The 57,671-nt window shown below is 57.9% G+C and carries 45 protein-coding genes, 1 tRNA gene and 1 pseudogene (2 of these 47 only partly in view); 16 read left to right on the top strand and 31 right to left on the bottom strand.

The window, feature by feature from the left end; all coding sequences use genetic code 11:
* From AC3ISI_RS26595 to AC3ISI_RS26585, 3 genes are all read right to left on the bottom strand, one after another.
* On the bottom strand, nt 1-1,861 hold the 5' portion of the coding sequence (locus tag AC3ISI_RS26595) for a PhoX family protein (protein ID WP_489334481.1). The gene continues 41 nt to the left of window position 1, outside the view; only the first 1,861 of its 1,902 coding nucleotides appear in the window; the start codon lies at nt 1,859-1,861; the stop codon falls past the left edge of the window.
* 58 nt (nt 1,862-1,919) lie between these two features.
* Nucleotides 1,920-2,684 carry a TOBE domain-containing protein gene (locus AC3ISI_RS26590; RefSeq protein WP_489334480.1) on the bottom strand — a complete coding sequence of 255 codons (765 nt, stop codon included), beginning with the start codon at nt 2,682-2,684 and terminating at the stop codon, nt 1,920-1,922.
* A gap of 182 nt (nt 2,685-2,866) precedes the next feature.
* A complete protein-coding gene (locus tag AC3ISI_RS26585) occupies nt 2,867-3,607 on the bottom strand; it encodes a ComF family protein (RefSeq protein ID WP_489334479.1) in 741 nt (246 codons plus the stop codon).
* 92 nt (nt 3,608-3,699) lie between these two features.
* Here AC3ISI_RS26585 and bioB point away from each other — a divergent pair, with 92 nt between their 5' ends.
* From bioB to AC3ISI_RS26550, 7 genes are all read left to right on the top strand, one after another.
* Nucleotides 3,700-4,755: a biotin synthase BioB gene (bioB, locus tag AC3ISI_RS26580; protein ID WP_223521027.1), complete on the top strand. Its 1,056-nt coding sequence runs from the start codon at nt 3,700-3,702 to the stop codon at nt 4,753-4,755.
* Between the two features lie 157 nt (nt 4,756-4,912).
* Nucleotides 4,913-6,091 (top strand): 8-amino-7-oxononanoate synthase, encoded by a 1,179-nt coding sequence (gene bioF / locus AC3ISI_RS26575; RefSeq protein ID WP_489334478.1) that lies wholly within the window; start codon nt 4,913-4,915, stop codon nt 6,089-6,091.
* Nucleotides 6,084-6,815, top strand: coding sequence for an alpha/beta fold hydrolase (locus AC3ISI_RS26570; RefSeq protein ID WP_489334477.1), 732 nt, complete (start codon nt 6,084-6,086; stop codon nt 6,813-6,815). Before bioF ends, AC3ISI_RS26570 begins: the two co-directional genes overlap by 8 nt.
* Entirely contained in the window at nt 6,808-7,620 is an 813-nt protein-coding gene (bioC, locus tag AC3ISI_RS26565; RefSeq protein ID WP_489334476.1) for a malonyl-ACP O-methyltransferase BioC, read from the top strand. The genes AC3ISI_RS26570 and bioC overlap by 8 nt, the downstream gene beginning before the upstream one ends.
* Nucleotides 7,617-8,297: a dethiobiotin synthase gene (bioD, locus tag AC3ISI_RS26560; RefSeq protein WP_489334475.1), complete on the top strand. Its 681-nt coding sequence runs from the start codon at nt 7,617-7,619 to the stop codon at nt 8,295-8,297. The genes bioC and bioD overlap by 4 nt, the downstream gene beginning before the upstream one ends.
* A 107-nt stretch (nt 8,298-8,404) precedes the next feature.
* Entirely contained in the window at nt 8,405-8,701 is a 297-nt protein-coding gene (locus AC3ISI_RS26555; protein ID WP_489334474.1) for a pyrroloquinoline quinone biosynthesis protein PqqE, read from the top strand.
* A gap of 277 nt (nt 8,702-8,978) precedes the next feature.
* Complete coding sequence (locus AC3ISI_RS26550) at nt 8,979-10,784, top strand: phenylacyl-CoA dehydrogenase (protein WP_477789909.1); 1,806 nt, start codon at nt 8,979-8,981, stop codon at nt 10,782-10,784.
* 84 nt (nt 10,785-10,868) lie between these two features.
* On the opposite strand, the gene AC3ISI_RS26545 is transcribed toward AC3ISI_RS26550, so the two are convergent.
* On the bottom strand, nt 10,869-12,446 hold the full coding sequence (locus tag AC3ISI_RS26545; protein ID WP_489334473.1) for a hypothetical protein: 1,578 nt from the start codon (nt 12,444-12,446) through the stop codon (nt 10,869-10,871).
* Nucleotides 12,447-13,957: 1,511 nt separating this feature from the next.
* Between AC3ISI_RS26545 and AC3ISI_RS26540 the strand changes: the two genes are divergently transcribed.
* The 4 genes from AC3ISI_RS26540 to AC3ISI_RS26525 all read left to right on the top strand — a co-directional run bounded on the left by AC3ISI_RS26540 (nt 13,958) and on the right by AC3ISI_RS26525 (nt 21,187).
* Nucleotides 13,958-15,886 carry a cytochrome-c peroxidase gene (locus AC3ISI_RS26540; RefSeq protein ID WP_489334472.1) on the top strand — a complete coding sequence of 643 codons (1,929 nt, stop codon included), beginning with the start codon at nt 13,958-13,960 and terminating at the stop codon, nt 15,884-15,886.
* A gap of 156 nt (nt 15,887-16,042) precedes the next feature.
* On the top strand, nt 16,043-17,332 hold the full coding sequence (locus tag AC3ISI_RS26535) for a GGDEF domain-containing protein (protein ID WP_489334471.1): 1,290 nt from the start codon (nt 16,043-16,045) through the stop codon (nt 17,330-17,332).
* Between the two features lie 90 nt (nt 17,333-17,422).
* On the top strand, nt 17,423-19,219 hold the full coding sequence (locus AC3ISI_RS26530) for an acyl-CoA dehydrogenase C-terminal domain-containing protein (RefSeq protein ID WP_489334470.1): 1,797 nt from the start codon (nt 17,423-17,425) through the stop codon (nt 19,217-19,219).
* Between the two features lie 189 nt (nt 19,220-19,408).
* Nucleotides 19,409-21,187, top strand: coding sequence for an acyl-CoA dehydrogenase C-terminal domain-containing protein (locus AC3ISI_RS26525; protein WP_489334469.1), 1,779 nt, complete (start codon nt 19,409-19,411; stop codon nt 21,185-21,187).
* A 259-nt stretch (nt 21,188-21,446) separates the two neighbouring features.
* Here AC3ISI_RS26525 and AC3ISI_RS26520 read toward each other — a convergent pair whose 3' ends face one another.
* Nucleotides 21,447-22,331: a LysR family transcriptional regulator gene (locus AC3ISI_RS26520; protein WP_489334468.1), complete on the bottom strand. Its 885-nt coding sequence runs from the start codon at nt 22,329-22,331 to the stop codon at nt 21,447-21,449.
* 169 nt (nt 22,332-22,500) lie between these two features.
* On the opposite strand from AC3ISI_RS26520, the gene AC3ISI_RS26515 reads away from it, so the two are divergent.
* Both AC3ISI_RS26515 and AC3ISI_RS26510 read left to right on the top strand, forming a co-directional pair.
* A complete protein-coding gene (locus AC3ISI_RS26515; RefSeq protein WP_489334466.1) occupies nt 22,501-23,745 on the top strand; it encodes an aspartate aminotransferase family protein in 1,245 nt (414 codons plus the stop codon).
* Between the two features lie 207 nt (nt 23,746-23,952).
* Nucleotides 23,953-24,111, top strand: a complete 159-nt coding sequence (locus AC3ISI_RS26510; protein WP_007904205.1) for a YqaE/Pmp3 family membrane protein — start codon at nt 23,953-23,955, stop codon at nt 24,109-24,111.
* A gap of 96 nt (nt 24,112-24,207) precedes the next feature.
* On the opposite strand, the gene AC3ISI_RS26505 is transcribed toward AC3ISI_RS26510, so the two are convergent.
* From AC3ISI_RS26505 to rpsU, 20 genes and pseudogenes are all read right to left on the bottom strand, one after another.
* Nucleotides 24,208-25,203 (bottom strand): IS110 family RNA-guided transposase, encoded by a 996-nt coding sequence (locus tag AC3ISI_RS26505; RefSeq protein ID WP_489333713.1) that lies wholly within the window; start codon nt 25,201-25,203, stop codon nt 24,208-24,210.
* Between the two features lie 301 nt (nt 25,204-25,504).
* Nucleotides 25,505-27,337 (bottom strand): S9 family peptidase, encoded by a 1,833-nt coding sequence (locus AC3ISI_RS26500; protein ID WP_489334465.1) that lies wholly within the window; start codon nt 27,335-27,337, stop codon nt 25,505-25,507.
* A complete protein-coding gene (gene pqqE, locus AC3ISI_RS26495) occupies nt 27,303-28,457 on the bottom strand; it encodes a pyrroloquinoline quinone biosynthesis protein PqqE (protein ID WP_489334464.1) in 1,155 nt (384 codons plus the stop codon). The genes AC3ISI_RS26500 and pqqE overlap by 35 nt, the downstream gene beginning before the upstream one ends.
* On the bottom strand, nt 28,450-28,725 hold the full coding sequence (gene pqqD / locus AC3ISI_RS26490) for a pyrroloquinoline quinone biosynthesis peptide chaperone PqqD (protein WP_489334463.1): 276 nt from the start codon (nt 28,723-28,725) through the stop codon (nt 28,450-28,452). The genes pqqE and pqqD overlap by 8 nt, the downstream gene beginning before the upstream one ends.
* Entirely contained in the window at nt 28,722-29,474 is a 753-nt protein-coding gene (pqqC, locus tag AC3ISI_RS26485) for a pyrroloquinoline-quinone synthase PqqC (RefSeq protein WP_489334462.1), read from the bottom strand. The genes pqqD and pqqC overlap by 4 nt, the downstream gene beginning before the upstream one ends.
* A 139-nt stretch (nt 29,475-29,613) precedes the next feature.
* A complete protein-coding gene (pqqB, locus tag AC3ISI_RS26480; RefSeq protein ID WP_489334461.1) occupies nt 29,614-30,525 on the bottom strand; it encodes a pyrroloquinoline quinone biosynthesis protein PqqB in 912 nt (303 codons plus the stop codon).
* A 75-nt stretch (nt 30,526-30,600) separates the two neighbouring features.
* Nucleotides 30,601-30,675, bottom strand: a complete 75-nt coding sequence (pqqA, locus tag AC3ISI_RS26475) for a pyrroloquinoline quinone precursor peptide PqqA (RefSeq protein WP_009045898.1) — start codon at nt 30,673-30,675, stop codon at nt 30,601-30,603.
* 156 nt (nt 30,676-30,831) lie between these two features.
* Nucleotides 30,832-33,258, bottom strand: a complete 2,427-nt coding sequence (gene pqqF / locus AC3ISI_RS26470; RefSeq protein WP_489334460.1) for a pyrroloquinoline quinone biosynthesis protein PqqF — start codon at nt 33,256-33,258, stop codon at nt 30,832-30,834.
* A gap of 48 nt (nt 33,259-33,306) precedes the next feature.
* Nucleotides 33,307-34,101, bottom strand: a complete 795-nt coding sequence (locus tag AC3ISI_RS26465; protein WP_489334459.1) for a carbon-nitrogen hydrolase family protein — start codon at nt 34,099-34,101, stop codon at nt 33,307-33,309.
* A gap of 12 nt (nt 34,102-34,113) precedes the next feature.
* Complete coding sequence (locus AC3ISI_RS26460; RefSeq protein ID WP_489334457.1) at nt 34,114-35,796, bottom strand: flavin monoamine oxidase family protein; 1,683 nt, start codon at nt 35,794-35,796, stop codon at nt 34,114-34,116.
* A gap of 221 nt (nt 35,797-36,017) precedes the next feature.
* Nucleotides 36,018-36,479 (bottom strand): Lrp/AsnC family transcriptional regulator, encoded by a 462-nt coding sequence (locus AC3ISI_RS26455; protein WP_008067391.1) that lies wholly within the window; start codon nt 36,477-36,479, stop codon nt 36,018-36,020.
* Nucleotides 36,480-36,593: 114 nt separating this feature from the next.
* Nucleotides 36,594-36,912: pseudogene (locus AC3ISI_RS26450) on the bottom strand (hypothetical protein); the annotation flags it as partial.
* 62 nt (nt 36,913-36,974) lie between these two features.
* A complete protein-coding gene (locus AC3ISI_RS26445) occupies nt 36,975-37,784 on the bottom strand; it encodes a DUF3037 domain-containing protein (RefSeq protein WP_489334456.1) in 810 nt (269 codons plus the stop codon).
* Nucleotides 37,781-38,422 (bottom strand): HipA family kinase, encoded by a 642-nt coding sequence (locus tag AC3ISI_RS26440; protein WP_489334455.1) that lies wholly within the window; start codon nt 38,420-38,422, stop codon nt 37,781-37,783. The genes AC3ISI_RS26445 and AC3ISI_RS26440 overlap by 4 nt, the downstream gene beginning before the upstream one ends.
* A 467-nt stretch (nt 38,423-38,889) precedes the next feature.
* Entirely contained in the window at nt 38,890-39,183 is a 294-nt protein-coding gene (locus AC3ISI_RS26435; protein WP_489334454.1) for a DUF3077 domain-containing protein, read from the bottom strand.
* A gap of 403 nt (nt 39,184-39,586) precedes the next feature.
* Nucleotides 39,587-39,663 (bottom strand) — tRNA-Ile (locus tag AC3ISI_RS26430).
* Between the two features lie 15 nt (nt 39,664-39,678).
* The gene (locus AC3ISI_RS26425; protein ID WP_489334453.1) at nt 39,679-43,425 is read right to left on the bottom strand and encodes a bifunctional diguanylate cyclase/phosphodiesterase; all 3,747 of its coding nucleotides are present in this window, start codon (nt 43,423-43,425) and stop codon (nt 39,679-39,681) included.
* A 122-nt stretch (nt 43,426-43,547) separates the two neighbouring features.
* The gene (gene rpoD / locus AC3ISI_RS26420; protein WP_489334451.1) at nt 43,548-45,395 is read right to left on the bottom strand and encodes an RNA polymerase sigma factor RpoD; all 1,848 of its coding nucleotides are present in this window, start codon (nt 45,393-45,395) and stop codon (nt 43,548-43,550) included.
* A 67-nt stretch (nt 45,396-45,462) separates the two neighbouring features.
* The gene (dnaG, locus tag AC3ISI_RS26415; protein ID WP_489334450.1) at nt 45,463-47,442 is read right to left on the bottom strand and encodes a DNA primase; all 1,980 of its coding nucleotides are present in this window, start codon (nt 47,440-47,442) and stop codon (nt 45,463-45,465) included.
* A 482-nt stretch (nt 47,443-47,924) separates the two neighbouring features.
* On the bottom strand, nt 47,925-48,140 hold the full coding sequence (gene rpsU / locus AC3ISI_RS26410) for a 30S ribosomal protein S21 (protein ID WP_002551877.1): 216 nt from the start codon (nt 48,138-48,140) through the stop codon (nt 47,925-47,927).
* A 199-nt stretch (nt 48,141-48,339) separates the two neighbouring features.
* Here rpsU and tsaD point away from each other — a divergent pair, with 199 nt between their 5' ends.
* A complete protein-coding gene (gene tsaD, locus AC3ISI_RS26405; protein WP_489334448.1) occupies nt 48,340-49,365 on the top strand; it encodes a tRNA (adenosine(37)-N6)-threonylcarbamoyltransferase complex transferase subunit TsaD in 1,026 nt (341 codons plus the stop codon).
* 23 nt (nt 49,366-49,388) lie between these two features.
* Here the strand turns inward: tsaD and plsY are convergent, their stop codons facing one another.
* Complete coding sequence (gene plsY, locus AC3ISI_RS26400) at nt 49,389-49,958, bottom strand: glycerol-3-phosphate 1-O-acyltransferase PlsY (protein ID WP_489334447.1); 570 nt, start codon at nt 49,956-49,958, stop codon at nt 49,389-49,391.
* Nucleotides 49,959-50,032: 74 nt separating this feature from the next.
* Between plsY and folB the strand changes: the two genes are divergently transcribed.
* Nucleotides 50,033-50,389 carry a dihydroneopterin aldolase gene (folB, locus tag AC3ISI_RS26395; protein WP_489334446.1) on the top strand — a complete coding sequence of 119 codons (357 nt, stop codon included), beginning with the start codon at nt 50,033-50,035 and terminating at the stop codon, nt 50,387-50,389.
* The gene (folK, locus tag AC3ISI_RS26390; RefSeq protein WP_483843097.1) at nt 50,380-50,898 is read left to right on the top strand and encodes a 2-amino-4-hydroxy-6-hydroxymethyldihydropteridine diphosphokinase; all 519 of its coding nucleotides are present in this window, start codon (nt 50,380-50,382) and stop codon (nt 50,896-50,898) included. Before folB ends, folK begins: the two co-directional genes overlap by 10 nt.
* A 96-nt stretch (nt 50,899-50,994) precedes the next feature.
* Here the strand turns inward: folK and AC3ISI_RS26385 are convergent, their stop codons facing one another.
* The 5 genes from AC3ISI_RS26385 to glpE all read right to left on the bottom strand — a co-directional run.
* Complete coding sequence (locus AC3ISI_RS26385) at nt 50,995-52,224, bottom strand: multifunctional CCA addition/repair protein (protein ID WP_489334445.1); 1,230 nt, start codon at nt 52,222-52,224, stop codon at nt 50,995-50,997.
* A gap of 63 nt (nt 52,225-52,287) precedes the next feature.
* Nucleotides 52,288-53,850, bottom strand: a complete 1,563-nt coding sequence (locus tag AC3ISI_RS26380) for a SpoVR family protein (RefSeq protein WP_489334444.1) — start codon at nt 53,848-53,850, stop codon at nt 52,288-52,290.
* A complete protein-coding gene (locus AC3ISI_RS26375; protein ID WP_489334443.1) occupies nt 53,847-55,118 on the bottom strand; it encodes a YeaH/YhbH family protein in 1,272 nt (423 codons plus the stop codon). Before AC3ISI_RS26375 ends, AC3ISI_RS26380 begins: the two co-directional genes overlap by 4 nt.
* 204 nt (nt 55,119-55,322) lie before the next feature.
* Nucleotides 55,323-57,245 carry a PrkA family serine protein kinase gene (locus AC3ISI_RS26370; protein ID WP_010467160.1) on the bottom strand — a complete coding sequence of 641 codons (1,923 nt, stop codon included), beginning with the start codon at nt 57,243-57,245 and terminating at the stop codon, nt 55,323-55,325.
* A 297-nt stretch (nt 57,246-57,542) separates the two neighbouring features.
* Nucleotides 57,543-57,671: the end of a thiosulfate sulfurtransferase GlpE gene (glpE, locus tag AC3ISI_RS26365; RefSeq protein ID WP_016983139.1), read on the bottom strand. 201 nt of this gene lie beyond the right edge of the window; only the last 129 of its 330 coding nucleotides appear in the window; its start codon lies beyond the right edge, outside the window — the gene reads right to left on this strand; it ends in the stop codon at nt 57,543-57,545.

The raw sequence follows: 57,671 nt of genomic DNA, 5'->3' as shown, positions 1-57,671 counted from the left end.
TCACCGAAGACCGCGGCTTGCCATTCGGTAGATGCTCCGGGAACGTCGACCCACCGTTCTCCCCCGGATGCTGAATCCCGACAAACAGCGTCTTCTGATCCGGCGAAAAGCTGATACCGGTGACTTCACAGCCAATCGGCCCGACCATGAACCGGCGAATTTCCCCGGTCGCAGGGTCCGCACACAGCATCTGGTTGTTGCCCATGCCCGCAAAGTCACCGGCATTGCTCGAATCGCCATCGGTGAGAATCCACAGACGTCCGGCCTTGTCGAAGCCCAAGCCATCCGGGCTGTTGAACATGTTCTGCGGAGTGATATTCGACGAACCGCCCTTCGGCATGCCGGCGTGAACCTGCGGGTTGCCGGCGACCACAAACAGGTCCCAGGCAAAGTTTCTTGAGCCATGATCGTCGCGGTCGGTGCGCCAGCGCAGAATCTGCCCGTAGACGTTCTTCTCGCGCGGGTTTGGCCCGCCTACCGGTTGGCCGTCTTCACCACGCTTGGCGTTGTTGGTCAGAGTGCAATACACCTGGCCATCCGTGGGGCTGACGACGATCCATTCCGGACGGTCCATGCGCGTGGCTTTCACTACGCTGGCGGCGAGGCGCGCGTGGATCAGCACCTCGGCCTGATCAGCAAAACCGCTGTTGGCGTCGATGCCGTTTTTGCCGTGAGTCAGTTCGACCCACTCGCCTTGGCCTTTCGGGTGATCGGCATTGCCGTCGCCGGCGTCGAAGCGCGCTACATACAAGGTGCCGTGATCCAGCAGGTCGCGGTTGGCCTTGGGGTTTTTATGGTTGATCTTGTCGCGGCTGACGAACTTGTAGATGAACTCGCCGCGTTCGTCGTCGCCCATGTACACCACAGCGTGGCCGTCATGGGTTTCTGCCAGCGCGGCGTTTTCATGCTTGAAGCGGCCCAGGGCCGTGCGCTTGATCGGGATCGATTGCGGGTCGAACGGGTCGATCTCCACCACCCAGCCGTGACGGTTGAGTTCGTTGGGATTCTTCGCCAGGTCGAAACGCTCGTCGTGCTGATGCCAGTTGATTTCTTTGCTGGCCGCCACCGCGCCGTAGCGTTTCTGCGCAGCGTCGAATTTCTGCTCGGCATTGCTGCTGCCGAAGCAGTCGGTGAAGTTCTCTTCGCACGTCAGGTAGGTGCCCCACGGCGTCTTGCCGTTGGCGCAGTTCTGGAAGGTGCCGAGGACATTCTTGCCGTGTGGGTCGGCGCTGGTTTTCAACAGTTCATGACCGGCGGCCGGGCCGCTCAGGCTGATCGGTGCGTTGCCGTGAATACGCCGGTTGTATCGCGAGCCCTGGACGAATTGCCATTGGCCGTCCTTGCGCTGAACTTCGATCACCGACACGCCTTCGCTGGCCAGCGCCTTGCGCACTTCTTCGGCGGACTGCGGCATGCCACCATGCGCGTAGAGATAGCGATAGTTGGTGTATTCGTTGTTGATCACCATCAGTGCCCGGTCTTTTTCACCGGGAAACTCGAACAGGCTCATGCCGTCATTGTTGTCGCCGAACTGGACTTCCTGTTGCTCGGCCGTGCCATTGCCGTTGGGGTCGAACGTCGGGCCGTTGTTGTGCAAGGGCTGGCCCCAACTGATCAGCACCGAGGATTTGTAGCCCGCCGGCAGGGTAATGGCGTCATTGGTGGCAGCGGGGATGCTGTCAAACCCCAACAACTTGCTGGTGCCTGCGCTGACGCTCGCAGCCATCACGCTACGGCTCAGCAAATTGCCGCCGAGGAACATCGCCGCTCCGCAGAGGGCGCCGGCGCTGATGAAACCACGGCGGCTGAGGCCGACCATCTTTTCGAGGTCGGTGGACTGGTTTTCTTCTAATAGGCTCACATCAGGCTCCCTGCGGGTTTTTGCAGTCACCATAAAGAGCATCGATGAAGCTTTTGTTTCAGAGCGGTGTACCCAGTAATACGTTGGATGGCGCGAACTGCACCAGCACCGGTTTGTCAGCGGCAAGCCCCAACGTTCTCAATTGCAGTGGCTCGGCCAGTGCGCAGAGTGTCTGGCCATTGGGCAGACCGATGCGCACTTCGCTGGGGCCGTCTTCGGCGTCGAGAATGGCTTCGATAATGCCTTTCAGGAAGTTGTTGCCGGGTGTTGCTTGCTGATCGATACCCAACAATTCAAGCCAGCCAGCCTTGATCAACGCCACCACTTCGGTGCCGGTTTCCAGCTCCAGGCGCAGGGTGCTGTCGTGGGTGATCTGCGCATCAATGGTCAAGCCTGCGGCCAGTTCAAGACGAATTCGGTCGTTGCGCCCCTGTGCTTCGATCCCTGTCACTGTGCCGTGCAATTGATTGCGCGCGCTGGTCCGGAGCATCAGGCGGCCGAGCAGGTCCAGATCGCTGGCATCTTCGGCAGCCTCCAACACCTGGGCCTGCAAGGCTTGCAGCTTTTGATAAAGGCGCAACACGCGCAGGCCTTCGCTGGAGAGTTTGGCGCCACCGCCGCCCTTGCCGCCGACGCTGCGTTCTACCAGCGGCTTCTGCGCCAGGTTGTTCAGCTCGTCGATAGCATCCCACGCCGCCTTGTAGCTCAGGCCCGCGCTTTTCGCGGCACGGGTGATCGAGCCCTGTTCGGCGATGTGTTGCAGCAAGGCAATGCGCTGCGGGCGACGGACAATGTGCTGGGACAACAATGTAGGCAAGGACATGGCGAGGCGCTTTGGGCTGAGACAATGGAGAAGACGTTGGTCGCTTGCAACTCGGGAGTCAAGTCAGGCCGCAATCCCTGTGGGAGTGAGCCTGCTCGCGATTACGATCTTCCAGTTACATCAATGTTGGATGTGACACCGCCATCGCGAGCAGGCTCGCTCCCACCCTGGATCGCATTCAGTCAGACGTCGTCGCCGGGTTTGGGTGTGCGGGCCAGGCAGTAAACGTCTACCCGTGCGGCCCCTGCGTCCATCGCCAGCCGGGCGAGGGCTTGCGCGGTGGCGCCGGTGGTCAGCACGTCGTCCACCAACGCCAAATGGCGCCCCTTGATCTGCGCGCCGGGCCTCAGGGCGAAGGCGTTGCGCAGGTTCTTTTTGCGGGCGTCGGCATTCAAATTCTGCTGCGCGCTGGTGTCTTGGATCCTCGACAGCAGCGTTTCGTCGCAAGGAATGTCGAGGCTGACGCCGAGCCAACGGGCAAGCATCGCGGCTTGATTGAAACCCCGTTGGCGCAGACGTTTAGCGGCCAGCGGCACCGGAACGAGCGCATCGGGACGATTCAGGTCTTCGTCAAAGCGATGCTGCAGGTATTGTGCGAGAAGTTCGGCGAGCAGGCGGCCAAACGGCCACTTTGCCGAGTGCTTGAAACGTGTGATCAGGGTGTCCACCGGAAAGCTGTAAGTCCAAGGTACGGCGACTCTCTGGAAGGCGGGCGGTTGTTTCAGGCACTGGCCGCAAGTCAGCCCGGCGCCCGATAAGGGCAGGGCGCAGGTCTGGCAGTGATCGCCAAGCCAAGGTAGCTCCGTTTCGCAGGCCATGCAGATAGGGATGCGTTCCTCGGCCGGTTCAGCACAGAGCAAACAATGCTGTTTGTTTTTTGACCAGATGTAAACCGGTCCTTTGTAACGTGGTTGACAGCGCATGAGTCTTCCTTAAATATGCCGAACATCCGTGTCGCGTCTGTGGGTATTCCATCCCTCAGCCGCTTGCCAAGCATAAAACAAAGGAAACGCCCATGAGCGCCAGCACCTCTGCAACCCTGCGTCATGACTGGTCTTTGGCCGAAGTCAAAGCACTCTTCGTTCAGCCATTCAACGACCTGTTGTTCCAGGCTCAGACGGTGCACCGCGCGCATTTCGACGCCAACCGTGTCCAGGTTTCCACGCTGCTCTCGATCAAAACCGGCGCCTGCCCGGAAGATTGCAAATATTGCCCACAGTCCGGTCACTACAACACCGGCCTGGAAAAAGAAAAGCTGATGGAAGTGCAGAAGGTCCTCGAAGAGGCCGCTCGCGCCAAGGCCATCGGTTCGACTCGTTTCTGCATGGGCGCGGCGTGGAAACACCCGTCGGCCAAAGACATGCCGTATGTGCTGGAAATGGTCAAAGGCGTGAAGGCCATGGGCCTGGAAACCTGCATGACCCTGGGCCGTCTGGACCAGGACCAGACCGAAGCGCTGGCTCAGGCAGGTCTCGACTACTACAACCACAACCTCGACACCTCGCCGGAGTTCTACGGCAGCATCATCACCACCCGCACCTACAGCGAGCGCCTGCAAACACTGGCCTACGTGCGTGATTCGGGGATGAAGATCTGCTCGGGCGGTATTCTCGGCATGGGCGAGTCGCTGGATGACCGCGCCAACCTGCTGATCCAGTTGGCCAACTTGCCGGAGCACCCGGAATCGGTGCCGATCAACATGTTGGTGAAAGTCGCCGGTACGCCGCTGGAAAATGCCGAAGAGATCGATCCGTTCGACTTCATCCGCATGCTCGCCGTGGCCCGCATCCTGATGCCGAAATCCCACGTGCGCCTGTCCGCTGGCCGCGAAGCGATGAACGAGCAGATGCAGGCACTGGCATTCTTCGCCGGTGCCAACTCGATTTTCTACGGGGAAAAACTGCTGACTACCGCCAACCCTCAGGCGGACAAGGACATGCAACTGTTCTCGCGCCTGGGGATTCTGCCGGAAGCGCGCGAAGAGCACGCGGACGAGGTGCATCAGGCCGCCATTGAGCAGGCACTGGTTGAGCAGAAGAGCAGCGAGCAGTTCTATAACGCTGCTGTTTAAGCCTCTACCTATTCCTCTGAAGGAATGCAAAACACTGTGGGAGCGAGCCTGCTCGCGAAAGCGATCGAACAGTCGACATTTATGTTGAGTGTGAAGGCCTCTTCGCGAGCAGGCTGCTCCCACAGTGGTCATGTGTCATTTGATAGTCGAGGCCTGCATGTCTTTCGATCTCGCCGCACGCCTTGCTGCCCGTCGTGCCGAAAACCTCTACCGCCAGCGCCCGCTGCTCGACAGCCCTCAAGGCCCGGAAGTGGTGGTCGATGGCCAGCCGTTGCTGGCGTTCTGTAACAACGATTACCTGGGCCTGGCCAATCACCCGCAAGTGATCGAAGCCTGGCGCGCCGGCGCTGCTCGTTGGGGCGTGGGTGGCGGGGCGTCGCACTTGGTCATCGGCCACAGCACGCCGCATCATGAGCTGGAAGAAGCCCTGGCTGATCTGACCGGCCGACCGCGTGCACTGTTGTTCACTACCGGATACATGGCCAATCTCGGCGCGGTCACTGCATTGGTCGGGCAGGGCGATACGGTGCTGGAGGACCGGCTCAATCATGCTTCGTTGCTGGATGCCGGTTTGCTCTCTGGCGCGCGCTTCAATCGCTATCTGCACAACGACGCGGTCAGTCTGGCCAAGCGCCTGGAGAAAGCCACGGGTAATACGCTGGTGGTCACCGACGGCGTGTTCAGCATGGACGGCGACATTGCCGACCTGCCGGCGCTGGCGCGCGAAGCCAAGTCCAAAGGCGCGTGGCTGATGGTCGATGACGCTCACGGCTTTGGCCCGCTGGGTGCCAATGGCGGCGGAATCGTCGAGCATTTCGGCCTCAGTCAGGAAGACGTGCCGGTTTTGGTGGGCACGCTGGGCAAGGCTTTCGGTACGGCCGGGGCCTTTGTCGCTGGTAGCGAGGAGTTGATCGAAAGCCTGATCCAGTTCGCCCGTCCCTACATCTACACCACCAGCCAGCCACCGGCGCTGGCTTGTGCGACGCTCAAAAGCCTCGAACTGCTGCGCACCGAACATTGGCGACGTGAGCATCTGAAGACGTTGATCCGCCAATTCCGCCAAGGCGCCGAGCAAATCGGTCTGGAACTGATGGACAGCTTCACGCCGATTCAGCCGATCATGATCGGCGATGCCGGGCGTGCGGTTCGCCTGTCGCAGATGTTGCGCGAGCGTGGGCTGATGGTGACTGCGATCCGCCCGCCGACCGTGCCGGCCGGCAGCGCCCGATTGCGGGTGACCCTGACCGCCGCTCACAGCGAGGCACAGGTGCAACTATTGTTAAACGGACTGGCCGATTGTTTTGCACAACTGAAGTCGGAGCCAAGCCATGCGTGATCGACTGATTCTGTTGCCCGGATGGGGCCTCGGGATTTCGCCGCTGGAACCTTTGGCGGCAGCGTTGCAGGGGCTGGATGAACACCTGCGAGTCGAGATCGAGCCGTTGCCGGAACTGCAATCGAGCGATCTTCAAGAATGGCTCGATGAGCTTGATTCGACAGTGCCGCAGGATGCCTGGCTCGGTGGCTGGTCCTTGGGTGGCATGCTGGCGGCCGAATTGGCGGCGCGTCGGGGCGATCGTTGCTGCGGCTTGCTGACCCTGGCGAGCAGTGCCTCTTTTGTCGCCCATGAGCAATGGCCGAACGCGATGCCCGCCGAGACGTACCATGCGTTTCTGGCCGGCTGCAAGGCGGATCCACGCATGACGTTGAAACGGTTTTCGCTGCTGTGTGCCCAAGGCGCGCAAGACCCACGCGGTCTTTCTCGGTTGCTGCTCGGTGGTGCGCCACATTCCACTGCTTCGGTTTTGGCGGCCGGTCTGGAAGTTCTCGCACAACTGGACACTCGTCAGGCTCTGCAGGCGTTCCGTGGTCCGCAATTGCATTTGTTCGCGGGGCTCGACGGACTGGTTCCGGCCGAAGCCGCAGGAGATTTGCTGGCACTGCTGCCGGATGTCGAAATCGGTCTGATTGAACAGGCCAGTCATGCGTTTCTTCTGGAAGACCCCCACGGTGTGGCGGGGGCGATTCAGGCCTTTTTGCACGAGTCCGGTGATGACTGATTTATCCCTTCCCGACCTGCCCGGCGGTTTGCCCGACAAGCGCCAGGTGGCAGCCTCCTTTTCTCGTGCGGCGGCGAGCTACGACAGCGTGGCCGAGTTGCAGCGTGATGTTGGCAGTCAACTGTTGAGTCGCTTGCCCGGTGATTTTGTCCCGGGTCGCTGGCTGGACCTGGGCTGCGGCACCGGGTATTTCAGTCGGGCGATGGGTGAGCGTTTTCCGGCCGGTCACGGTGTCGCCCTCGATATCGCCGAAGGTATGCTCAATCACGCCCGGCCATTGGGTGGTGCCAGCCATTTCATCGCGGGCGATGCGGAGCGATTGCCACTGCAGGATTCGACCTGCGATTTGATCTTTTCGAGCCTTGCCGTGCAGTGGTGTGCGGATTTTGAATCGGTGCTCAATGAAGCGTGTCGGGTGCTCAAACCGGGCGGGATTTTCGCGTTTGCTAGTCTGTGTGTAGGGACGTTGTTTGAGCTGCGTGACAGTTGGCGTCAGGTGGATGGCATGGTGCACGTCAACCGCTTCCGCGAGTTGGGTGTTTATCAGCAATTGTGTGCGGCCAGTGGCTTGAAAACCGTAAGCCTGCAAACGCGCCCTCATGTGTTGCATTACCCGGATGTGCGTAGTCTGACTCATGAGCTCAAGGCATTGGGTGCGCACAACTTGAACCCCGGGCGACCGGGTGGTTTGACGGGGCGGGCGCGGATCCTTGGCTTGATCGAGGCCTATGAGCAATTTCGTCAGGCCAAAGGATTGCCAGCGACTTACCAGGTGGTTTACGCCGTGTTGGAGAAACCTATATGAGCGCAGCCTATTTCATCACCGGCACTGACACTGACGTCGGCAAGACTGCAGTTGCCGCCGGTTTGTTGTATGCGGCGCGGTCGGCAGGCTTGAGTACGGCGGCGGGAAAACCGGTAGCCTCTGGCTGCGACTCGACGCCTAAGGGGTTGCGTAACGCCGATGCGCTGGCACTGTTGGCCGAGTGCTCTTTGCCGTTGACGTATGCACAAGTCAATCCGGTCGCGTTCGAGCCGGCCATCGCTCCGCACCTGGCCGCGCGGGAGGCCGGGGTGGCATTGACGGTGCAGTCACTGCTGACGCCGATGCGCGAAATTCTCGATAGGCAGGCGGATTTCACCTTGATCGAAGGGGCGGGTGGCTGGCGCGTGCCGTTGGCGGATCAGGCCAATCTGTCGGACCTGGCGATAGCGCTGGATTTGCCGGTGATCTTGGTGGTCGGTGTGCGGTTGGGCTGCATCAACCATGCGCTGTTGACGGCCGAGGCGATCGCCCGGGATGGATTACAGTTGGCGGGCTGGGTAGCCAATATCATTGATGCCAAGACCTCGCGCCTGGAAGAGAATCTTGCGACGCTCGCCGAGCGTATCCCCGCGCCCTGCCTTGGACGAGTACCGAAACTCAAATCGGTTACCGCAGAGTCGGTGGCAGAGCATTTGCAACTGGATTTGCTGGACTAGGTTTTAGCTATGGCAAACCACGGTGCCATTAGTGAATTTGTCGGGCCTTTTGCCATCATGTCTGATTCAATGGCCGTTATTGATCCTTTGCAGGACGACGTCTGCCCATGGAAATTTCAGGAAACACCGCTTTGTATTCTGGTCTGAACACTATTCAGACAGGGCAGAACCGCGTTGATCAAGCGTCCGGGCAGATCGCCAATATCACCATCGAGCGTTCAGTGACCAGCCAGTCTTCCGAGGCTCAGGCGGATCGTCTGCGTTCGCTTGATCGCAGTCAGCAATCCGACCTGGCCAGCAATGTAATCGACCTGGCCCAGGGTAAATTTCAGGTTGAGGCGGGTGCCAAAGTGGCCAAGGCTTCGGATGAAATGCTCGGTACGTTGATCGACACATTCGCTTGATCCCTCGCTGATTTCTCCTCCTAGACGCCGCGACTGTTCGCGGCGTTTTTCTGCGTAAGTCCTTATCCCTCAACTAATCTTTTCTAAACGGCGCCTTGTCTGCTCAATGGTGGTGCGCTGCTGCATGCCCGGTAGATCAACGATGTGATGACAAACGGCTAAAGATCGATGCTTGACAAGATTTAGGCGTAAACGTATGTTTCAAACAACTGTTTGATCGCAGCGACAATTCGACGCGGTCGTTCATCCCCGGTTACATCAGCAGAGGTTTTTCGCTATGCCTGACTACAAGGCCCCCTTGCGTGATATTCGCTTCGTTCGTGACGAACTGCTCGGCTATGAGGCGCACTATCAGAGCCTTCCGGCTTGCGCGGACGCAACTCCGGACATGGTTGACGCCATTCTTGAGGAAGGCGCCAAGTTTTGTGAGCAGGTACTGGCCCCGCTGAACCGCGTGGGTGACACCGAAGGTTGCACCTGGAGCGAGTCCGGCGTTAAAACCCCGACTGGATTCAAAGAAGCCTACAAGCAATTCGTTGAAGGCGGCTGGCCAAGCCTGGCTCACGACGTAGAGCACGGTGGCCAAGGCCTGCCGGAGTCTCTGGGTCTGGCAGTCAGCGAAATGGTTGGCGAAGCCAACTGGTCGTGGGGCATGTACCCGGGCCTGTCCCATGGCGCGATGAACACCATTTCCGAACACGGTACGCCCGAGCAGCAAGAGGCTTACCTGACCAAACTGGTTTCCGGTGAGTGGACCGGCACCATGTGCCTGACCGAACCGCACTGCGGCACCGACCTGGGCATGTTGCGCACCAAGGCCGAACCTCAGGCCGACGGCTCCTACAAAGTCTCCGGCACCAAGATCTTCATCTCGGCCGGCGAACACGACATGGCCGACAACATCGTCCACATCGTACTGGCCCGCCTGCCGGATGCACCGGCTGGCACCAAAGGCATTTCGCTGTTCATCGTGCCGAAGTTCATGCCGAACGCGGACGGTTCGATCGGCGCACGCAACGCTGTGAGCTGCGGTTCCCTGGAACACAAGATGGGCATCCACGGTAACGCCACTTGCGTGATGAACTTCGACGCGGCCACCGGTTTCCTGATCGGCCCGGCGAACAAAGGCCTGAACTGCATGTTCACCTTTATGAACACCGCACGTCTGGGCACCGCGCTGCAAGGTCTGGCTCACGCCGAAATCGGCTTCCAGGGCGGTCTGAAATACGCTCGTGATCGCCTGCAAATGCGTTCGCTGACTGGCCCGAAAGCGCCGGAAAAAGCCGCTGACCCGATCATCGTTCACCCAGATGTACGTCGCATGCTGTTGACCATGAAGGCATTCGCCGAAGGCAACCGTGCGATGGTTTACTTCACTGCCAAGCAAGTCGATATCGTCAAGTACGGCGTGGACGAAGAAGAGAAGAAGAAGGCCGACGCACTGCTGGCCTTCATGACGCCAATCGCTAAAGCCTTCATGACTGAAGTCGGTTTTGAATCCGCCAACCATGGCGTGCAAATCTACGGCGGCCACGGCTTTATCGCCGAGTGGGGCATGGAGCAGAACGTCCGCGACAGCCGCATTTCGATGCTGTACGAAGGCACCACCGGTATCCAGGCGCTTGACCTGCTGGGCCGTAAAGTGCTGATGACTCAAGGCGAGGCCCTGAAAGGCTTCACCAAGATCGTCCACAAGTTCTGCCAGACCAACGAAGGCAACGAAGCCGTTCAAGAGTTCGTCGCACCGTTGGCTGCACTGAACAAAGAATGGGGCGAACTGACCATGAAGGTGGGTATGGCAGCCATGAAAGACCGCGAAGAAGTCGGCGCGGCCTCCGTGGATTACTTGATGTACTCCGGTTACGCCTGCCTGGCCTACTTCTGGGCTGACATGGCGCGTCTGGCCGCTGAGAAACTGGCTGCCGGCACTTCCGAAGAGGCGTTCTATACCGCCAAGCTGCAGACTGCGCGTTTCTACTTCCAGCGTATCCTGCCGCGTACCCGCACTCACGTTGCAACCATGTTGTCGGGCGCCAACAACCTGATGGACATGAAAGAAGAAAACTTCGACTTGGGCTACTAAGCCTTAACGCAGTACTTCAAAAAAAAACCGCCACTCCTTTGGGATCGGCGGTTTTTTTGTTTCTACTGATTCGTCAAACGCTGTTCACCACGGTGTTGGTTCCAGAGGGCCGATACCAGAGCCCTCTCCGTTACGCAGGAATGGCAGGTGCCAGAAGTCGTTCGGCACGACTGGGTCGCCGGCTCTGAGGCCTTCCGGAAAAATGAAGTCAAACACCGGCGCCACATACTGTCCTGCAGTTAAGCCATTGGCCACCGTTGATTTGCCGGCATTGTCGAGGCATCTGTCCACGGCAGCCTGGGATAAGGTTATCTGTGGAACACACAATGAACGTGCGACTACACGCAACATGCGGGTCGGCTGGCTAAGAAGTCCAGTCGGTGCCTTGGTAGCCCGAAGCCGGGCACGTTGTGATTGCGCGCCCGTGTTCTGGGTTGTAATGCCACCCGAAGTCCCTAAGCAACTGGCTGCGAAGCCTAGGGCAGGGTTGCATTCCCCCGTCATCTCATAGGGTGTAATCCAGCGATTGGTTTGTGCGCCCGTCGAAGGATTGACGTCTACCAGATAGATGTCGATCGGAGTCTTGACGTCGGTTGTCAATGCTTCAAGGAAAATCCGGTCTTGTGTCTCCTGATCTGCCCCCCCTATGGCTGTCAGCGCAGGGTCCGCAGTGCCGATACCGAAATCCCCGATAGACACGTAGCTGGGCTGCGTACCTGGCTGAGTGTAGATCCCGACGTTGGCTACAATCGTGTGCGCCGAGATGTAGTCCGGGGTGCCCGCTGTCGACGATTTGAACAGGGTGCCGGCGTAGGTGATGAAGTCGCCGACTTCGAACGGGGCCTGCTGCATCGGATTGGGGTCGGTATCAGTGCGTGACGGATCGCCGAATCTTTTCATGACATATTGGCTGCAATAGACCTGACCCGCAGCTGGAAGCGAAAGCTCCCCGCCGGCTGGAAGTGTAACGCCAGCCTGGCTGAAGTTGCGGCAGTTGTTGGTGCTCGCCGAGGTCACCACTTTTGGCCGGTTTTTCTGTGGGCAGAGTGCATCGTCACCGGATGCTGAGCGTGGCACGCACATTGGGTATCCAGTAGCGGAGTGAATAGTCGGGTTGAGGTCATCCACAGAAAATCTAGGGTCGGGGCTATGGACAAGACCAAAACGTCCGTTCGGATCGTTGATCTGGATGATCGTCGGTTGCAGCGAGTTACCGCTGTCAACTTCGATGTTGCCGGTGCCGTAGTCGATTCGGGTGATGTAGCCGCTGCCGGAATTGGCTGCTTGTTGGGAGACGTAGATCAGCCCGGCGATTTTCTTGTTGTTGGACACGGTATTGCCAACCACATGGATCTCGAACGAAGGGTATGAACTTTGGCCTTTATTGAGCGCCAGCGACCCGCCCTTGAAAAACTCAGCCCAGGTCAGGGTATTGGCCGGCATCTGGATCACCGTATTACAAGGGACTGTATAGGTGACACCGTTCAGTTGGACTGTACCCCCCAGGTGCTTGGTGCTTTTGGTATTGGGGCAGTTCAGATTGCTGGTGTCCAGGGTCATGCTCTGGATAAAACCTGTGACGCTGAAGCCATGCACCGCATTCGGGTCGGTGAAGGTTGGATCGGGCAGTGTGGGTGTTGTGAATGGCGAAGTTGCCCCCACGACGGGCTTGTCAGTCCCGCCGCCCCGCCCCCGCCGCCACCCCCACCCCCATTTTTGGCAAACGCATCGGCTCCCCCGCCAACAGCCACAGCGACGGCGAGGGTGCCTGCGAGCAAGGCGTGGCGAGCGAAGGTTGTGTTGAATCGCTTGAGGAGCGGCGCTATGGCGAGCGTTTTTTCATACAAAGATAAACCCATGGTTCTCTCCAAAATCTTGCAGGACCCGTTGCCGGCCATTCGACTCGCAGACTTGCTGATGCGCTGAATCCTGCGCAAAAAACGGAGAGCCTTGAGCCTGATGCGTGTAAAGCAGTTGTCGTGCCGGATTGGCAGAAACAGTCGTCAGCCCGCAAAAAATGCGGGCTACGTGGAGGCGGGTGGCATTACATGCAAACGTGACGGATCTAGATGTGCCAATAGAGGGGGGATATATATCCATGTTTTTGAGCGATATACGAAGTTCAAGTGGGGGCCGTTACTGGCTGGACTACGCCTCAAGTAAGTGAATGAGAAATGTTGCCTATAAATACTCCGTGTGCGTGGAGTTGGCAGAGGACGTATTGAAAAAGTCGCAATGATAAAGTGGGTGTTTTTTTTGAGTGCAATTAATAGCAATAGCTCACGCAGTGCAACTTGTGCACGCGTTAAGTTGGTATTTTATGGTTGTCGATCTTAGTCGTTTTCTCTGGTTTATAAGCAGTATTTGAATATCGATTGCCCTTGCATACTTGAATAGCAATTAATCTGCCAAGATTTTAAAAAGTGCTTTTTTCTACGCAGGTACCTGTAAATATTGATATTTTTTGAGTTTAATTGTCATTCTCGGATTGCTGTTGGGGGATTACACCCAAAAGTGGGGGAGGAACTACGCCAACATTGAGGGGGCGTTTTAGTTGCGCTTGACGGAGGGCATTTCGGCATCGCTTAACAAAAAAAGCAGCTAACACCTCAAGGAAAAAAATATTCATTTGCGGCTGTTGAAATTTTTTGTTACAGCTAGAGTGAAGTTAAGCGCCCACCACGACGCGACAAAAACGTTTCTATCAAGCCTGAGCCAAGAGAGTACTTTGCCAGCTAGGACTTTTCTCGCCTGAGCCCACTTAAAGTTGGTGTGACTATTTGCGCGAGCAGCAAGATTCATGGCCATGAGTTCATCTCGCAACAGGATAACTCCGGAGTCCGGCTACTCCGTACTTAATCGAGAGTGTCATCATGGTTAAGCCCCTAAGCATTTTTTGTACTCTCCGCATGGCCTGCGTTATCACGGGCAGCCTGATCGCACTCAGTCTGGCTTGTGAGAGTGCTATTGCCGCTAAAGCTGTCAAGCCCGTAGCGGAAGCTTCAGCACCAGCTGTAGCGGAAGCTGCAGCACCAGAAGTTGCCAAGCCCGCAGCGGAAGCTGCAGCGCCAGAAGTTGTCACACCCGTAGCGGACGTGCCTACCTTGCAAACCCTGCACGGTCTGACCCCGCCTGACCCCTCAGGAACCGAAGGTGGGCGAAAAGTCGACTTGATGACTGACTACGTGCTCAATCGCTCGGCGGCGATCCTGTTGGGCAAGGCGCTTTTTTGGGACATGGAGATTGGCAGCGATGGCTCTACCGCGTGTGCGTCCTGTCACTTTCATGCCGGCGTTGATCACCGGATCACCAACCAGATCAACCCGGGCCTGGCCAACACCAATGCAAACGTCGCGTCGATGTTCAACAAGCCGTTCGTCGCATCCAATATCCCTGGCGACGTTGCCAATTACGCGATGCTCTCCGGGGGTAAGGGTGGCCCCAATTACACGCTCAAGAAAACCGACTTCCCGACCCACGTGCTGGCCGACCCACTGGATCGCAACTCGCCGATTGTTTACTCGACCGACGATGTGATTGGCTCGCAAGGGGTATTCGATGCCAACTTCGTCAAACCGAAACAAGCGCGTTTCGACAAATGCACACAGCAACCGGATGGCATCTTCCAGGTAGGTGGCGTCAATGTGCGTCGCAGCACGGGTCGCAACGCACCGACGGTGATCAACGCCGCGTTCAACGTGCGCAACTTCTGGGACGGCCGGGCCAATAACGTGTTCAACGGTTTCTCACCGTTCGGCAATCGCGACCCTGATGCCGGGATTTTCGTCACCAGCGACCGCAGCGGGGTGGCAACCAAGGTTCGCCTGGCCCTCAACGATGCCTCTGCCGCCTCGCAAGCCGTTGGCCCACCCGGTAGCGCAGTGGAAATGTCTTGCGGTGGTCGTACGTTTGCGGACATTGGTCGGCGCATGCTCGATTCGCTGATGCTCAAAGGGCAGAGAATTTCATCCACCGATTCGGTGCTGGCCGCCTATTCCGGTGCCCGTCGCCCCACCTACAGGGAATTGATCCAGTCCGCTTTCCAGCCTCGGCTGTGGAACGCCACGCAGCAGGTTTCACTCGGTGGCGCGCCATATACCCAGATGGAAGCCAACTTTCCGTTGTTCTTTGGACTGGCAATTCAGATGTACGAATCCACCTTGATTTCCGACCAGGCACCACTGGATGCCTACCTGCAAGGCAATCAACAGGCAATGAATGCTCAACAAGTTCAGGGGTTGAACCTGTTCCTCGGCAAAGGCAAATGCGTGAGCTGCCACGGTGGTGCGGAACTGACCAACGCCGCCAGCCGTTTGCTGTTCCATCCCCGGGAGCGGATCGAACGTATGGTGATGGCTGATAACCTGACTGCGCTGTATGACAACGGCTTCTACAACACCGGTGTGCGCCCGACGTCAGAAGACCTGGCAGTCGGTGGAACAGATGCATGGGGCAATCCACTGTCGTTCACTCGTCAATACAACACTCAATTGCAGGGCGGCGTTGTGCCTGATCCGCTGGAGGTCGATGTGTGCTCCTTTGAAGCACTCTTGAGCGCGGGAATACCGTGCGACCCGACGCTCAAGCCCAATGTCGGCTTCCACGATGCGATTGATGGCGCCTTCAAAACGCCGACATTGCGCAACATTGCGTTGACTGGGCCCTATTTCCACAATGGCAGCCGCGCAACGTTGCGCCAGGTCATGGAGTTCTACAACCGAGGCGGCGACCGTCGGGGCTCGGAGTCGAACAACACCAGCGGGTTCGATCACTCAAGTGTGAACCAGCACAACACCTCCAACCTTGACCCGGACATGACACCGCTGAACCTGACGCCGGATGAAGTGGACGCCCTTGTCAAATTCATGGAGGTCGGTCTGACCGATCCACGAGTGGCTTGGGAGCAGGCGCCATTCGACCATCCGTCGCTGGTCATTCCACAAGGCCATATTGGTGATGAAAACGCCGTGGTGCTGAAGCCGGTCAGTCCAAAAGTGACAACCCGACAAGCGGAGGATGCGCTGATTACGATCAAACCGGTCGGCGCAGAAGGGCGCAGCGCCAAGGAGGGGCCATTGTTGCCTTTCTACAACGACCTCTAAGCGGTTTATCACCTCACGTTACTGGCCGCTGCGTAGACGGCCAGTAACGTATCCGATAAAAAAACCTTTCAAAATCGCTCAGTAAGTCGGAGTTTCTGCCGTTACAGTGGATGGGCACAATGCCATCTATTTGTCATGACGGTCGGAGCTTTACCCTTGCCGCGTTCTTCCGCTGTGCGTTTCAGCCATTTCCTACCGTCGATACTGCTTTTACTTGCGGGGCTTGCGGCTGCCTACATCAAGGAGCTGAACGTTTTCTTCACTTCGCTGTTCAACGTACTGCCAACATTGGTGCTGTTGCTCGGCGGTGCGTACTGCGCGGTGTACCGACGCCAGCGAGAGCTGTTTCTGATGCTCACGGTGTATATCGCCTATTTCTTGCTCGACACCCAGACCGACTATTACCGCGACAATGGCAAAGTCCGTGATGACGCCGCCGTGGTCTTCCATTTGTGTTGCCTGTTGCTACCGCTGATGTTTGGCGTGTTCGCTGCCTGGCAGGAACGCACACACCTGTTTCAGGACATGGTGGCGCGCTTCGCTGTCTTGCTGGCCGTTGGCAGTGTGGCGCTGGCGCTGGAGCAAAGTTACCCACAGGCCTTGTTGGTGTGGTTGTCGCAGATCCGCTGGCCGGCGTTGCATGGTGCCTGGATGAGCCTGATTCAACTGTCCTATCCGGTGTTCATCGCTTCGTTCCTGCTGCTGAGTTGGCAATACTGGCGCAACCCCCGCCCATTGCATGCGGCTCAGTTGGTCGGTTTGATCGGGTTGTTCTGGGCGCTGCCGAAAACCTTCATTCTTCCGTTTACTCTGAACATCATGTGCAGTCAGGTGATGTTGATGATTGCCGCGGCGGTCGCCCACGAGGCCTATCAAATGGCCTTCCGCGACGAACTCACCGGCCTGCCGGGTCGTCGCGCCTTGAACGAACGGATGCAGCGGTTGGGGCGCAATTACGTGCTGGCCATGAGCGACGTCGATCACTTCAAGAAATTCAACGACACGCACGGTCACGATGTCGGCGACCAGGTGCTTCGATTGGTCGCCAGCAAGCTGTCGAAAATTGGCGGAGGCGGTAGAGCATATCGCTACGGCGGTGAGGAATTTGCTCTGGTGTTCGCAGGCAAGACGCTCGCAGAGTGCATGCCGCATCTGGAAGTCATCCGCGAATCCATCGCCACCTACAATATTCAGCTGCGCAATCAGGACAACCGGCCTCAGGACGATCAGCAAGGTCGCCAGCGTCGCTCGGGCACGGGCGCCTCCAGTGTGTCGGTTACGGTCAGCATCGGCGTCGCTGAACGCCTGGAGCAGCGGACACCCGAAAAGGTCCTCAAGTCTGCGGATGAAGCACTCTACAGCGCCAAAGGCGCCGGACGAAACTGCGTGGTGGCGTTCGGTCAGACGCGCCGTGGCGCGGTGCGCATGGATGCCGCTGCAGGTTGAGTGATGATGGCGCATTCAGCGTCTGGACTGTGATTGTGAGGCGTGGTGGGCGACAGTAGGTTTGAAGCATCTGCTGACGGAGAAACGACCATGCCTGAGTACAAAGCTCCCCTGCGCGACATGCGCTTTCTGATCGACCACGTCTTCGATTTCCACAGCAGTTACGCTGCGCTGGGCGCCACCGACGCCAGCCCGGACATGGTCAATGCGATACTCGAAGAAGGCGCGAAATTCTGTGAGAACATTCTGGCCCCGCTGAATCGCAGCGGTGACGAAGAGGGCTGCCATTTCGACAATGGCGTGGTGACAACGCCCGCAGGTTTCAAGCAGGCTTTCGCACAATACGTCGAGGGCGGCTGGCACGGTCTGGCGGCGGATCCAGCGTACGGCGGCCAGGGCTTGCCGAGTTCGCTGGGGCTGGTCATCGGCGAGATGGTCGGCTCCAGCAACACGTCCTGGGGTATGTATCCGGGCCTGACCCACGGCGCAATGTCGGCGATCCACGCTCACGGCACCGACGAACAGAAAAACACCTATCTGACTAAACTTACTGCGGGCCAATGGACCGGCACCATGTGTCTGACCGAAGCCCACTGCGGTACCGACCTGGGCATGATCAAAACTCGCGCCGTGCCTTCAGCCGATGGCAGCTACGCGATCACTGGCAGCAAGATTTTCATCTCGGCCGGCGAGCACGACATGAGTGACAACATCATCCATTTGGTGCTGGCGAAACTGCCGGACGCACCGGCCGGCACCAAGGGCATTTCACTGTTTATCGTGCCCAAGTTCTTGCCCAACGCCGAGGGAGAGGCGGGCGGGCGCAACGGCGTGTCCTGCGGTTCGATCGAACATAAAATGGGCATCAAGGCTTCGGCGACCTGCGTACTGAACTTCGATGGTGCCAAAGGTTTCTTGATCGGCGAACTGAACAAAGGCCTGAACTGCATGTTCACCATGATGAACCACGCGCGCCTCGGCACCGGGATGCAAGGGCTGTGTCTGGGTGAGGCAAGCTTTCAAGGCGCCATCAAATATGCCAACGACCGCCTGCAAATGCGCTCGCTGACCGGCCCGAAAGCGCCGGAGAAAGCCGCCGACCCGATCATTGTTCACCCTGACGTGCGCCGGATGTTGTTGACCATGAAAGCCTTTAACGAAGGCAACCGCGCGCTGACCTATTTCACTGCGCAACTGCTGGACGTGGCGCACCTGAGTGCGGAGGAATCCGCACGTCAGGACGCCGAAGACCTGCTGGCCTTCCTGACGCCCATCTGCAAAGCCTTCATGACCGACACCGGGCTGGAAGTGACCAATCACGGCATGCAGGTGTTTGGCGGGCACGGCTTCATTCGTGAGTGGGGCATGGAGCAGTTGGTTCGCGATTGTCGGATTGCGCCGATCTACGAAGGCACCAACGGTATTCAGGCGCTGGACTTGCTCGGGCGCAAAGTGCTCGGCAGTCAGGGCAAGCTGCTGCGCGGCTTCACCAAAATCGTGCACAAGTTCTGCGCGGCGAACGCCGAGCATCCGCAACTCGCCAGCTATGTGGCGCAGCTCAACGCACTGAATCAGCAGTGGGGCGAAGTGACCACCAACGTTGGCATGGCCGCGATGAAAAATGCCGACGAAGTTGGCGCGGCATCGGTGGATTACCTGATGTACAGCGGTTACATCATCCTCGGCTATTTGTGGCTGCGCATGGCGCTGGTGGCTCAGGCGCAACTGGATGCGGGTAGCGCTGATGCCGATTATTGCCAGGGCAAGCTCGCGACCAACGAGTTTTACTTCAAGCGTTTGCTGCCACGCACCGCCGCTCATCGGGCGGCCATCGAAGCGGGAAGCGATTGTCTGATGAAGCTGCCGGCGGAGATGTTTGCGCTTTAGTCTTTAAATTCCGTCACAAAGGAGAACCCGCGTAATGGCGGGTTTTTTAATGACTGAATAGTCGGTGACTAAATATTACAAACTGGTCACTGGCTGACCCTATGTGTCACAAAAGTTGTTGGGTTACACTCGGACTCAACGTACACACCACTCCTACGAATTACCTGTTTAGATCTTGCGAGGTTTGCCATGGCTGACTACAAAGCGCCCCTGCGCGATATGCGCTTCGTCCTCAATGAAGTTTTCGAGGTCGCCAAACTCTGGGCCGAGCTGCCTGCGCTGGCCGAGACCGTCGATGCCGAAACTGTCGAAGCCATTCTTGAAGAAGCCGGTAAGGTCACCAGCAAAAGCATAGCGCCCTTGAGCCGTGCGGCTGACGAAGAAGGTTGCCATTGGGCGGACGGTGCCGTCACTACGCCGGCAGGTTTCCCACAGGCTTATCAGACTTATGCCGAAGGCGGCTGGGTTGGCGTCGGCGGTGATCCGACCTACGGCGGCATGGGCATGCCCAAGGCTGTTTCGGCGCAAGTCGAAGAAATGGTCAACTCTGCCAGCCTGTCGTTCGGTCTGTACCCGATGCTGACCGCCGGCGCCTGCTTGTCGATCAACGCCCATGCCAGTGATGAGCTGAAAGCCGCGTACCTGCCGAACATGTACGCTGGCGTCTGGGCCGGTTCCATGTGCCTGACCGAACCGCATGCCGGTACTGACCTTGGGATCATCCGCACCAAGGCCGAACCTCAGGCTGACGGTTCCTACAAAGTCAGCGGCACCAAGATCTTCATCACCGGTGGTGAGCACGACCTGACCGAGAACATCATCCACCTGGTGCTGGCCAAACTGCCGGACGCGCCGGCCGGTCCGAAAGGCATTTCGCTGTTCCTGGTGCCGAAGTTCATGGTCAATGCCGACGGCAGCCTCGGCGCGCGCAACCCGGCGAACTGCGGTTCGATCGAACACAAAATGGGCATCCAGGCCTCCTCGACCTGTGTGATGAACTTCGACGAAGCCGTCGGTTACCTGGTCGGCGAGCCGAACAAAGGTCTGGCGGCGATGTTCACCATGATGAACTACGAGCGTCTGGGCGTCGGAATCCAGGGCCTGGCCACCGGCGAGCGCTCTTATCAGAACGCTGTTGAATACGCTCGCGACCGCCTGCAAAGCCGTTCGCCGACCGGCGCGCAAAACAAAGACAAGGTCGCAGACCCGATCATCGTCCATCCTGACGTGCGTCGCATGCTGTTGACTATGAAAGCCTCGAACGAAGGTGGCCGTGCGTTTTCCACTTACGTGGCGATGCAACTGGACACCGCCAAGTTCAGCGAAGACGCGACCACTCGCAAGCGCGCTGAAGATCTGGTGGCCTTGTTGACCCCGGTGGCCAAGGCGTTCCTGACCGACCTCGGTCTGGAAACCACTGTTCATGGCCAGCAGGTGTTCGGCGGCCACGGTTACATCCGTGAGTGGGGCCAGGAGCAACTGGTGCGCGACGTGCGTATCACCCAGATCTACGAAGGCACCAACGGCATTCAGGCACTGGACCTGGTCGGGCGCAAGATCGTCGGTACGGGCGGGGCGTTCTACAACCTGTTCGCTGACGAGATCCGCCACTTCACCGCGACCGCCAGCGCCGATCTGGCCGAGTTCACCAAGCCGCTGAACGACGCCGTGACCACCCTCGACGAATTGACCGCCTGGTTGCTCGACCGCGCGAAAAACAACCCGAATGAAATTGGCGCTGCTTCGGTCGAGTATCTGCAAACCTTCGGTTACGTTGCCTACGCCTACATGTGGGCGTTGATGGCCAAAGCCGCGTTGGGCAAGGAAGCGCAGGACGATTTCTACGCCAGCAAGCTCGGAACGGCGCGCTTCTATTTCGCCCGTCTATTGCCACGCATTCACTCGTTGAGCGCGTCGGTGAAAGCCGGTAGCGAATCGCTGTTCCTGCTGGATGCTGCGCAGTTCTGACAAGCATGACGTCATGTAAGCAATCGCTTACATGACGTGCTGCTGTTCTCCCATAGGCGAAGATTGGATCCACAGTTAATCTTCTTTATATGGACGTCGCGCAGGAAGCGCAAAGCAACAACACGGACACGTAGGATTCTGCCAGGACGGTGGAGTGAAATGGATGTCAGGGAAACAGTCTGCAAAGCCCCGCTTCGGCGGGGTTTTCTTTGTCTGCAGAAAAGTGATCAGCTCAGCCCTTCGAGGGTTTTCGAGTGGTTCAAGCGTTCATCACTTCCTCCAGCAACGTGCGTAATAAAACCAGCGAAGTCTGCTGCCGCTGTACATCCCGACACACTAGACCGACTTTCAGCGGCACTCGCGGCTCGGTCAGCGGTTTCCACAGCAGTTCGTTGTTGCCGAGCGCCTTTTGCGAGCGTCCTGGCAGCACCGTCGCCAGTCGAGTGTGCGGCAGGCTATCGAGAATCCCCGCCATATTGTTCAGCTCGGCCTGCACCTGTGGACGCCTTCCGAGGCTGGCCAATTGAGTCTGCCAGATCTGCCGCACCTGAAACTCCTCTCCCAACAGCAGCATCGGCAATTCGGCGGCCTGACTCATGGAGACTTTCTTGAATTCGCGCAACGGGTGATCGGCGGGGATGACCAGGGTCAGTTCATCTTCGTAGAGCATTACGCCATGTAGCCCGGGCTGACGGGGTGGCAGGTAGCTGATGCCGATGTCCAGCGAGCCGTTAAGCAGACGTCGCTCGATTTCCAGCCCTGTCAGTTCGTAGATCTGCACCACCAGATGCGGCTGAGCTTTGCGCACTCGTTCGAGCATCTGCGGCACCAAGCTGGTGTGGACCGTCTGTAACACGCCGATCGCCAGAGTGCGCAGCGCTTGCCCCTTGAAATTGGCCAACGCCTCGCGTGCGCGTTGCATGCCGTCCAGCAATGGCAATGCGTGGTTGTACAACGTGTGAGCAGCCAGTGTGGGCAGCAGGCGTTTGCTGCTGCGTTCAAACAGGCTCACATCGAGGTGCTGTTCGAGGTGGCGGATCTGCTGGGACAACGCCGGTTGGGAGATTGAAAGCCGCTCGGCAGCCCGGCCGACGTGGCCTTCTTCGTAGACCGCGACGAAATAACGCAGTTGTTTGAAATCCATAAGTAATGGTTATCGAAAATGCTCGTAAATCGAAATGGCTCAAGGCCGTGCCAAAGCCTAGTCTAACCGCATTGACAGGGCTTGCAGGGCCAGAGCGCACCATGAGTACCGTTTGCGGCGAGGTTGTTTCCATAGGAAAGGCAAAAAACCTCTATCGAGGTTTTTTCGGATGAATTTGTTCAACTTACGACGTGCCGCGCCGAGTCTCGATGATCTGGCGGTCGACACTTTCCACCCCTCCAGCAACCACCACCATTCCAGCGAATACCTGATGCCCAGCGTCGAACGGCCGAAACAAGTTTTCGTTCGCGGCCAAGGTTCCTGGCTGTGGGACAGCGATGACCGCGCTTACCTGGATTTCACTCAAGGTGGTGGGGCCAATAGCCTTGGGCACAGTCCTTCGGTACTAGTCCAGGCGATTGCGCAACAGGCTGAGACACTGATCAATTCCGGTTCTGCTCTGCACAATCGCGGCATGCTCGACCTGGCGGGGCGTCTTTGCACCGCCACTGGCAGTGATCAGGCGTACCTGCTCAACAGTGGTAGTGAAGCCTGTGAAGCGGCAATCAAACTGGCGTGTAAATGGGGCCAACGCTATCGCGGTGGCGCTTCGCGCATCATCGTTGGCAGCAGAGGCTGCCATGGCCGTAGTTTCGGAACGATGTCGGATTTGCAGCACGTACCCTTCAATGATCTTGCGGCAATCCATGCGGCGGTCGACGCGCAGACCGTAGCAATCATGCTTGAACCGATCCAGAACGAAGCGGGAGTGATCCCTGCCACTGATCGTTACCTCAAGGGCGTTGAACGCCTTTGTCGTGAGCTCGGCATTCTGCTGATCCTCGACGAGGTGCAAACCGGTACAGGGCGTTGTGGCACCTTGCTCGCCGAACAGTCCTACGGTGTTCGGGCGGATATCGTCACCCTCGGCGAAGGATTGGGCGGCGGCGTGCCACTGGCTGCGTTGCTGGCGCGAGGTAAGGCCTGCTGTTTCGAAATGGGCGAAATGGGCGAAATGGGCGGCACTCATCATGGCAATGCCCTGATGACGGCTGCCGGGCTGGTGGTACTCGACAGTGTGCAGGACAAGGGTTTTCTCGAACATGTCAGGGAAGCCGGTCAACACCTGCGCGAAGGTCTGGGGCGTTTGTCCCATCGCTATGGTCACGGCGAATTGCGCGGTCAAGGGCTGCTCTGGGGGCTGACGCTGTCGGACGATTCGGCTATAGCCGTGGTCAATGCTGCTCTGTACGAAGGCCTGCTGCTCAGTGCCCCGCAACCCGACTGCCTGCGCTTCACTCCCGCACTGACGGTCAGCGACGCGAACATCGATGAAATGCTGCTGCGTTTGACTCGTGCCTTCTCCCGTGTGCGCACCGCGCAATTGCAGTACCGCAAAGGGATTGCGGTCTGATCAGATCTGTCCCACAAAAATTCCAGAACCGTCTCGCGGTAATAACGCATCGCCCCACGTTTGATTCTTTTCGCGTGGGGCGTTTTTTTTGTCCGCAAAGCACAGCGAAGTTTTGGCTGAAGGGGGAAGGGACTGAACCCTGACGAACGGCACAGGTCGATTAACTGTAGGGCTCAAACGAGCCACTTCCAATCAGGAGCTGCCCCCATGGACTTTATTCGAATCATTATCGCCATTCTGTTGCCGCCATTGGGTGTGTTTCTGCAAGTCGGTTTCGCCGGGGCGTTCTGGCTGAATATTCTGCTGACGCTGTGCGGGTATATTCCGGGGATCGTGCATGCGGTTTATATCATCGCCAAGCGCTGAGGTTTGCGGGGTTAGATAAACCGCTATCGCGAGCAGGCTCGCTCCCACATTGGATCTAAGGTGTTGCAGAAATCCCTGTAGATACTCTGTTCACGGTCAAGCTTTCGCGAGATGTTTTTCGCTAAAAAGCTTGGCCGTATTAAATTCTTCTCCAGAACGCATGCATGCCCATAACCCGGTCAGGTATTTGCGCATCACCGCTCCAATGGCCTGCATTTTCTTCTTGCCGCGAGCTAGCAGCGCCTCGTAAAAGGCCTTCACATTCTCATCACAGCGAATTGCCGTCATCGCCGGCATGAACATCGCTGCACGCAAATACGCGTTACCGCATTTGGACATTCGACTTGGTCGGTTCACACTGGTGCCTGACTGGGTCAGCCTGACGTCGAGCCCTGCATAACGGCTGACCTGTGCCGACTTGAGCGTCACAGGCAAGGTCGTCAGCTCAGCCAGTGCGGCGATAGCCGAGGCTTCTCCCACGCCGGGAGCAGCCATCATGCAGCGAAACTGCAAACTCAGATCCGGGCATTTGGCGATGGCCTCGCGTGCCGCCTTCTTCAAACGATCAATCCGTGTGTCCAGCGCTGCAATCGCATCTTTCTCATCCTCGATCAGTAGCTCGACACTCGTTTGTGTCGCTTGTAGCGCGTGCAGCTCATTCTTGGCTCTGGTCCGATGACCAATCAGCCGGTTGATATGGCGACCAAGGGCACGCAGCATCAGTTGATCTGCAGTCGGCGGGACCCACAGTCTAGGCGCCATGCGCTCACCGTATTCGGCCAGCAATTGGGCATCAATCTGATCAGTCTTGCTGTTTTGCAGCATCAGCTTGGCAAAGTTGTGGAAGCTTTTGGGATTAATCACCGAGACCGGCAAACCGGCGGCGTGTAGCTCCAGCGCAAGGTCCAGGTAGTAAATGCCGGTGGCCTCCATGATCACGCTCAGCGGTTTGAGGCCCAACATCTTGGTCACGGCAGCCTTACGCCCCTTCGACGTGTGCTGAATCTCCCACTGGCCTGATGTCTTACCGTTCTGTCGCCATCCCATCGCAGACGTACGGGCACCAATGTCTATGCCGACATGAGTATTCATGCTTTTCACTTCCCTGACTTTCGGTAAGATTGCTTCCGGTTCCCCCGACCTCGAACTTCATGCCACCGCAACCTTGTAATGCGAAGTCCGACTTGTCGGCTTCTCGATACTCTTCGTGGTGGGCAATGAGGCGGGGGGGCCTCTCTACAGACAAGGTCAGGAGCAAATCCTGCCTTCAGGAGTGATCGGCCTCCCCCAGAAACGCACTTGCTGTTGTATGAATCCTTGAGCGTAACCTCTCTCGTTGGAATCAGGGTCAACATACAAGGAGTGAGCCTGCTCGCGATGGACGCACCGCTAATCAGGCATTGTCCCCACGCGCCATCACTCGCCGATAAAACAACCATTCCTGCTCCAGCGCATGGGCTTGATTGCCGGCTTTGCGAAAGCCATGGCGTTCATCCGCGTAATAATGCGCCTCAACCAGAATGCCGTTGTCCTGGAGCGCCGCGACCATGTCGCGAGTCTGTTGCGGCACGACCACCGCATCCAGTTCACCTTGAAAGAAGATCATCGGCACGCTGATGTTGCTCGCATGCAGCAGAGGCGTTCGCGCGGCATAGCGTTCTGCATCTTGCACCGGATCGCCGATCAACCAGTCCAGATAATCGCCTTCGAATTTGTGCGTCGCTCGTCCCAATGCAACGGGGTCGCTGACGCCGTACAAACTTGCGCCGGCGCGGAAGACATTGTGAAAGGCCAACGCACAAAGGGTGGTGTAGCCACCAGCACTGCCACCGCGAATAAATGCCTTGTCGCCGTCGATCAAACCTCGTTCGGCCAAATGAGTGACGACCGCGCAGGCGTCTTCCACATCCACGTCACCCCAGCTCAAATGCAATGCCTGGCGATAAACCCGGCCATAGCCACTGCTGCCTCGATAGTTCAGATCAGCCACGGCAAAGCCGCGTTGCGCCCAGTATTGAATGCGCGGATCGAGCATCGGATAACAAGCCGACGTCGGACCGCCGTGGATGAACACCACCAGCGGTGGTTTCGCATCGCCGCTCATCGCCGGATAGAAAAACCCATGGGCCTCGCCCGAGCCGCTCGGGTAGCGCAGGGTTTGCGGGACGCTGATCTGCTCGGCGGGTAACGGTGCAATGCCGCCGGCCAGTACCTTGACCTGCCGGCTGTGGCGGTCGATGGCGATGACTGCCGACGAACTGACCGGCGATGCGGCGATGCAGTATATGAATTGCTCATCCAGTGCGAGATGACGGAAGCGACTGTAGGTGCCGGTGAAGTCCTCAGCGGAGTCACCGCAAAGGCCCAATTGGCCAAATCCGTCTACGGTCCAACTGGCCACATATCTGTATTCTGCGAGAGGGAGCCAGGTACAAACACCCAGCTGCCAAGGCGCCGGCCCATGATCTGCTGCGGCACTTGGCAAAGGGCTCAAACCGTCTAAAGACTCCACCCATGGCTGCCAATAACCGCCACGGTCCGTCAGGCAATACAAACGGCCGCTGCTATCGAAACGGGGCTGTTGCAGCGACTCCTGAATATGCTCGCCCGCCACGCAGCGCGGCGGTGCAAAACCACCATCGCTCTTACGCTCGGCAACCATCAGTCGAGTTGCGGTCCAGGGCTGATCCGGGCGGTTCCATTCGATCCACGCGAGGCGTTGCGAGTCTGGACTCAGGGTCGGCGCCGCGTAGAAGTCGGCACCTTCCGCCAGCAGATGACGCCCACCATCATTCACATTAATCGCCACCAGCCGATGCCGGTCACGGTTCTCTTCAACCGCCAACACTTGTCCATTGGCGAATTGTAGATCGCCATAACGGCATCCTCTTGAAGGCAACACTTCAGGCGTTTCACCCTTCAGCGATTGCCGATACAGCTGCTGGTCCGCCTCGTTGACGAAAACAATCCCGTCATCGGTCAGACAAAACGCGCCACCGCCATATTCGTACACCCGACTGCGCACACTGAAGCCCGATGGCGTCAGGCAATGCGCCTGGCCATCGCGCCAATGCCAGATCCGGCAGGCGGCGTCTTCAGGCCGGTATTCGTTCCAGAACAGGCCATTGCGGCCGACCTGCAACTCGGCAAAGTCGACACCGGCAGCGACGGCTTTAGCCGCGCTGAAGGGCTCAGCTTTTTGCGATGAGGCGTGAGTTTCGTTCATTGCGAAAGGCCAGTTGTTCGATGGTCTGGGTCGCGTGCTCGGCTTCTTCGCGGGCCTTGAGGATCACGCCGTGATGTTCCGACTTGCTGCACACCGGGTCAGCGTTGCTCGCGTCACCCGTGAGCATGAACGCCTGGCAGCGACAGCCGCCAAAGTCCTTTTCTTTCTCGTCGCAGGAGCGACACGGTTCGGGCATCCAGTCGTAACCGCGAAAGCGGTTGAATCCGAACGAGTCGTACCAGATGTGCTGCATGCTGTGGTCGCGTACGTTGGGAAATTGCACCGGCAGCTGTCTGGCACCGTGACAGGGCAGGGCAGTGCCGTCCGGCGTGACCGTCAGGAAGATGCTGCCCCAACCATTCATGCAGGCTTTCGGGCGCTCTTCGTAATAGTCCGGCGTGACGAAAATCAGCTTGCACGGATGCCCTTCGGCTTCCAGTTTTGCGCGATATTCATTGGTGATGCGTTCGGCGCGGACCAGTTGTTCCCGGGTCGGCAAGAGGCCGACGCGATTGAGCTGGGCCCAACCGTAAAACTGGCAGGTGGCAAGTTCGACGAAGTCTGCCTCAAGGGCGATGCACAGCTCGATGATGCGGTCGATCTTGTCGATGTTGTGCCGGTGGGTGACGAAATTCAGCACCATCGGGTAGCCATGGGCTTTCACCGCACGGGCCATTTCCAGCTTCTGTGCAAAGGCCTTTTTCGAGCCGGCCAGCAGGTTGTTCACCTGCTCATCGCTGGCCTGAAAGCTGATCTGGATGTGGTCCAGGCCGGCCTTCTTGAAGTCGCTGATTTTCTGCTCGGTCAGGCCAATGCCGGAGGTGATCAGGTTGGTGTAGAAACCCAACTTGCGCGCCTCGGCAATCAATTCGGCAAGGTCTTGGCGCACCAGCGGTTCACCACCGGAAAAGCCCAATTGCGCTGCGCCCATCTCCCGGGCTTCGCGGAACACTTTCAGCCATAGTTCAGTGCTCAACTCTTTGCCTTGCTCGGCAAAGTCCAGCGGATTGGAGCAATACGGGCATTGCAGCGGGCAACGGTAGGTCAGTTCGGCCAGCAACCAAAGCGGCAGGCCGATTTCCGGTTTTGGCGGTAACTTGTCTGACGCAGAATCAGGCAAGTTCGATCCAGTGCTGAGCACGCGCGACCTCCATGAATTGCTCGATGTCTTCACCGAGCTCAGGTACGCCGGGGAACTGCGCGTCCAGTTCGGCAATGATTGCCGCGACATCGCGTTCGCCGTCGATCAAGCCGCCAATCAGCGCGGCGCTTTCATTGAGTTTGATCATGCCTTCCGGGTACAGCAGCACATGGCCTTTTTGCGCCGGTTCATATTGGAAGCGGTAGCCGGGACGCCAGGTCGGGGTCCTGCTGCGATCGAAACTCATAAGGTGATTCCTTTGTGCCAGACCCGTTGCTCGGTCACGCTGTGATACGGCGGGCGTTTCAATTCGTAGGCCATGCTCATGGCATCGAGCATGCTCCAAAGAATGTCCAGTTTGAACTGGAGAATTTCCAGCATGCGCTCCTGGCCTTCCCGCGTCGTGTAGTGCTGCAAGGTGATGGCCAGACCGTGTTCCACATCACGGCGTGCCTGGCCCAGGCGGGTGCGGAAATATTCATACCCGGCCGGATCGATCCACGGGTAATGCTGCGGCCAGCTATCCAGGCGCGATTGGTGGATCTGTGGCGCGAACAGCTCTGTCAGCGAGCTGCTGGCGGCTTCCTGCCAAGTGGCCCGGCGGGCGAAGTTGACGTAGGCGTCGACAGCGAAGCGCACGCCGGGCAGGACCAATTCCTGGGAGCGCAGTTGATCCGGGTCGAGGCCGACAGCCTGGCCCAACCGCAGCCAGGCTTCGATGCCGCCGTCTTCGCCGGGGGCGCCGTCGTGGTCGAGCAGGCGCTGGATCCACTCGCGACGGATCTCGCGGTCGGGGCAGTTGGCGAGGATTGCGGCATCTTTCAGGGGAATGTTCACCTGATAGTAGAAGCGGTTGGCGACCCAGCCCTGGATCTGCTCGCGAGTCGCCCGACCTTCATACATCGCCACATGGTAGGGGTGATGGATGTGGTAATAGGCGCCTTTGGCGCGCAGGGCGGCCTCGAATTCGGCGGGGGACATTGGGGTGTCAGTCATTTCGGTTCTCCGGGTATGACCGGTGGGTTCTTTGGTGTCAGGACCGGCCTCATCGCCAGCAGGCTGGCTCCCACAGTTGATCGCATTCCCCTGTGGGAGCCAGCCTGCTGGCGATAGACCGCGCAGCGGCTCGAAGTCCCTACAACACAATACTCATGCCGTCATACGCCACTTCAACACCCCGCCGAACCAGCTCTGCACGCTCCGGCGAATCCTCATCCAGAATCGGATTGGTGTTGTTGATGTGGATAAGCACCTTGCGCTGTTTCGGCAGTTGCTCCAGCACTTCCAGCATGCCGCCGGGACCATTCTGCGCCAGATGGCCCATTTCCCGACCGGTGCGGGCGCCGACGCCACGGCGCTGCATTTCGTCGTCGTCCCACATCGTGCCGTCCACCAGCAGGCAATCGCTGCCAGCCATGATCTCCAGTAGCGGTGCGTCGACCTTGCCCAGCCCTGGTGCGTAGAACAGTTTGCCGCCGGTGATCAGGTCTTCGACGATCAAGCCGATGTTGTCGCCGGGGTGCGGGTCAAAGCGATGTGGCGAATACGGCGGGGCGGCGCTGCGCAGCGGCAGCGGGGTGAAACGCAGGCTCGGGCAGGCCGCAATGGTGAAACTGCGATCGAGCTCGATCTGGTTCCAGTTCAGTCCACCGTTCCAGTGGGTCAGCATGGTGAACAGCGGGAAACCGGTGCTCAAATCTTCATGGACCATGTCGGTGCACCAGACCTGGTGCGGGCAACCTTCGCGCAGGCTGAGCAGACCCGTGGTGTGGTCGATCTGGCTGTCCATCAGGATGATCGCGCTGATGCCGGTATCGCGCAGGGCACGGCCCGGCTGCATCGGGGCAAAGCTTTGGAGTTGGGCACGGATGTCTGGCGAAGCGTTGCACAGCACCCAGTTCACGCCGTTGTCGGAAATCGCGATAGACGACTGGGTCCGTGCCTTGGCGTTCAGGCTGCCATTGCGAAAGCCGGCGCAGTTCACGCAGTTGCAGTTCCATTGGGGGAAACCACCGCCGGCGGCGGAACCTAGAATCTGGACAAACATGGCCGCTCCATCATTCGAAAACTGAAAATAAAAACGCCTCGGCGAGCCGAGGCGTAGCACTGCGATATAAAAAGATTAGCGGCTTGCAAAGTACATGGTGACTTCAAAGCCGATACGCAGGTCGGTGTAAGCGGGTTTGGACCAGGACATGGGAGCGCTCCTTCAGGTGATGGGACAGTTCAGATCTATACATATAGTCCACCTCCAGGCGGAGATGGTTCAGATAGTTAGGTTGCTATGTTACTCAAAATTACAGCGCGGTTGCCCGTGAAACTTTGAGAAAGCTAATTGCAGCGCCTGTAATGATCATTTTGTCACTTGCCAAACCGTGTTCGGGCCAGGACCGCTGGCCAGGCAGCGCCAGCCGCCGAGCGCTTGATTCAATCGCTGCGCGGCGACCAGTAGTGCTTCGCGGTCGATCAGCAGAATTGTTTCAGGCAGCCGCTCCAGATAATCCGACGAATGGCCAGCCAGTTTGCCCTGCCAGAGCAGTTCGCCTGCCTGAGGGACGGGCAGGGCGTTCAGGTCGAATTGCTCCGCCAAATGCTGACGTTGGGCGATGAACGTTACCTCGTCGATGCCTTCTATCAGTGCTGGCAGCTCACTCAAAAAGTGTTCGATGTGTTCCAGCAAACCTGCCGGTGCAACGCTCGGTGATTGCACGCCGAACAGAATGCCGGTCTGCCCATGGATTTGGCGCAATGCGCTGAACACGGCATAACCCAGTTGCAAGTCCACCCGCAGGCGCTGGTAGAACGGCGTCTGGCACAGGTGCGAGAGCAGTCGCCAGGCGGCTTCATCGGCGATGTCCCGTGTAGCGGTCGGACAGAACAGCAACAGCGCGTGTTCACTGCTGCCAGTGTCGACAGTGGTCCATAGACGCTGGGAGTTGATCGAGGGTAGCGGCGATTGTTGATCCGCAACCCCGGGCACGCGGCTCAGTGCCAATCCTATTGCCGCTTGCGTCTGTGAAGACAAGCCAATGGCCAGACCTTCCCAGCGCGCGCCCGACCAAAGCTGCTGCAAATCCCCCGATTCAACGGCGGGTTCAAGGCAATGCTCAGGCAGCGCCTTCAGCAGCTGTTTGAGCGGCATCAACGCAACGCTTGGTGGTTCATCCTGTGAGAGTCCGGCTTCGGGTGTAGTCAGCTCTTTCAGCGCGTGTTCGAGGACGGCTGGCATCGGTGCCTGTAACCCCGTCATCTTCAGCAACCATTCATTGCCTGAGGCATTGAAGGAAAAGTCGACACCGGCCTGACGCGCGTCTTCGCGCAATGAATGCAGGCAGATTTCCAAGTTTGACTGAAGGCTGGCGTGAGGTTTGAAGTCGAGTCGCCATCGCAGATAGATCGCCCCTTCATCGGTATTGTCTGGCAAGGCCTGACTGAACTGCATCGGGGAGTTTTCGCGACGACTGCGCGAGCGGTCCTGAGCGAATGTGCGCAGACCTCGGTGTTTGCTGGTCTGGCCGCGAATCAGCCCGGCATTGGCCGCGGAGGGGGCGGTTCGTAAAAACGGATTAGGCGGCGGCAGCTTCCATTCGCCGCTGAAGTTATCCACAGCGCCGATTTTGTTCAGGATGTCTTTAAGGGCTGTAACGCCTTGTGCCGATAACCCGTCTTCCAGCTGCTCACTGTCCTGCTGGGCCAACTGTAAGGCGCCGCTGACTTGCTGCTGGCGTTGTAGCAGGGCGGCGTATTCTTCGCGCAAGCCGGCCCAGTCTTGATGGGAGTCAAAGAAGCCCAGCCAGTCGTGCAACCTCTCGCGGATCACGCTCTCCGGTTGAGTGGTGGTGGTGAATTCGATGTGCAGCAAGGCTTGCCCGGCGAACTGGTAGAGCGGCGCGGCTTTCAGGTTGTCAGCCAGACTCTGCTCTCGCAGCGTCGCCAGTAGACCGCCAGGTTTTGCGGCGTTCAGCCAGTGGCACAGAAACGCCAGCGCTTCACGCGATGAGTCGGGCAACGCTTCGAACGCGAACAGAAGATCGAGTCGCTGTTCGCCAGCCTGTTGATAAGTTTTTTCCGAGGCGTCCATCAGCGCAGAAGACGCTTGTTGCGGGACTCGTTGCCCGGCGGGAATCTCGGCGCCAAAACGCTGAGCCAACTCACGCAACTCATCGAGACTCTGCGGCCCGACAAGGCTCAGTGTCATCTGCCCAGTCTGATAATACCGCTGATGGAAATCCTGCAACGCCCGCTGAAACTCAGGCTGCGGCACTGGTAGGCTATCGCGGTTGCCGGCATGAAACCCGCGCAAGGGATGAGTCGGCGAAAGCCCATCGAACAGCGCCAATTGCTGTTGTGCCGCCATATCCTGTGACCAGGCGATAAACTCCGCGTGCAGCACTTCTCGTTCCCGCAACTGATCGTCCGGATTCATGCGCGGATGAGCGAGCATGTCCGACAGACGCTCCAGACCTCCGGCAAACGCCTGAGTCGGCAGCTCGAAAAAGAAGTCAGTCGTGCGCTCATTGGTCCGTGCGTTGACCTGACCACCATGACCCTGAACGTAGGCCATCAGTCCCTGGCCGGCAGGAAAACGCTCGGTGCCAAGAAACAGCAAATGCTCAAGAAAATGCGCCAGACCGGGCCAGGCCAGCGGCACATCATGACTGCCTGCCGCGACCCGCAGCACCGCCGCGCAACGCTTCAAATTCGGGGTATGACGCAGCATCACCTGCAAGCCGTTGGCCAGGGTTTCAGTGTGGGGGCGAGGGTGATTCAGCGCAGGCATGAGCACTTCCAGAACAGAGAAGCGCTAATGCTAGCGGATTACGGGGGATCAGCGCTTGTTAAGGTCGCCGTAAAGCTCGGGACGACGATCAACGAAGTAGCGATTGGCGGCGCGTGAGTGGACCATCAACTGGCGATCCAACTCGCCGACAATCAGCGCTTCATCCAGACTGGCCTGGGCGATGCGACTGCCATCCGGTGCGGCAATGCTGCTCTGGCCGCAATAGTGGATCTCGTCTTCATGGCCGCAGTAGTTGGCATAGGCCACGTAACACTGGTTCTCGAAGGCCCGGGCGCGGACGGTGACGTCAGCGATGAAGTCGTAGGGAATCATGTTCGCCGTCGGCACCAGGATCAGCTCGGCACCGGCCAGGGCCAGACGTCGGGCGTTTTCGGGGAACTCCAAGTCGTAGCAAATCAGGAAACCCAGCTTCCAGCCGTTGAGCTCCACCAGCGGAAAATCATCTGCGCCGGGGCTGAACATCGAATGATCAAGGTCGCCGAACAAGTGCGTCTTGCGGTAGTTGCACAGCCGCTCTCCCTGGGCGTCGATCAACTGCACAGCGTTGTAAATCTGCCCATCCTCGGAGCGCTCCGGGTAGCCATACAAAATGGCAATCCCGGTTGCTTTGGCAATGCGCGCAATTTGCTGCGCCGACTCACCGTTGCGCACCTCCGCGAGGACGCTGACCGCATCGACGCCGATGTTGTAGCCGGTCAGGAACATCTCCGGCACCACCAACAAGTCGGCGCCTTTGGCCTCCAGCGCCAGTTGATGCAGGCGTTGCAGATTGCCAGCGACGTCCAGAGGCAGCGGTGGACATTGGTAAAGGGCTACGCGCATTTCGGATTCCTCTTACTCGGGCAGGGCGATCGGACCGATCTCGTTGAACACATCTCCTGGACCCGGATTCTCGGCGTGAGTTTCACCGCCGAAGTGTTTCATGATGCCCCACACCGCATTGAGCGAGGTCTGCACCGCGCCTTCAACCCAGGCCGGCGTCCACGAAACGTCGTCGCCGGCAATGAAAATCCCGCGTTGCTCAGCCGGCATGTCGTCCTGCATGAAGTGAGCGTACATGCGCTGGTTGTAACGGTAGTGGCCGGGCAGGGCGCCTTTGAAGGCCCCGAGGAAATGCGGGTCGGCTTCCCATGAGACGGTGATCGGATCGCCGATGATGCGCGCGGCGATGTCGACTTTCGGGTAGATCTTCTTCAATGCGTCCAGCGCCAGTTTCACGCGTTTTTCCACCGGGTGCGGGAGCATTTTCAGCGCGTCGCTCATCCACGAATACGACAGGCAAATCACACCGGGCTTGTCGTCACCGTTGTCGAACAGATAGGTGCCACGGGTCAGGCGGTCGGTGAGGGTCATGCTCATCAGGTCGCGGCCGGTTTCCGGATCCTTGTCCTTCCAGAACGGACGGTCGACCATCACGAAGGTCTTCGACGATTGCATGTAGCGGGTGCGGTCGAGGGCCATCCACATCTTTTGCGAGAACAGGGTTTCGTCGCATTCGATCTGGGTGGTCAGCAGCCAGCTTTGGCAAGTGGTCAACACCGCGGCGTATTCGCGGGTGTCGCCGTTGTTGTCGGTGACCGCGAAACGACCGTCAGCGGCGTGGGCGATTTTTTTAACCCCGGAGCGAGGCGCGCCTCGGTGCAAAGACTTGAGACTGGTGCCTTCGGGCCAGTGCACGCAGCGTTCTGGCACATGGCGCCAGATGCCTTGCGGGACTTGTTCGACGCCGCCGACGACCAGGTGCTGGTGATCATCGCAGTTGGTCATCACCACCCGGAAAATTTCCAGCATCGAGTTCGGGAAGTCAGAATCCCAGCCGCCGGTGCCGAAGCCGACCTGACCGAACACTTCGCGGTGATGGAACGAGAGTTTGGCGAAGGCTTTTGAGGTCGCGACGAAGTCGTAGAAGGTGCGGTCGTCCCATAGCGGAACCAGGGTGTTCCACAATTCTTTGAGGCGCGGCACGTCTCGGTCACGGATCGCTTGCTGGATATCGGCGAACTGTGAACCGGCTTCCAGTGCATCCGCCCAGGCGTCAGCCACTTCCTGGAACAGTGCAGGAAGATCCGCCAGTTTCTGTGCGTAATGGGTTTTGCCTTCGATGTCGATCACCGTGCTGCCCGACGCGGGCGTCAGCGGGTTCGGAAAAGGCTTGGTCTGCAGGCCGAGTTTGTCGACGTAGTGATAGAACGCGGTAGACGATACCGGGAAGCGCATCCCGCCCAATTCGGCGACGATTCCATCGGTCCCGTTGAACGCCTGGGAGCGCAGACGACCGCCCATCTTCGAGGCTTCGTAGACGACCGGTTTCAACCCCAGTTTCATCAGCTCATAAGCTGCCACCAGGCCTGCAATGCCGGCGCCGACAATCGCCACTTCGGCACCGTGGTTGTGCGCAGGAATGCTGCCCAGGCCAGCCGGGTGTTCGATCCAGTCGTCGAAGGCGAAAGGAAAGTCCGGACCGAAAATGGTGACTGGTTTCTTACCGTCTGCAGGATGGCGATTGTTCTTGTTCATGGCTGACCTTGCTGGCGACCCGAAGCGGAGTGCGCGTCTGAGTATAGGAAAAGATGGCAGCCATTCTAGTGAGCGTAGAACACGTTAATAAGACGCAATTTGTCGTCGTTTTGCTAATTGTTTGACCAGAATGACGATTGGATGCTGCACACCGTCAATGTTGGAGCCGATCTTGCTCGCGATGAGGCCCTCCCAGACACCAAAGAGCTATCGGCAAAAACTCAAACCGGCTGCCCCCGATCAATCTTGCTACTCAAAATAATCGAGGTCGTCGTCTTCTCCACCCCATCGACACTGCCGATCTGATCCAGCAACTGATCCAGCTGCTCTGGCGAGTCAGTCCGCAGCCACGCCACATAATCAAATTCGCCACTCACCGCACACAACTGCTGTACCTGAGCCATCGCACTGAGCCGGCGCAGCACTTCTTTGCCAGAGCGCGGTTGAACGGTGATCCCGACATACGCCTGTAACCCGCCATCCACCACACGCTGACCGAGGCGCACTCCGTAACCGGTGATGACCCTGGCTTTTTCCAGTCGCGCCAACCGAGACGTGACGGTCGTGCGAGCGATGCCCAACTGCCGGGCGAGCATGGCCACGCTCTCGCGGGCGTTGATCTGCAAAGCTGCGATCAATTGGCGATCAATCTCGTCTAGAACGGGCGGGCGTGTGTCAGGCAAGGGGCGTCTCCAATGGCGTGAAACAATGGATGAGCATGTTACAGGCTCGTTCGACAGGACGCTTGTGGGCGATATTCGGACGGGTCTTTGTACCGTTCAGAACATTTATAACTGCGACAAGTTGCCGTGAGTAACTAGGTAGTACATCATTTCGACCTCGATCTTTTTGATTCCTCCTACTGACTCGATGCTGTGGTCATCCACGGTCACGCTGTGGCGCTGGTAGTGCTCAGTGTTCTCCAGCGCCTCCATACGCTGGGCCAGCGGTTTGGCGCAGCCAGTTGCCATCAGCGTCGACGCGCTGCTGTACCGCCTCGTTGTGCTGCCAGACCTGATCGCCTTTGGGCAGGTTGGGCAGGCTCAAGCCTTGGGGCAGAATGGCCAGGACAAAGGGTTTGTGCGGCAGGCCGTAGGCAAACGACACCATGACCATGGTGCCTTCATCGGGAAGGCCCCGTCAGAGCCTGAAGAGTGTAGCGACCGAACCTTAAATAACTACTGAGCGTAGTTCTGCGCGAAGGCGGCAATTACTTGGGTCGCCTGGAAGTCGACCAACTGCAGGCCGCGCTCCTGGATGCTCGTTTTCGCGATGTGCACCGCTCTACGGTGGCGAGGCGATTCGTTTTCAGATGGGGCGGATACAGGGATTAGTACGTTTTTCAGTTGGATAATCCCTTCCTGTTCAGCGCGTACGAACTTCATCAGCCACTGATCGCAGTGGTCGAGTATCGCGCTTGGTTCAGGCTGGTCGAAAGCCAAGGGCTTGATAGCGGCCACTACCTCATTTCGGTGAACCAGAGGCAGGTGCAGTTTGGTTAGATCACCGGTCAGAGTGTCATCGCGGAAATTACGGATGGATGCTTCCGAGAACATGGTTCGAATTTCTCGAACCATCATCTCTTCACGACGATCACGTTCAATGCCTTGGCGCTCGATATAGCGGCTAAACAGCGTTGCAAGGGTCGTGTCAAAATTGTCCACCAGGATCGAGCGCATGGGGCTGAAGCGAATCAGTGACTCCTTCGGCTCGGTCAGGTAACGAAAGTGGTTAACGATCTGCGATTCTTGAGCTTCTGTTGTCATGAGGCGAACACTATCCAGTTCGTTCTGGACTATTTCCATAGCCTTGGCGAATAGGTTGTTGCACTCGAAGAAGTGATTGACCCGTTTCAAATTTTTACGGGCGAGCCTGTACTCCATGCGTCCGATCGCTGGTGCCGAAAGAACGATGCCGACGTTGGCAAACTCTTCGGTTTCGGCAAAAGGCGCGAAGCGCACGATGCTGTAAAGGCAGGTATATTTCATTGCAGGACGCTCCAGAACTCGTCCGATTGGCAGTGCATCAGGTTACTTTCAATTTCTTCGAGCAGAATGTTGAGCCCCGGTTTGCCAATGGATTCACGCCATTCATCGGGTATGTCCAAGCATAGGTCATTAAATCGCATGGCAGTGTCGTGCATCCGCTGGCTGTATTCAACTCTGTCGACCAGATCCAGTTTCCAGGTTCGATTACTCGGACCAAACACATGGCTTTCCGCGAATTTTTGAGCATCCCGAGGCCATTTGAACGCCTGGTTGTGATCAATCAGCTGAAGCTGATTGTCAATTCCACACATCAGTAGGTTGGGGCGACCACCGAATGGTCCTAACTGACGATCACCGTTACCTACCCAGTAATCAAAGATAAAAACGGCTTTTTGCAGGTCACTCGGAACCTGCTTTGCTTGTGAGTACAACAGGTCGGCAGCGTCCGCTACATAGGCCAGGGCATAGCTGTCTCCTGGCCCAAGATCGTTGCGTGCCTCTACGTTGTAGCGCAGCAGAGCAGGGTCAATGTAGATGTAGCCATGTTCGGGGATCGGTAGGCCGAATTGGGCGGCGAGGCGAGCACAAAGCAGCTCGGCAATACGCTCGCTGGGCGGCAATTCCCACCCTTTGGCCACACACGGCACAGGAAGGGACGCGTAATGCCACCCTCCAGACGCCGGAGGATCTCAACCGCTTCTATGTAATTACCCACGGCCATCGCCGGCTTCCTTATAAATCAGCTTTCCAGACGATACTTGTCTGGATCCTGCTGCACCATGCCCTGCGATGATTCTTTAGAGGTATTGCGTAGGTTAGATCTGTATGTGAAGAAAATAATCGACTAGTGAGCGATAGTTCTTGTTTATGAAGGCTATCTTCGTCTCGTCGGTACGGACCGGAACCTTGTAAGCAGGGGGGGCGTGCCCAACGTCTTTCCTAGTCAGTGAGTGGGATAGACGGGAAACCGTGAAAGGAATCGCCGATGCTCTGATTTACAAAAAGCCCTGATACAAAAGTATCGGGACTTTTTGCTTTCTAGCAGGAATTCCAGTCTTAAGTAGAGGCCCCGAAAGTCGGCGCGCCTATCATGGGTGACTGATCATTACTTCTCTGATTCCGTTTCGGTACGAGGAGGTCTAGGTGTCAGCACTTTCACCACATCATCAATTACCGCCTTGCTCATCGCCGTCAGATAATGCGCGGCCCAAGCGTGGCGGTCGGTGTCCTTTGTGTAGGCGGCATCCTCGGCAAATGCCTTGGCGAGGAATAGCAGATTGGAGGCCTGTGCCAATGCTTCGACGATGGGGACACCGGGCCTGACGTTGAATAACGCCTGATCCGAGCAGTATATGAACGGAGTGAAGCCAATGGTTTTTAGTTCTGATTGGTTGTTCATGGTCAACTTCCTTGATTTGAGGAGATGCCACTTTCGTTTCCAAGCGAATGGGTGGCAGCTGTGCGCAGGTTGGAAAACCGGGAATCAAGGAACCGGCACGCCCTAAGACGTCCCGCGCACAGCCGCCATAACTCAGGTTGCAGATAAGCTGCTGCAATCGTAATCAGGGGCGCTGTTACGTTTTGATTCGACGGGTTTCCAAGCCCGATCACTGCATTGGCAGTGACGTCCGGAGAGTATCCCGTCGAACAAAAGCGCAACAAGGCAGCAAAGTGCCCATCACAAGATAATCAGATGTTGCCTACAACCTTGGCGGGCGTCATCTGATAGCTGCGACATACAACTTAAAGAAAACCAGCTCGTCGCATACGAAAAAGCCGCGCATCAGCGCGGCTTTTTTGTTTGGTGGGCCCACACGGACTTGAACCGTGGACCAAAGGATTATGAGTCCTCTGCTCTAACCAACTGAGCTATAGGCCCTCAGTAGGCCGCGGATTATAGCGACGGTTTCTCCGCTGTGCTATCCGAAAAATCCGATATGGCTATACGAAGAAACGTCGCGGCGAATTCTTCGGCGGGAAGTGGCGGGCTCACGATGTAACCCTGGATCTGCCCGCAGCCTTCGGCGGCGAGGAATTCCTGTTGGGACAGGGTCTCAACACCTTCGGCGATGACAGTGAATTGCATGCTGCGGCCCAATGCGATGATCGCTCGAACGATGGCCGCATCATGCGGATCGTCAGGCAGGCCGCGGACGAACGACTGATCGATCTTGAGAATATCCAGTGGCAGACGCTTGAGGTAACTCAAGGACGAGTAGCCGGTGCCGAAGTCATCGATGGCCAACTGCACACCTAGCTGTTTGAGTTGGTGCAGCACCGCCAGCGCTTCCTCGGCCTGGCTCATGATGAAGTTTTCGGTAATCTCCAGTTGCAAAAAGTCAGGCTGGAGATGGCTGTCCTTGAGCAGTTGCTCGATCCGTCCCAGCAGGTTTGGTTGGCGCAGTTGGGCGCCTGCGAGGTTGACCGAGAGCGGGCCGAGGCATTCATATACCTGACTCCATTCGTACATTTGGCGGCAGGCGGTCTCAAGTACCCAGTCGCCGATCTGCAGAATCATGCCGTTTTCTTCGGCCAAGGGAATGAAGTGTTCCGGTGGCACTGTGCCGAAGGTCGGGTGATGCCAACGAATCAGTGCTTCGGCACCGACCAGGCTGTGGTCATCAAGGCTGATTTTCGGTTGGTAGTGCAGCGACAGTTCGTTGCGCTCGATGGCGCGCCGCAACTCATGTTCCAGCGCCACGCGTTCGCTGGCCTGCGCGGTGAGGTCGCAGGTGTAGCGTTCAACCCGGTTGCGCCCCTTGGCCTTGGAGCGGTACATCGCGGCGTCGGCGTTTTTGACCAGTGTGGCGACGTCGCAGCCATCCTTGGGGTACAGGCTGGTGCCGATACTGGCGCTGATAAAAAACTCGTGATCACCCGCCTGGAACGGCGCAGCGAAACAATTGAGCAGCTTGGTCGCGATGTTGTCGGCATCGCTGTTCTGTTGCAGGCCCGGTAGCAGGATAATGAATTCGTCGCCCCCCAGGCGTGCGACGGTATCGATGTCGCGCAACTGCTCTTTAAGGCGCACGGCAATGCCTTTGAGCAGCAGGTCGCCGACCGGATGGCCGAGGCTGTCATTGATGTGTTTGAAACGGTCCAGGTCCAGGAACAGCACGGCACCCTGGCCCCCATTTTCCTGCTGGGCGTTGAGGGCGGTCAGCAATCGGCTCTCGAACAGTGTGCGGTTTGGCAGGCCGGTCAACGGGTCGTGGTGCGCCTGGTAGTCGAGTTTGGCCTGGGCGTGTTTGAGGCTGGAAATGTCCGCGAACACTGCCACGAAGTGGGTGATGAACTTGTCCCGGTTGCGTACCGCGCTGATGGTCAGCCAGCTCGGGTAGAGCTCGCCATTCTTGCGGCGGTTGGAGATCTCGCCTTGCCAATGACCTTCGGCTGTCAGTTGGTGCCACATAGCCGCGTAAAACGCGCTGTCGTGAAGGCCAGAAGCGAGCAGGCGAGGGGTATGGCCCAATGCTTCGCTCTCGCTGTAGCCGGTAATTTCGGTAAACGCGCGGTTGACCGCACTGATGTGCTGTTGGGTGTCGGTGATCAGAACGCCCTCGGCTGTGCTTTCGAACACGGTGGCGGCCTGTTGTAGTTTCTCCTGCATCAGGTGCCGCTCGGTGATGTCCCGGGCAATGGTCAACATGCAGGCGTCATCGCCGATCGGCAATGGGCGGGCCGACACCTCGCACAGTCTGATCTGTCCGTCACTGCGGCGGATATGGCAACTGAAGTCGCGGACGAAGCCATCCCTGTGCAGCAGATCCAGCATCTGTTTGCGTTCGTTGAGGTTGACCCAAATCCCCAGGTCCAGGGCGGATCGATCAATGGACATCGCGCTGTTGAAGCCAGTAATGCGGCTGAAACCTTCATTGACCTCCAGCAGTAACCCGTCGCTCTGCCGTGACAGCAGCAAACCGTCCGGGGAGGCGTGGAACGCTTTGGCGAATTTCTCTTCAGAGGTTTGCAGTTGTTGCTGGGTTTCTTTTAGCTTGCTGATATCACGCACCACCACCACGAGGGCAGGGGTCGTATCGAGATTGAAATGCTCGGCGGAAATCAGGCCGGTAAACACGTGGCCGTTGCTGCGGCGAAAGGGCATCTCCAGGTTGCGGATGCTGCCGGCCTGCAGTCTTTGCAACAGCCCCGGCCCAACGCCGGGGATGCCCCAGATATTCAGGTCAGTGGCGGTCTGGCCGATGACTTCTTCGGCTTTGAGGCCGATTTGTTCTTCGAATGCTTTGTTCACCTCCAGCAGGCAACCGTCGGACAGGCGCGCGATCACCAGAATGTCCGGGTTTTGCTGGAAGACCGAGGCGAATTTTTGCTCGGAGAGGCGCAATGCCTCTTCAGTACGCTTGGTATCACTGATGTCGATCATCAACCCGCGCAACACCGGCTCATGACCGTGTTCAATCAGGCTGATGATGTCGCGCACCCACAGGCAGCGACCATCGGCGGTTATGACGCGGTAATCGATGCTGTGATCTCGCCCGGCCAGCACTTCGTGATCGCAGAAGGTTTGGGCGCGTGTCAGGTCCGCAGGGTGGATGATGTTGCGCCAGAACCCCGGAATCAGCCAATGAGAAAGGGGGTATCCCAGCAGGTCTTCGGCGTGCGGCGACACGTAGCTGTAGGTGTAATCGCTCATCCGTGCTTCCCAGGCGATGGCCGAAAGACTCTCGACCAGCCCGCGATAGTGGTATTCGCTGCTGCGCAGTTCCTGTTCAAGGTCGACCCGGCGTGCAATTTCAGAACTCAATCGACGGTTGATCCGAATCACCACGGCCAGCATGCCCATCAGAAACAGCAACCCCGGCAGGCCATAAACCAGCACATCCGACCAGAAGCTTCGCTGATCCGGGACATTGCCTACCCAGCGTTGCTGAATGGCGCTGATTTCACTGGGACTTATGTCCGCCAGTGCTTTGTCCAGAATGCTGACCAGCACCTTGTTCTCGGGAGGTGCGGCCATTGCCAGTTGATAGCGATAGGGGGTTTCGCCGCTGACATATAGTCCTGCGAGCTTGAGCTGGCGAAGGCTCCAAACGCTGGAAGCGAGATCGCTCACTACGGCGTCCACTTCGTCGGAGGCCAGCGCTTGCAAGGCCGAGCTCACATTGGGCATCGGCACCAGACTCAGATCCGGGTGGTGAGCACGCAACAGCTCATGGGGTGCATAGTTTTTCACCACGGCGACTTTCAGCCCATATAGCTCTTCGAGTTTGTGCGGTTGGGCGCCTCCGACGTGGGCCAGGATGACAATCGGAAAATCGAGATAGGGGCGAGTAAACGATAGGAATGACTGGCGCTCAGGGGTCGACATGATGCCTGGTATAACGTCCAGTTTGCTTTGCTTGGCCTGTTCCAGCAGAGCAGTCCAGCTGCCCGGCTCGGTGGGTGTTAGTTCGATGGCCAGTCGGTGACGGATCACATTGATGTAGTCCTCTACCAGGCCCTGATAACGGCCTTGTTCGTCACGGAACTCAAATGGCGGCCAAGACGCATCCACACTCAGGTGTAAATCCGGGTGTGCGGCCAGCCAGCTACGTTCGTCGTCGGTCAGATTCAGCGCGCCAGCCATTGCGGTCCACGTCATCAGCGACAGCAAAAAAAGCACGGTCCGCAGTCTGGGCATAACGGTCTCGTTATGGCTCGGGGGAATGTTTCGAGTGTAGACGGGCTAAACGGCAGGGGGGACGTGCGGGGGATTTAATCTGCATAAAGCAAAACCCCCGGCCAGGGCCGGGGGTTCTGTTGTTACTCGTCGAGGAAGGAGCGTAAATGCTCGCTTCTCGTCGGGTGGCGCAGCTTGCGCAGTGCCTTGGCTTCGATCTGACGAATCCGTTCACGGGTCACGTCGAACTGTTTACCAACCTCCTCAAGGGTGTGGTCGGTATTCATGTCGATACCGAAGCGCATGCGCAGAACCTTGGCTTCACGGGCAGTGAGGCCGGACAGTACTTCGCGAGTCGCTTCTTTAAGGCTCTCAACGGTGGCGACATCAATTGGCGACTGCATGGTCGAGTCTTCGATGAAGTCACCCAGATGGGAGTCTTCGTCATCACCGATCGGGGTTTCCATGGAGATCGGCTCTTTAGCGATCTTCAATACCTTGCGGATTTTGTCCTCAGGCATTTCCATGCGTTCGCCCAGCTCTTCCGGGGTCGGTTCGCGACCCATTTCCTGCAACATCTGCCGGGAAATACGGTTGAGCTTGTTGATCGTCTCGATCATGTGCACCGGAATACGGATGGTGCGGGCCTGGTCGGCAATCGAGCGAGTGATCGCCTGACGGATCCACCAGGTGGCATAAGTCGAGAATTTGTAGCCGCGGCGGTATTCGAACTTGTCTACCGCTTTCATCAAACCGATGTTGCCTTCCTGGATCAGATCGAGGAATTGCAGGCCACGGTTGGTGTACTTCTTGGCGATGGAGATCACCAGACGCAAGTTCGCTTCGACCATCTCTTTCTTCGCGCGGCGGGCCTTGGCCTCACCGATCGACATGCGACGGTTGATGTCCTTGATCTCGGCGATCGTCAAACCGGTTTCGGTTTGCAGCGCGGTCAGCTTCTGCTGGCAACGAATGATGTCTGGTTGCAGACGACCAATGGCTTCAGCGTATTTGCTTTTGCCTTTGGCCAGAGCATCGCTCCAGCTTTCGTCAACTTCGTTGCCCGGGAACTGGCGCAGGAAGTCGGCACGCGGCATGCGGGCATCACGAACGCAAAGTTGCATGATCGCGCGCTCTTGTTGACGCAGGCGATCCAGGGCACTACGAACACGCTCGACCAGGCCTTCGAATTGCTTCGGAACCAGTTTGATCGGCATGAACAGCTCAGCCAGGGCTAATAGCTCGGCAATTGCCAGCTTATTGCCACGACCGTGCTTTTTCAGCGCCTTGCGGGTGATTTCCATCTGATCGGAGACAGCGCCAAAGCGCTGTGCTGCGATGATCGGATCCGGGCCGCTTTCGGCTTCTTCTTCGTCATCCGTTGCTTCGGCGTCATCGTCGTCGGTGTCGTCGGCAGCTGGCGCGGCTTTCGGATCGATCGGCGGTGGCACTTCTGCAGCAGGCGGCGCAATGCCGTCGTCCGGGTCGATATAACCACTCAGGACGTCGGACAGGCGGCCACCTTCGGTGGTGACGCGAGTGTATTCGGAGAGAATATGATCAACCGTGCCAGGGAAGTGCGCAATTGCGCCCATCACTTCGCGGATACCCTCTTCAATACGTTTGGCGATTTCGATTTCGCCTTCACGTGTGAGGAGCTCTACCGTACCCATTTCACGCATGTACATGCGCACTGGGTCGGTGGTGCGACCAATGTCGGTCTCGACCGCTGCCAACGCTGCTGCTGCCTCTTCGGCCGCGGCTTCGTCGGTATCGGCGTCGGCCAGCATAAGGGAATCCTTATCTGGCGCAACCTCGAATACGTTGATCCCCATGTCATTGATCATGCGGATGATGTCTTCCACCTGTTCCGGATCTGAAATATCCTCCGGCAGGTGGTCGTTGACCTCCGCGTAAGTCAGGTAACCCTGCTCACGACCAAGTGTGATCAACTCTTTGATACGAGACTGCTGTTGCGCTTTTCCGGACATAACACCCTATCCACTGAAGGTCTTGGCGGGCAAAAAACAAGCCGAGGATTATACCTGAGCTATGACCTCACGCGCCAGTTGAGGTCGGGTTTGATACAGCCATATTGCGTTTTAATAGGTCGCGCATCTGATTTGCGATCTGATTTGCTTCCTCCGCGGTCAAGCCTGGCTGCCTGGCTTTCCTGATAAGTGCTTCGAGGCTATCCGTGTGTTGAGCTGCCGATAACCTAGTAATGGTGTCTAAAAACTGTTGTTCAAGGTTGTCGCCTGCAATCAGCCATTCCTTTTCTGCCAATGCCTTGAGCAAACGCCCCTGTTCGGTCCCGTGCCAGCGCGCCATTAGCTGAATTGAGTTTAGCTTAGGATTTTTTTGCACTGCTTCGATCAGGGCAACGAGCAGTTGTGCATAAGTATTGCTTTCGTTGGCAAAGTGGTTGGCGGTTTCTACCCGGCCAGCCAGATCTGGATGATGAATGAGGGTGCGCAGTGCGATCAGCGTCGGAGCTTCAACGGCAATCGGTGTGCGCGGAGCGCTTGGTTGATCACGATCACCGCCGCGCTTGCCATTTTTATCCCACGGCTTCTTGTCCCACTTTTTGCCGCCAGCGCCGGGTTTCTTCGGCGTCCATTCCTGCTGCGGCACATACATCTCTTGTGACTGCGGCTGATGGTAGTCGCTGTAATCGGGCATGGCGTCGTAATCGATGCCTGGATCGTAAGCCGGTGGCGCGTCCTGAGGGGCGCTTTGTACCAGTTGGCTGACGGCTTCACCGCTAAGGCCGGTGATTTCGGTCAGGCGCTGGCGCATCAGGATGCGCAGGTTTGCGCCCGGTACTTTATCGATCAGCGGCGCCGCGAGGGTGGCCATGTGGGCCTTGCCTTCGAGCGAACGCGGGTCCGACTCTTCGGTCAGCTGCTGGAAGAAATAATCCGCCAATGGCTGGGCGTGCTGGTTGATCCGCGCACGGAAAGCATCTGTGCCTTCGGAGCGGACCAGCGTATCCGGGTCTTCGCCTTCCGGCAGGAACAGAAAGCGTGCGCGCCGGCCGTCTTGCAGGCAGGGCAGCGTCGCTTCCAGTGCCCGCCAGGCGGCATTGCGGCCTGCCTGGTCGCCGTCGAAACAGAACAGCACGTTGGGCACGACACGAAACAGTCGCTTCAAGTGCTCTTCGCTGGTGGCGGTGCCCAAGGTCGCCACGGCATTGCGCAAGCCTTGCTGGGCAAGGGCAATGACGTCCATATAGCCTTCAACGACGATGATTTCGTCGAGGTTCCGATTGTTTTTACGTGCTTCATAAAGACCGTAGAGTTCCTGGCCTTTATGGAATACCGGGGTTTCCGGTGAGTTCAGGTATTTAGGCTTGTCGTCGCCTAGTACCCGGCCGCCGAAAGCAATGATGCGCCCTCGGCTGTCGCGAATCGGGAACATCACGCGATCGCGGAAGCGGTCATAGCGTTTGCCGGTTTCGGCGTTCTCGATCAGCAGGCCGGCATCGACCATGGCTTTTTGTTGCAGGGTGTCACTGCTCAAATGTTTGAACAAATTGTCCCAGCCCGGCGGAGCAAAGCCGAGGCCGAAATCGCGGGCGATCTCGCCGGTCAGGCCGCGACCTTTCAAGTAATCCACAGCCGCTTTGCGCGATGGATGGCTTTTCAGTGCCTGGCGGTAAAAGTCGGCGGCGGCGGTAAGCAGTGGGTACAGTGGCGAGTCGGTCGGCTGCCGCGGTTTGTGGGGGCGGCCGCTTTCTTCGCGGGGGATTTCCATGCCGGCGGCTTTGGCCAGTTCTTCGACGGCCTGGACGAAGTCCAGGTTGTCGTGGTCCATCATGAAGCCGAGGGCGTTACCGCCAGCACCGCAACCGAAGCAGTAATAAAACTGTTTGTCGGGGCTGACGCTGAAAGACGGGGTTTTTTCTTTGTGGAACGGGCAGCAAGCGGTGTAGTTCTTGCCGGCCTTTTTCATTTGCAGGCGCGAGCTGACCACATCGACGATGTCGGTGCGGTTCAGAAGGTCGTCAATGAAGCTCTGGGGAATTAGCCCGGCCATGGCGTTCTCGTCATCTGCGCTGAAATGAACCCAAAACGAAGGGCGGTTGAACGCGGGTCGTTGCTTGAGGCGCGCAAAGTGTGCGGCTCGACCGGTGTCGTCTGCGTATTCGCTGTCGGGAAGTGTATCTGCCGAAAATCCACTGACGTTAATACCAATCAGTAATCGACTGTTTGAAAGTGTTGCGCTGAATCCGCTGCGACCAGTCGATGGCCTCGGATAGCTCAATAAGCGGGCACACAAGCAGGTGCCTTGGGCTGATCGTCGTGAGAGGAATCAGTGGGTGTGCTCGTCAGTAGCCTTGGAAGGCTCGTCAGAAAAGACGTGCACCGCTGGCAAAAGAGCCAGGTCTGACGCTGTAAAGCAGATTTGTCTCGGTCGCGTCTGCGGCGTCGACAGTGAAGCATCAAGCGTTTTACGCAAATGCCATTAGCCCGGCTGAGGGCCGGGCTTGGCAGAAGCTCGCTACGATCGTCTGTGTATTAGTACAGACGAACGGCGCGGCGCTGTTCGCGCTGAACTTTCTTCGCGTGACGCTTAACAGCGGCTGCTGCTTTGCGCTTACGCTCAGAAGTTGGCTTCTCGTAAAATTCGCGGCTACGAACTTCAGCCAGTACACCGGCTTTTTCGCAGGAGCGCTTGAAACGACGCAGAGCTACGTCGAAGGGTTCGTTCTCTTTTACTTTGACGGCTGGCATCCAGAGCTACCTTCATTCATTACCGGGGTCAACATCCTCGCGGCAAAAGAGCACTTGAAGACGTCGGTTTTTAAGGGTTGCGGATGTTAACTCCTCATCGCACGGAATGCAAAGCCTCTGATCGAAAACCGCTGGTCGGGGCATTGCGCGGCGACTATTATGCGCGCCTTCGTATTCAGCCTAAACAAGGCGCAAACCCATGCTAGTACTGGGATTAGAAACCTCCTGCGACGAAACCGGCGTCGCATTATATGACAGTGACCGCGGGCTGTTGGCCGACGCACTGTTCAGTCAGATCGACCTGCACCGTGCCTATGGTGGCGTTGTGCCGGAGCTGGCCTCGCGCGACCATGTTAAACGGATGCTGCCCTTGATTCGTCAGGTGTTGGCCGAAGCTGACTGTGTGCCGACCGAGATCGACGCCATCGCCTATACCGCGGGTCCTGGCCTGGTCGGTGCGTTGCTGGTGGGGGCTTCATGCGCCCAGGCGCTGGCTTTTGCCTGGGGCATTCCGGCCTTGGGCGTGCACCACATGGAAGGCCACTTGTTGGCACCGATGCTGGAGACGCAACCGCCCGAATTCCCGTTCGTCGCTTTATTGGTGTCCGGTGGTCATACGCAGCTGGTTCAGGTCGATGGGATCGGTCAGTACACGCTGTTGGGCGAGACCCTGGACGATGCTGCCGGTGAAGCTTTTGACAAGACCGCGAAAATGATGGGGCTCAATTATCCGGGTGGTCCGGAAATTGCGCGTCTGGCTGAGCAAGGTGTTGTGGGGCGATTCACATTCCCGCGACCGATGTGCGACCGCCCGGGTCTGGCATTCAGTTTCAGTGGCTTGAAAACCTTCGCCTTGAACACCTGGCAGCAGAGCGTCAGCGCCGGAGACGACAGCGAGCAAGCCCGTTGCGACATCTCGCTGGCGTTCCAGCAGGCCGTGGTGGAGACTTTAACCATCAAGTGCAAGCGAGCCCTCAAGCAAGCGGGCATGAAGCGCCTGGTGATTGCTGGGGGCGTCAGCGCCAACAAGGCACTGCGCACCTCGCTGGAGAAAATGCTCGGCGACATGAAAGGCGATGTGTTCTACGCCCGTCCGGAGTTCTGTACCGACAACGGCGCGATGATCGCGTTTGCCGGATGCCAGCGCTTGCAGGCCGGCCAGCATGAAAGCCTGTCAATCAGTGTGCAGGCGCGTTGGCCGATGGAGCAATTGTCGGCGCTGTGATGAGCGGCGCTCACGTGCGGCATTTAAAAATGCCGTTCGCGCCCGGCAAACAGGTCGCGTAGATTGCCGCGATGACGCCAGACAATCAGCCCCGTGAGCACGCTCATGGGCAGCAAGGCCGCCGGTTCCTGCCAGGCTAGCAGTGGCAGGGTCAGAGGGGTGGCAATCAGTGCAGCAAGCGAGCTGGTGCGGGTCAAGTAGAACGTCAGCAGCCAGGCACAGACCGCCAGCAGTGCAGCGGGCGGGTAAAGCCCGAGCAGCATGCCGGCAGCGGTGGCGACACCTTTGCCGCCGTGAAAACGGAAGTACACTGGAAACAGATGGCCGATGACGGCGCAGATGCCGATCCAGGCCTGTTCTTGCAGCGAAAGGCCCGCAAGGCTGGCGATCAGCACGGGCAGCAGGCCTTTGCAGAGGTCGCCGAGCAAAGTCAGGACGGCGAGTTTCTTGCCGGCCAGGCGCAACATGTTGGTGGCACCGGCATTGCCCGAGCCACTCATTCGCGGATCGGGATTTCCGGTCAGGCGGCTGAGCAAAATGGCGAAGGACAGAGAGCCAAGCAGGTAGGCGAGGATCGCCAATAACCAAAACATGCTAACTATTCCGGGCGAGGACGCCCTGATTCTAACGGCGCATTGCGCCCTTGTCGTGCAGTGGAGAAGAGTGCTTGGACAGAGTGTTTATCGAGGGCCTGGAAGTCGACACCGTAATTGGTGCCTACGACTGGGAGCGAGGCATCCGGCAATGCCTGCGTCTTGATCTGAGCTTCGCCTGGGACAATCGCCCGGCCGCCGCCGGAGATGACCTGACCCTGGCGCTCGATTACGCCAGTGTTTCATCGCGAATCCAGGCGTTTGCCGAGCAGGCGCAGTTTCAACTGGTCGAGACCTTTGCCGAGCGTCTGGTTGAAGCGCTGATGAGCGAATTCGAGATTACCTGGATGCGTCTCAAGCTGACCAAGCCTGGCGCCGTCCCGGCGGCCACCGGTGGTGTGGGCGTGGAGATCGAGCGCGGATGTCGCTGACTCAGGTGTACCTCGGGCTCGGTAGCAATATCGAGCGTGAAACCCATTTGCAGGCGGGGCTAGAGGCTTTGGCGGCGTTTTTGGTGGATATCCGCTGTTCGGCCGTGTTTGAAAGCCAGCCAGTGGGCATCAAGAGTGGGCCGTTCTTCAATTTCGTGGTGTCGGCGTACACCGATCTGCCGCTGATGGAATTGGACCGTCGATTGAAATTCATCGAGGCAGACAATGGTCGTTATGCGCCAGACCGCAAGGGTTTGCCGCTGGATATCGATGTGCTGTTATTTGGTGATCTGGTGGGCAATTTCGATGGTTTGATCTTGCCGCGCGCTGAGATTCTGAAGAATGCATTTGTGTTGTGGCCGTTATCGCTGATTGCGCCGGATCGTGTGCATCCTGGTGTAGGCAAAAGCTTTGCGACGTTGTGGGGCGAAGCGCAGATTGATCAGGTGTTAGCGCCGGTGGCTTTTGAGTGGCGCGGTGAGCAGCTGACTCCTTCGAATTTGTTGTGACTTGATTGACGCCATCGCGGGCAAGCCCGCTCCCACAGGTGCGATGTAGCTCTTGTGGGAGCGGGCTGGCTCCGGGCAGCGATCCGACGATGCTTTTCAGGCGGACGCCGCTTCCTTGTAGGCTTTCAGCGCTTTAAGCCGATCACGCTTGATCGCCTCACCCAGCTCCGGCCCCTTGAATCCCTTTTCCAGCAACGGTTGAGCCGCCACGCTGCGCGCTGCCGTCGCCGCACCGCGCAAGTATTCCGCCTGTGGATAACTTCTCTGCTCCAGCCCTTTGCGCCCGCGGGCATCCATTTCGCACGCGGCAATAAACTCCTCAAAGCGCTGCGGGCGGCGGTATACGTCAAAGCTTTGCAGCAACTCCAACAAAGTCGATGGCTTCAGCTCCAGCGCACGATGGCCGTGGGTGTGATATTCGCCCACCAACAGTGCCAGTTCCTGACAATCCTTCGGTGCCTTGAAGCGTTCGTTGACCGCTTTGATCAGCTTCAGGCCTGTTTGCTCGTGAGCAATATGGCGTGGCCATTCTTCCTTGGGTGTCAGGCTTTTACCGAGGTCGTGCAGCAGGCAGGCCCAGCGCACGGTCAGCGGTTGTTTGTGCAGTGCCGCTTGCTCCAACACGCTCAGGATGTGCAGTCCGGTGTCGATTTCCGGGTGGTGAGCTTCTGGCTGCGGAACACCAAACAATGCGTCGACTTCAGGCATGAGCACCTTCAGTGCGCTGCACTGGCGCAGCACTTCAATGAACACCTGTGGCTGATCTTCCATCAACGCCCGGGAGATTTCTTTCCAGCTGCGTTCAGCGGTCAGGGCTTCCAGTTCTCCGGATTCGCTGAGTTTGCGCATTAACTCAAGTGTCTCGGGAGCGACGTTAAAACCCAGTGCCGCATAGCGCGCAGCAAAGCGGGCAACGCGCAAGACACGGAGTGGATCTTCGGCGAACGCGGGGGAAACGTGGCGGAGCAGGCGAGCTTCGAGGTCGCGCTGGCCATGGTAAGGGTCGGTCAAATTCTGCTGATCGTCTTCGGCCATGGCATTGATCGTCAAGTCGCGGCGAATCAGGTCTTCTTCGAGGGTGACCTCGGGACTGGCGTGAAAGGTAAAGCCTCCATAACCGCGTCCGCTTTTGCGTTCGGTGCGGGCAAGGGCGTACTCCTCACCGCTTTTTGGATGAAGAAATACCGGGAAGTCCGCGCCCACCGGGCGAAAACCCTTGGCGAGCATTTCTTCGCTTGTGGCGCCCACCACAACCCAGTCGATATCGGTAACAGGTTTGCCCAGCAGGCGATCACGTACCGCACCACCGACTTTATAAATCTGCATAAAAAACCTCCGTTAGCTCGACAGAATAACCGTTGCGTCGAGCTTTCGGAGGTACTGACTCGCTCAAAGATGAATGACGGCCAGGTCCAGCCGCCCATAATCTCCTTCGCTGTGCTCATTTCTGGGGGGCACATGATGGGTTTTCATCACCTGATCCCCTTGCAGGGTTTCCAGGTGAATATCGAAGCCCCACAGACGGTGCAGGTGCTTGAGTACTTCCTCGGTGGACTCGCCCAGCGGTTTGCGATCATGTTGCTGGTGCCGCAGGGTCAGAGAGCGGTCGCCACGCCGGTCAATGCTGTAAATCTGCACGTTAGGCTCGCGATTGCCCAGGTTGTATTGCGCCGCGAGGGTTTCACGAATGATGCGATAGCCCTCTTCATCGTGGATCGCTGGCACCAGCAGGTCGTCCTTCTGGTCGTCATCGAGAATGCTGAACAACTTCAGGTCGCGGATCACTTTCGGTGACAGGTACTGCAGGATGAAGCTCTCATCCTTGAAGCTGCTCATGGCGAACTTGATGGCCGAAAGCCAGTCGGTGCCGGCGATTTCCGGGAACCAGTGGCGATCCTCATCGGTGGGTTCTTCGCACATGCGCCGAATGTCCCGATACATGGCAAAGCCAAGCGTGTAGGGGTTGATCCCGCTGTAGTAGGGGCTGTCAAAGCCCGGCTGAAAGACCACGCTGGTGTGGGAGGTCAGGAACTCCATCATAAAACCGTCGGTGACCAGGCCTTCGTCGTACAGATCGTTCATCAGCGTGTAATGCCAGAACGTGGCCCAGCCTTCGTTCATCACCTGGGTCTGACGCTGTGGGTAAAAGTATTGAGCAATCTTGCGCACGATCCGCACGATTTCCCGCTGCCAAGGCTCCAGTAGTGGTGCGTGTTTTTCGATGAAGTACAGGATGTTTTCCTGAGGTTCGGCGGGGAAGCGCGCATTGTCCTTGTCGCTGTATTTGTCTGCACCCTTTGGAATGGTGCGCCAGAGATCGTTGATCTGTTTCTGCAAATGCTCTTCCCGGTCCTTTTGCCGACGCCGTTCTTCTTCAGCGGAAATCGGGTAGGGTCGTTTGTAGCGGTCGACGCCGTAGTTCATCAGCGCGTGGCAGGAATCGAGCAAGTCTTCTACCGCATCGATGCCGTGGCGTTCCTCGCACTGCATGATGTACTGCTTGGCGAACACCAGGTAATCAATGATTGAACTGGCGTCGGTCCAGGTGCGGAACAGGTAATTGCCTTTGAAAAAGCTGTTGTGCCCATAACACGCATGCGCGACGACCAGCGCCTGCATGCAGATGGTGTTTTCTTCCATCAGGTAAGCGATGCACGGGTCCGAGTTGATCACGATCTCGTAGGCCAGCCCCATCTGCCCACGACTGTAGGATTTTTCAGTGCTGAGGAAGTGTTTGCCGTAGGACCAATGGTGATAACCCAGCGGCATGCCGACGGAGGCATAGGCATCCATCATTTGCTCGGCGGTGATCACTTCGATCTGGTTGGGATACGTATCGAGTGCGTAGCGAGCCGCCAGGCGACTGATTTCTTTGTCATAGGCCTGGATCAGCTCGAACGTCCATTCGGAGCCGGTGGAAATGGGTTGGCGCTTCTGCTCTTTGGCGGTCATGTCACTAACCTGCGCTGGAAGAGTTCACGGAAGACCGGGTAAATATCCCCGGCCGAGACCAGTTGCTGCTGGGCAAAAGTGTCAGAGAAGGCTTCGGCGATGCGTTCGTATTCGAACCACAGGGCCTGATGTTCGCGCGGGGTGATCTCAACGTAAGTGTAGTACTGCACGAACGGCATGATTTGGTTGATTAGAATGTCGCGGCAGATCGGCGAGTCGTCGTTCCAGTTATCGCCGTCTGAAGCCTGGGCGGCATAAATGTTCCACTCATTACTCGGATAGCGCTCGGCCATGATCTCCTGCATCAGTTTCAAGGCGCTGGACACGATGGTGCCGCCGGTTTCGCGTGAGTAGAAGAACTCTTCTTCATCCACCTCCCGCGCACTGGTGTGGTGGCGGATGAACACGACGTCGATCTTGTCGTAGTTACGCTTGAGAAACAGGTAAAGCAAGATAAAGAAGCGCTTGGCGATGTCCTTGGTCGCCTGCGTCATGGAGCCGGATACGTCCATCAGGCAGAACATCACCGCTTTGGAGCTGGGATTGGGCTGCTTGATGAGCAAGTTGTACTTTAGGTCGAACGTGTCGAGGAACGGAATGCGATGAATGCGCGCACTAAGCTTTTCGATTTCTGCTTCGATTTTCTGAATGTCACCGAAGTTATCCGGTTCTTCCTGCTTAAGTCGCAGAAGTTCTTCTTTGGCTTCGCGGAGTTTTGTCCGACTGCTGCCGGACAGGGCAATGCGTCGTGCATGGGCCGAGCGCAAGGTGCGGATGATGTTGATTCGCGACGGGTTGCCTTCGTTGCTGATACCCGCGCGCACCGTTTTGAAGGTGTCGGTTCCCGTCAGGTTGCGTTTGACCAGGTTTGGCAGTTCGAGGTCTTCGAACATGAACTCGAGGAATTCCTCCTGGGTGATCTGGAAGACGAACTCGTCCATCCCCTCGCCCGAGTTTCCCGCCTTGCCGGGGCCTCTGCCACCCCCGCCCCCTGGCGGACGGGCAATGTGCTCTCCGCTGGTGAATTCCTTGTTGCCCGGGTGTACGACGGTTTGTTTGCCGCCGCGACCGTGATGAAGTACCGGCTCGTCGATATCGCGACCGGGAATGCTGATCTGCTCGCCGTGCTCCATATCGGTAATGGAGCGCCGGCTGACCGCCTCTTCGACAGCCTTTTTGATGTGATCACGGTAGCGCCGCAGAAACCGCTGACGGTTCACCGTGCTCTTGTTCTTGCCATTGAGACGTCGGTCGATCACATAGCTCATGACTGCTCCTTAGAAGCTGTCCTGAAAGAGGCGGGCGGTGACACAGCATCGGACCGAGGGCCAAGGGATATGCGACGCTCCCCCAAGCGCTTTGGATGCTGCCTGAACTCGCTACCGACTTTCGAACACCTTCCAGAGGCTTGTGTAGCAGAATTTGCGTACACAGGCCTCTGGCTGACGACAACCGGTCTGACCGGCAGCGGGTTATTGTGATTTTCTGACCCGCAGGTACCACTCGGACAGCAGTCGTACCTGTTTGTCGGTGTAACCGCGCTCGACCATCCGTGTGACGAAGTCGTTGTGCTTCTGCTGGTCCTCTTTGCTGGCCTTGGCATTGAAGCTGATGACCGGCAGCAGGTCCTCGGTGTTGGAGAACATTTTTTTCTCGATGACCACCCGCAGTTTTTCGTAGCTGAGCCAGGTCGGGTTCTTGCCGTTGTTGTTGGCCCGGGCGCGCAATACGAAATTGACGATTTCGTTGCGGAAATCCTTCGGATTGCTGATGCCGGCCGGTTTTTCGATTTTCTCCAGTTCTTCGTTCAGGGCGACGCGGTTGAGGATTTCGCCGGTTTCCGGATCGCGGTATTCCTGGTCCTGGATCCAGAAGTCGGCGTACAGCACGTAGCGATCGAAGATGTTCTGGCCATACTCGCTGTACGACTCAAGGTAAGCGGTCTGGATCTCCTTGCCGATAAACTCGATGTAGCGCGGTGCCAGGTACTCCTTAAGGAATCGCAGGTAGCGTTCACGTGTTTCGGCCTGGAACTGTTCCTGTTCGATCTGTTGTTCCAGCACGTACAGCAAGTGCACCGGGTTGGCGGCGATTTCGTGCGGGTCGAAGTTGAAGACCTTCGACAGGATCTTGAACGCGAAGCGGGTCGACAGACCGTTCATCCCTTCGTCGACACCGGCGTTATCACGGTATTCCTGGATCGACTTGGCCTTCGGATCGGTGTCTTTCAGGTTTTCACCGTCATACACGCGCATTTTCGAGTAGATGTTCGAGTTTTCCGGCTCCTTGAGACGCGAGAGCACGGTGAACTGGGCAAGCATCTTCAAGGTGTCGGGCGCGCAATGGGCCTTGGCCAGGGAGCTGTTGAACAGCAGTTTGTCGTAGATCTTCACTTCGTCGCTGACCCGCAGGCAGTACGGCACTTTGACGATGTAGATCCGGTCGATGAACGCTTCGTTGTTCTTGTTGTTACGGAAGGTGTGCCATTCCGATTCGTTGGAGTGGGCCAGCAGGATCCCGGTAAACGGAATCGCGCCAAGGCCTTCGGTACTGTTGTAGTTGCCTTCCTGAGTGGCCGTCAGCAATGGGTGCAGCACCTTGATCGGCGCCTTGAACATTTCGACGAATTCCATCAGGCCCTGGTTCGCCCGGCACAGTGCGCCCGAGTAGCTATAAGCGTCGGCGTCGTTCTGTGGGTATTCCTCCAGTTTGCGGATATCGACCTTGCCCACCAGTGCCGAGATGTCCTGGTTGTTCTCGTCTCCCGGCTCGGTTTTGGCCACGGCGATTTGATTGAGGATCGATGGATAGAGTTTCACCACGCGGAACTGGCTGATGTCGCCGCCGAACTCGGCCAGGCGCTTGGTGGCCCATGGCGACATGATGGTGTTGAGGTAGCGCCGCGGAATGCCGAAATCTTCTTCGAGGATCGCGCCATCTTCAGTGGCGTTGAACAGACCCAGAGGCGACTCGAATACCGGCGAACCCTTGATGGCGTAGAAAGGTACTTTCTCGATCAGCTGTTTCAGCTTCTCGGCCAGGGACGATTTACCGCCACCGACGGGGCCGAGCAGATAAAGGATCTGTTTCTTCTCTTCCAGGCCCTGAGCGGCATGGCGGAAATACGACACGATCTGGTCAATGCATTCTTCCATCCCGTGGAAGTCTTCAAAGGCCGGATAGCGGCGGATCACTTTGTTGGAAAAGATTCGCGACAGTCTCGAGTTGGTCGAGGTGTCGAGCAGCTCCGGTTCTCCGATGGCCAGCAATAGACGCTCGGCGGCGGAGGCATAGGCGCTGCGGTCCTGTTTGCACAGCTCAAGATACTCTTGCAGCGAGAGTTCTTCCTGGCGTGTGGACTCGAAGCGTTGTTGGAAGTGGCTAAAGATACTCATGACGTCACCTCGCTCGATACGTGGAGCCGACGCCGGATCACTCAGTCGATGCTGGCAGCAACCGAACAGGCGGTCGCTGTTTACCCCCCAGAACTCTAACGGAGCTGACCACTCCGAAAGCTACTCCCGATGACCCGTGCGCCGGTGTACCGGCTCTCCCCTGTTTTGGATGGCCTGCGCTTAAGGATAGTTGGGAATTCAGGAGGTAAAGGCTGGATACGTAATTAGTTGTGGCAGACCGTTCGTCTGCCACCGCGCGAGCCCGCGGGGGACGGGGGCTCGAAGGTTACAAAAAAATTATTCAGCGGTGCCTTGCGCAGTTTCCGCAGGATAGGTCGTGCGCCACAGCTCAAACCCGCCATCCATGCTGTAAACGTCGGAGAAGCCCTGGCTGATCAGGTAGGCGGCGGCACCCTGGCTGGAGTT

The organism is Pseudomonas sp. GL_139_B, assembly GCF_057834475.1.
Note: the sequence above shows the minus strand (reverse complement) of the source record. Positions and strands in the feature narration are given on the sequence as shown.

What these genes read in the sequence shown, in the direction of transcription:
- AC3ISI_RS26500 (WP_489334465.1), bottom strand. Translation starts at nt 27,337, where the DNA reads ATGAACGAAACTCACGCCTCATCGCAAAAAGCTGAGCCCTTCAGCGCG.
- AC3ISI_RS26590 (WP_489334480.1), bottom strand. Translation starts at nt 2,684, where the DNA reads ATGTCCTTGCCTACATTGTTGTCCCAGCACATTGTCCGTCGCCCGCAG.
- dnaG (WP_489334450.1), bottom strand. Translation starts at nt 47,442, where the DNA reads ATGGCCGGGCTAATTCCCCAGAGCTTCATTGACGACCTTCTGAACCGC.
- AC3ISI_RS26525 (WP_489334469.1), top strand. Translation starts at nt 19,409, where the DNA reads ATGGCTGACTACAAAGCGCCCCTGCGCGATATGCGCTTCGTCCTCAAT.
- AC3ISI_RS26435 (WP_489334454.1), bottom strand. Translation starts at nt 39,183, where the DNA reads ATGAACAACCAATCAGAACTAAAAACCATTGGCTTCACTCCGTTCATA.
- pqqC (WP_489334462.1), bottom strand. Translation starts at nt 29,474, where the DNA reads ATGACTGACACCCCAATGTCCCCCGCCGAATTCGAGGCCGCCCTGCGC.
- AC3ISI_RS26380 (WP_489334444.1), bottom strand. Translation starts at nt 53,850, where the DNA reads ATGACCGCCAAAGAGCAGAAGCGCCAACCCATTTCCACCGGCTCCGAA.
- AC3ISI_RS26445 (WP_489334456.1), bottom strand. Translation starts at nt 37,784, where the DNA reads ATGAAATATACCTGCCTTTACAGCATCGTGCGCTTCGCGCCTTTTGCC.
- AC3ISI_RS26505 (WP_489333713.1), bottom strand. Translation starts at nt 25,203, where the DNA reads ATGAATACTCATGTCGGCATAGACATTGGTGCCCGTACGTCTGCGATG.
- rpsU (WP_002551877.1), bottom strand. Translation starts at nt 48,140, where the DNA reads ATGCCAGCCGTCAAAGTAAAAGAGAACGAACCCTTCGACGTAGCTCTG.
- rpoD (WP_489334451.1), bottom strand. Translation starts at nt 45,395, where the DNA reads ATGTCCGGAAAAGCGCAACAGCAGTCTCGTATCAAAGAGTTGATCACA.
- AC3ISI_RS26570 (WP_489334477.1), top strand. Translation starts at nt 6,084, where the DNA reads ATGCGTGATCGACTGATTCTGTTGCCCGGATGGGGCCTCGGGATTTCG.
- AC3ISI_RS26460 (WP_489334457.1), bottom strand. Translation starts at nt 35,796, where the DNA reads ATGAACAAGAACAATCGCCATCCTGCAGACGGTAAGAAACCAGTCACC.
- AC3ISI_RS26510 (WP_007904205.1), top strand. Translation starts at nt 23,953, where the DNA reads ATGGACTTTATTCGAATCATTATCGCCATTCTGTTGCCGCCATTGGGT.
- AC3ISI_RS26555 (WP_489334474.1), top strand. Translation starts at nt 8,405, where the DNA reads ATGGAAATTTCAGGAAACACCGCTTTGTATTCTGGTCTGAACACTATT.
- AC3ISI_RS26375 (WP_489334443.1), bottom strand. Translation starts at nt 55,118, where the DNA reads ATGAGCTATGTGATCGACCGACGTCTCAATGGCAAGAACAAGAGCACG.
- AC3ISI_RS26530 (WP_489334470.1), top strand. Translation starts at nt 17,423, where the DNA reads ATGCCTGAGTACAAAGCTCCCCTGCGCGACATGCGCTTTCTGATCGAC.
- AC3ISI_RS26425 (WP_489334453.1), bottom strand. Translation starts at nt 43,425, where the DNA reads ATGCCCAGACTGCGGACCGTGCTTTTTTTGCTGTCGCTGATGACGTGG.
- AC3ISI_RS26465 (WP_489334459.1), bottom strand. Translation starts at nt 34,101, where the DNA reads ATGCGCGTAGCCCTTTACCAATGTCCACCGCTGCCTCTGGACGTCGCT.
- AC3ISI_RS26585 (WP_489334479.1), bottom strand. Translation starts at nt 3,607, where the DNA reads ATGCGCTGTCAACCACGTTACAAAGGACCGGTTTACATCTGGTCAAAA.
- bioC (WP_489334476.1), top strand. Translation starts at nt 6,808, where the DNA reads ATGACTGATTTATCCCTTCCCGACCTGCCCGGCGGTTTGCCCGACAAG.
- AC3ISI_RS26520 (WP_489334468.1), bottom strand. Translation starts at nt 22,331, where the DNA reads ATGGATTTCAAACAACTGCGTTATTTCGTCGCGGTCTACGAAGAAGGC.
- AC3ISI_RS26550 (WP_477789909.1), top strand. Translation starts at nt 8,979, where the DNA reads ATGCCTGACTACAAGGCCCCCTTGCGTGATATTCGCTTCGTTCGTGAC.
- AC3ISI_RS26540 (WP_489334472.1), top strand. Translation starts at nt 13,958, where the DNA reads ATGACTGACTACGTGCTCAATCGCTCGGCGGCGATCCTGTTGGGCAAG.
- AC3ISI_RS26370 (WP_010467160.1), bottom strand. Translation starts at nt 57,245, where the DNA reads ATGAGTATCTTTAGCCACTTCCAACAACGCTTCGAGTCCACACGCCAG.
- pqqF (WP_489334460.1), bottom strand. Translation starts at nt 33,258, where the DNA reads ATGCCTGCGCTGAATCACCCTCGCCCCCACACTGAAACCCTGGCCAAC.
- folK (WP_483843097.1), top strand. Translation starts at nt 50,380, where the DNA reads ATGTCGCTGACTCAGGTGTACCTCGGGCTCGGTAGCAATATCGAGCGT.
- plsY (WP_489334447.1), bottom strand. Translation starts at nt 49,958, where the DNA reads ATGTTTTGGTTATTGGCGATCCTCGCCTACCTGCTTGGCTCTCTGTCC.
- pqqB (WP_489334461.1), bottom strand. Translation starts at nt 30,525, where the DNA reads ATGTTTGTCCAGATTCTAGGTTCCGCCGCCGGCGGTGGTTTCCCCCAA.
- bioF (WP_489334478.1), top strand. Translation starts at nt 4,913, where the DNA reads ATGTCTTTCGATCTCGCCGCACGCCTTGCTGCCCGTCGTGCCGAAAAC.
- AC3ISI_RS26385 (WP_489334445.1), bottom strand. Translation starts at nt 52,224, where the DNA reads ATGCAGATTTATAAAGTCGGTGGTGCGGTACGTGATCGCCTGCTGGGC.
- tsaD (WP_489334448.1), top strand. Translation starts at nt 48,340, where the DNA reads ATGCTAGTACTGGGATTAGAAACCTCCTGCGACGAAACCGGCGTCGCA.
- bioB (WP_223521027.1), top strand. Translation starts at nt 3,700, where the DNA reads ATGAGCGCCAGCACCTCTGCAACCCTGCGTCATGACTGGTCTTTGGCC.
- pqqD (WP_489334463.1), bottom strand. Translation starts at nt 28,725, where the DNA reads ATGAGTTTCGATCGCAGCAGGACCCCGACCTGGCGTCCCGGCTACCGC.
- bioD (WP_489334475.1), top strand. Translation starts at nt 7,617, where the DNA reads ATGAGCGCAGCCTATTTCATCACCGGCACTGACACTGACGTCGGCAAG.
- AC3ISI_RS26515 (WP_489334466.1), top strand. Translation starts at nt 22,501, where the DNA reads ATGAATTTGTTCAACTTACGACGTGCCGCGCCGAGTCTCGATGATCTG.